This is a genomic window from Pseudomonas sp. NPDC078416 (assembly GCF_050268485.1).
Lineage (GTDB): Bacteria > Pseudomonadota > Gammaproteobacteria > Pseudomonadales > Pseudomonadaceae > Aquipseudomonas.
Window position 1 is genome coordinate 1 of sequence record NZ_JBNNGV010000034.1, and the last position, 45,151, is coordinate 45,151.

Sequence of the window (45,151 nt, forward strand, 5' to 3'; positions counted from 1 at the left end):
GTTCGAGTAAGAAGTACGCATGCCCATAACACCTCGGATTTGGGCGCCATCTTAGCGCCCGATTGAGATGTCCAAAATCATTAGGCCAGTTCAGCCACGCTCCTACAGGGACATCATTGTGCCGAGAGTTGCGCCATGGATGCATAGGGTTGGGCAGAACTCACAACAACACCGGCAACCCCTTCTCCATGCCGGCAAAGCGGTTTTTCAGCAGCGAATGCAACTGCTGCACCGCCGGTGAGAACTGCTTACGGTGCGGGCAGACCAGGTTGAGCGGGGTCGGCTCGCCCGGGTAATCCGGCAGCAACAGTTCCAGCCGCCCGGCGTGCACGTCCTCGCAGACATCCAGCCACGATTTGTAGGCCACACCCTGCCCCGCCACCGCCCAGCGCCTCACCAGATCAGCGTCATCGGTGAGCAACGGGCCTGACACCGAAAACACCCGACCACCGAGCCGCCATTTGTCGTACACCCGCCCCGCCAGGGTGAACAGCAAACACTCGTGGCGCAGCAAGTCGTCCGAGACCACGGGCCGGCCCTTGCGCGCCAGGTACTCGGGCGATGCCACCAACACCCGACGATTCCACGGCGCCAGCGCCAACGCGATGTAGTTGGCGTCTTCGATCACGCCGTAGCGAATGGCGACGTCCACCGGATCTCGAAACAGATCGGCCACTTGATCGGAGATAAACAGGCGCAGATTCAGCGCCGGGTGCTGGCTGCGAAAGTCCGTCAGCCAGGGCAGCAGCATGTTTCGCCCCAAATCCGAAGGCGCCGCCACCTGCAGCGTGCCTTGCAACTCAGCACTTTCCCGCTGCAGCTTTTCCCGGCCATCGCGCAAGGCATCGAGCACTGTCTGGGCGGTCGGCAGGTACTGCTCGCCTTCGGCGGTGAGGCGCAAGCTGCGCGTCGAACGGGCAAACAGGCGGATATCCAGCTCGCGTTCGAGGCGCTTGATGGCCGCCGCAACTTGCCCCGGCAACAGATCCACCTCCCGCGCGGCATTGGAGAAGCTACCCAATGCGGCAGTGCGAACGAATAAGGTCAGGTCGTCGATGCGGATCATTTTCACTCCAGCGGTGAAAGTGTTGCCGGATTCTGCAGGTTTTTCTGCCTGACGAACAAGAACAAGATGGGTCCAACGTTTCAGCCACCTTCTGTCCACTGATTAGAGAGATCGCCATGAAAGCCGTCGCCTTCACCCAACACGGTCTGCCCATCGAAGACCCCAATGCGCTGCTCGACATGGACCTGCCCAAGCCAACGCCCGGCCGTCGTGATTTGCTGGTCGAAGTCAAAGCGATTTCGGTGAACCCGGTCGACACCAAAATCCGCGCCGGCTCTGCCGCCACCGAACCCAAAGTGGTCGGCTGGGACGCCGTCGGGGTTGTTCGTGAAACAGGCAGCGAGGTCACGCTGTTCAAAGCCGGGGACGAAGTGTTCTACGCCGGCTCCATCGCCCGTCCGGGCAGCTACAGCGAATTCCACCTCGTCGACGAGCGCATCGTCGGCCACAAACCCAAGACTCTCGACAACGCCCACGCCGCCGCGCTGCCGCTGACCTCGATCACCGCCTGGGAATTGCTCTTTGACCGTCTGGGCGTTGAGGAAGGCGGCGGCGAAGGTGACAGCCTGTTGATCATCGGTGCCGGTGGCGGCGTCGGGTCGATTCTGGTGCAGCTGGCCCGCCAACTGACCAGGCTGACCGTGATCGGCACCGCGTCCCGTCCGGAAACCCGCGAGTGGGTCGAGAGCCTGGGCGCCCATCACGTCATTGATCACAGCCAGCCGCTGGTCGAGCAACTGAACCGGATCGGCGTCGGCGAGGTGAGCCATGTCGCCAGCCTGACCCACACCGATTCGTACTTCACGCAGCTGATCGAGGCCCTGAAACCGCAAGGCCAATTGGCGCTGATCGATGACCCGAAATCCCTCGACGTCGTCCCGATGAAACGCAAGGCCCTGTCGCTGCACTGGGAACTGATGTTCACACGCTCGCTCTACGAAACGCCGGACATGATTGCTCAGCATGAACTGCTCAATCGCGTCGCTGACCTGATCGATCAGGGCGTGCTGAAGACCACCCTCGGTGAGCATTTCGGCGCGATCAATGCCGAAAACCTGCGCCGCGCCCATGCCGTGATCGAAAGCGGCAAGGCCAAGGGCAAGATCGTCCTCGAAGGTTTCTGAACCTGTTTCCATTATTTGATTGGCCTGCTGCGGCAGGCCGGGAGTCGTTTGTGTCCATGAAACAGAACATGATGTTGTCAGCGCTGGCGCTGTCCGTTGCTTTGATGAGCCAGACCGGCATCGCCGCCACGATCGCGACCAACGCACTGCCCGCCGATGCGCCGGCGGAGAAAACCATCGGTCAGCTTGAGCAGGTGTTCACTTTCCACGACGCCATGCCCACCGGCGTGACCGTGACGGAAAACGGGCGCATCTTCGTCAACTACCCGCACTGGGGCGACGACGTGCCATTCACCGTGGGTGAAATCCGTGACGGCAAGGTCGTCGCCTACCCCGATGCAGCCATCAACAAAGAAGACCCCAAAGACCCGGCCAAAGGGCTGATCAGCGTGCAGAGCGTGGTCGCCGACGGTCAGGGCCGTGTCTGGCTGCTGGACACCGCTGCGCCTAATTTCGCCGCGCCAAAAGCCGGCGGCGCCAAGCTGGTGGCGGTTGATCTGGCCAGTAACAAAGTGGTCAAGACGCTGGTGTTCCCGGCCAACGTCATCCTCCCGAGTACCTACGTCAACGACATGCGCTTTGATTTCCGTGCGGGCAAGGAAGGCACGGTCTATGTCACCGATTCGTCGGTCTCCGGGCCCGGCGCGATCATCGTCATGGACATCGCCAGCGGCAAGGCGACCCGTCGCTTGAGCGGCGCAAAATCTACTTCGGCCGACCCTGACTTCAAACCGGTGGTCGAAGGCCAAACCGCACTGGTCACCAAAGGCCCGGACGGCAAGTCGAAAACCATGGCCGTTGCGTCTGATGGCATCGCCCTGTCCCCTGACGGCAAGACGCTGTATTTCAGCGCACTTTCCAGCCGCCACCTGTTTGCCGTGCCCGCTGCGATGCTGCGTGATGCCGGCGTGAGCGAGGCGCAGCTGAACGCAGCGGTCAAAGACCTCGGCGAAAAAGGCGCGTCCGACGGTCTGGAAGCCGATGCCAACGGCACGGTCTACGCCGGCGACTACGAACACAACGGCATCCGCAAACGCCTGGCCGACGGCAGCTGGCAGACCATCGTTCATGACCCTCGCGTGCTGTGGCCGGACACCTTGTCGGTCGGGCCCGATGGCTATCTGTATTTCACCGCCAACCAGCTGCAGCGCCAGGCCGGTTTCCACGATGGCAAGGACCTGCGCGAAAAGCCCTACAGCCTGCTGCGGGTGAAGATCGACGCTGCGCCTGCACCGACCCGTTGATTCAGTATCCCCATTTCGGAGATTCATCATGCAACTGACCGCACTGGCAAAATCGCGCTACACCACCAAAGCCTACGATGCCTCACGCAAGATCCCGCAGGAGACGATCCACGAGTTGCTGGAGCAACTGCGCCACAGCCCGTCATCGGTGAACTCGCAGCCATGGCACTTCGTCGTCGCCTCCGATGAGCAGGGCAAAGCGCGCGTGGCCAAGTCGGCCGAGGGCGGTTTTGCCTACAACGAGGCGAAGATGCTCAATGCCTCCCATGTGATCGTGTTCTGCACTCGCACCGAGATGCCGGAATCGCACCTGCAAGCAGTGCTGGCCCAGGAAGCGGCTGACGGGCGTTTCGCCAACGACGAGGCCAAAGCCGGGCAGGACAAAAGCCGTCGAGGCTACGTGAACATGCACAAATTCGATCAGAAGGACGTGCAGCACTGGATGGAAAAGCAAACCTATCTGGCGCTGGGCACGTTGTTGCTGGGCGCGGCATCGCTGGGGCTGGATACGACGCCGATGGAAGGTTTCGATTTCAAGAAGCTCGACGAAGAACTGGGGCTGCGTGACAAGGGTTTCACCAGTCTGGTTGTGGTCAGCCTGGGGTACCGCAGCGACAGCGACTTCAACGCCAAACTGCCGAAATCGCGCCTGCCGGCCGAGACGGTGTTTACCTTCCTGTAATCCCGCCGCACATCTGTAGGAGTGAGCTTGCTCGCGATTCCGCCGCTTCAGACAACCAAGCGTTGACTGTAATGACGCCTTCGCGAGCAAGCTCACTCCTACACTGGATTAGCGTTAACACTCGAAACCTGCGCCGTGCACCGATCCGTAGGAGTGAGCTTGCTCGCGATTCCGCCGTTTCAGACGACTATGCGTTGACTGTAGTGACGTCTTCGCGAGCAAGCTCACTCCTACAATGAATCGGCGTTAACACTCGAAACCTGCGCCGTGCACAGATCCGTAGGAGTGAGCTTGCTCGCGATTCCGCCGTTTCAGACGACTATGCGTTGACTGTAATGACGCTTTCGCGGGCAAGCGCGCTCCTACAATGAATCGGCGTTAACACTCGAAGTCTGCGCCGTGCACAGATCCGTAGGAGACGGCTTGCTGGCGAACAGGTTGGGTCAGATAAATCTCTGCCATCTGAAACGACGCCTTCGCGAGCAAGCTCACTCCTACACTGGATTAGCGCTAACACTCGAAACCTGCGCCGTGCACCGATCCGTAGGAGCCGGCTTGCTGGCGAACACGTTGGGTCAGGTAAATCTCTGCCATCTGAAACGACGCCTTCGCGAGCAAGCTCACTCCTACACTGGATTAGCGTTAACACTCGAAACCTGCGCCGTGCACAGATCCGTAGGAGCCGGCTTGCTGGCGAACACGTTGGGTCAGATAAATATCTACTTGCTGACACACCGCATTCGCCAGCAAGCCGGCTCCCACAGATTGGGGTCAGGCGAAGGATTGAGGTGGAAATACCTCCCCGTAATCCCGTCGCACGCACCTGTAGGCGTGAGCTTGCTCGCGATTCCGCCGCTTCAGACAAACAAGCGTTGACTGTAATGACGCCTTCGCGAGCAAGCTCACTCCTACACTGGATTAGCGTTAACACTCGAAGTCTGCGCCGTGCACCGATCCGTAGGAGCCGGCTTGCTGGCGAACACGTTGGGTCAGGTAAATTTCTATCTGCTGACACAGCGCATTCGCCAGCAAGCCGGGTCCCACAGATTGGGGCCAGACGAAGGATTGAGGGTGAAAACACTTTCCTGTAGGAGCGTGGCTTGTCCCGCGATCTGGCGCGCAGCGGCAGCAAAGCTTTACCCGCCTCACCCTTCTCATTTGCCCCGATGCGTGCGCTCTGCTAGTGTCGCGCCGGTTTAACGTCTACCGGGATAGCCGCCATGGCCCGCAAGAAAGCTGCACTGGATTTCGAACAGTCCCTCACGGATTTGCAAACGCTCGTCGAGCGTCTGGAGAACGGTGAGCTGTCGCTGGAAGACTCACTGACCGCCTTCGAACAAGGCATCCGCCTGACCCGCGAGTGCCAGAGCGCGCTGGCCCAGGCCGAGCAGAAAGTGCAGGTCTTGCTGGAGCGCGACGGCGAACTGGCCGAAGAGCCGTTCGACGCGGAACAGCCGGAATGATCGCGGCGTATCAGGCACTCAGCCAGGCCCGCGTCAACGCGGCGCTGGAGACACTGTTCGATGCGCCCGCCCCTGAATTGACACGCCTTTACGCCGCCATGCGCTACAGCGTCACCAATGGCGGCAAGCGCGTGCGCCCGCTGCTGGTCTACGCCGCCTGTGAAGCCTTGGGCGGCAACGCCGATCACGCCAACGGCGCGGCCTGCGCCGTCGAATTGATCCACGCGTATTCGCTGGTGCACGACGATCTGCCAGCCATGGACGACGACGATTTGCGTCGCGGCCTGCCCACCACCCACAAAGCCTTTGACGAAGCCTGCGCGATTCTCGCCGGCGACGGTCTGCAGACCCTCGCCTTCAGCGTGCTGAGTGATAGCGCACTGACCCCGCAAGACGCCGAGACCCGGCTGAAGATGCTCGCCACCCTCGCCCGTGCATCCGGCCCGGCCGGCATGGTCGGTGGACAGGCCATTGATCTGGGCTCGGTCGGACTCAAGCTCGACCAGAAGGCGCTGGAATTCATGCATCGGCACAAGACCGGCGCACTGATTGAAGCCAGCGTCAGGCTCGGTGCCCTGGCCAGCGGCAACGCAACCCAGGTCCAGCTTGATTCGCTGCAGATCTACGCCCGCGCCATCGGCCTGGCCTTTCAAGTGCAGGACGACATTCTCGACGTCGAGAGCGATACCGCCACGCTGGGCAAACGCCAGGGCGCCGATATTGCCCGGGACAAGCCGACCTACCCCGCGCTGCTGGGCCTGGAAGAAGCCAAGCATTACGCCCTTGAATTGCGCGATCAGGCCCTTGTGGCGCTGCAACCGTTCGACGAAGCCGCGGAGCCCTTGCGAGCCTTGGCGCGTTATATCGTCGAACGCCGCAACTAGTCGAACGCTGCAACCTGGCGCAGGTCATAGCACTTATCGGGCGTGAACAGCCTCGCTGCCACTGCCCGATTTCGCCGGCAATCGTTGCCCCTGAACATCGCGTTGCTGCACATCGTGCGCAGCCGACGATGCATCAGGTAAACTGCCGCCTCTTTTACTTATAACGATTCGCCTGATGCCCACGACGTTCAAAGAGATTCCCCGCGAGCGCCCGTCCACGCCGCTGCTCGACAAGGCAGCGACGCCGGACGGCCTGCGCCGCTTAGGTGAAGCAGAGCTTGAAGCCCTGGCGGACGAACTGCGCCTGGAGCTGCTCTATACCGTTGGCCAGACTGGCGGCCATTTCGGCGCCGGCCTCGGCGTCATCGAACTGACCGTGGCCTTGCACTACGTCTTCGATACCCCCGACGACCGGCTGGTCTGGGACGTCGGTCATCAGGCGTACCCGCACAAGATCCTCACGGGTCGTCGCGAGCAGATGTCGACCCTGCGCCAGAAAGGCGGTGTGGCGGCATTTCCGCGTCGCAGCGAGAGCGAATACGACACCTTCGGCGTCGGTCACTCCAGCACCTCCATCAGCGCCGCGCTGGGCATGGCGATCGCCTCCCGGCTGCAAGGCAGCGAGCGCAAGTCCATCGCCGTGATCGGCGACGGCGCACTGACCGCCGGCATGGCGTTCGAGGCGCTGAACCACGCGCCCGAAGTCAACGCCGACATGCTGGTGATCCTCAACGACAACGACATGTCGATCTCGCGCAACGTTGGCGGGCTGTCGAACTACCTGGCGAAAATCCTCTCAAGCCGCACTTACGCGAGCATGCGCGAAGGCAGCAAGAAAGTGCTGTCGCGTCTGCCCGGCGCGTGGGAAATCGCCCGCCGCACCGAGGAGTACGCCAAAGGCATGCTGGTGCCCGGCACGCTGTTCGAAGAGCTCGGCTGGAACTACATCGGCCCGATCGACGGCCACGACCTGCCTATCCTGATCGCGACCCTGCGCAACATGCGTGACCTAAAGGGTCCGCAGTTCCTGCACGTGGTTACCAAGAAAGGCAAAGGTTTTGCACCGGCCGAGGTCGACCCGATCGGTTATCACGCGATCACCAAGCTCGACCCGCTGAATGCACCCGTTGTGCCCAAAAAAGCCGGCGGCCCCAAGTATTCGGGCGTGTTCGGCCAGTGGCTGTGCGACATGGCCGAAGCGGACGAGCGCTTGGTCGGCATCACGCCCGCCATGAAAGAAGGCTCGGATCTGGTTGCGTTCAGCGAACGCTTCCCGGAGCGCTATTTCGACGTCGCCATCGCCGAGCAGCACGCAGTGACGCTGGCGGCGGGCATGGCCTGTGAAGGCGCCAAGCCGGTGGTGGCGATTTACTCGACGTTCCTGCAGCGCGGTTACGACCAGCTGATTCATGACGTCGCCGTGCAGAACCTGGACGTGCTGTTCGCCATCGACCGCGCGGGTCTGGTGGGCGAAGACGGCCCGACCCACGCCGGCAGTTTCGATCTGTCTTACCTGCGTTGCATCCCCGGCATGCTGGTCATGACGCCGAGCGATGAGAACGAGCTGCGCAAGATGCTCACCACTGGCCACCTGTTCAAAGGCCCCGCCGCCGTGCGTTACCCGCGCGGCAACGGCCCCGATGCCGTGATCGAGAGCAGTCTCGAACCGCTGGAAATCGGTAAGGGTGTGGTGCGCCGTCAAGGCAGCAAAGTCGCCATGCTGGTGTTCGGTGTGCAATTGACCGAAGCGCTGATCGTGGCGGAGAAGCTCGATGCGACCGTGGTCGACATGCGCTTCGTCAAACCGCTGGACGAGGCACTGGTGCGCGAGATGGCCGGCAGCCACGACTTGCTCGTGACGATCGAAGAAAACGCCATCATGGGTGGCGCGGGCGCGGCGGTCAGCGAGTTCCTGGCGCGGGAGAACATTCTCAAGTCAGTGCTGCACCTGGGCCTGCCGGATGTTTACGTCGAGCATGCCAAACCGGCGCAGATGCTGGCCGAGTGCGGCCTGGATGCAGCCGGGATAGAAGCGTCGATCAACCAGCGCCTGCTGAAGATGTAACCACTTGCAGGTTTGACCGAGGTGGCGGCCCACCCCGGTCACGCCTGCAAGTTATGCGATCAATCAAATGACCCTATCCCGCCTCGCCCTCGCCTTCTCACTCATCCCCGCCACCCAGGCATTCGCCGATCAGCCTGATCGCGAAAGCGCCCTGAAGCTGGACAGCGTGCTGATCAGCGCCAATCGCCAGGTCGAGCAGCGGGACGCCAGCACCGCAGCGAACACCGTGTTCACCCGCGCCGACATCGAGCGGCTGCAGCCGGGCAGCGTCACTGACCTGCTGAGTCGTGTGCCCGGCGTGCAAGTCGCGCCCAGCGGCGGTCGAGGCAGTTTGCCGGGGATTTTCATTCGCGGAACCAAGGCCGCGCAGAGCCTGGTGTTGGTCGATGGCCAGCGCATTGCCAATTCGACGTCTGCGGACAGTAATCTGCAATACCTCGACGTCGAGCAGATTGAGCGCGTGGAAGTGCTGCGCGGTTCACGTTCGGTCATCTACGGCGCAGACGCCATTGGCGGCGTGATCCAGATCTTCACGCGACGGGGTGCCGAACAAGGGCTGCAAGCTCGGCTGCACACGGGTTTCGGCAATCGCGGCACGCAGCAGCAGAGCCTCGGCCTGTCGGGCGGCGATCAGCAGACGCATTTCAACCTCAGCACCAGCCTGGATGAAACGGCAGGCATCGACCGCACCGGTCCGTCCTTCGCCAGTGATGACGACCACGACGCCTACCGCAATAAATCCCTGAGCCTGAACCTCAGCCACTGGTTCAACGACGACGTGGAAGTCGGCTTCAACGCACTGGATAACCGGGGCAAGACCGAGTTCGACAACCCGTTCGGTCTGTTCGACCCGGTCACGTTCAACACGGTGGGGCAGCAGCAATACAGCAAGTTTGACCTGAGCAGCGTCGGCACCTACGTCGATGCCCGCATCAACCAGACCTGGAAAACCCGCCTGGAGCTGGGCCACAGCGAGAACCGCGAAAAGACGCTGGATAAGCTGAGCGACGATCACTACGTGTTCAACACCTACCGCGACTCGCTCAATTGGCAGAACGACCTGACCCTGGATGACCGCAACAGCCTGATGCTGGGTGGCGATTGGTACCAGGACCGCGTCAACAGCAGCACAGCGTTCGACGAGGACAGCCGCTGGAACCGCGCGGCGTTCATTCAGCATCGCTTCAAAGGCGAGCACTTCTCCACCGAACTGGGCTTGCGCCACGATCAGAATGAGCAGTTCGGCAGCCAGAACACCTGGAGTGGCACGCTCACCGTTCCGCTCAATGATGCCAACGATGTGCTGCTTTCCTACAGCGAAGGCTTCCGCGCGCCGACGTTCAACGACCTGTATTACCCGGACTTCAGCAACCCGAACCTCAAGCCCGAGCATTCAAAAACCTACGAGCTGCAATGGCGCAGTCGCCTGAGCGACACGGCTCGTCTTGAGGCCTCGCTCTATCGCACTGACCTTCAGGACGCCATCGCCCTCGACAGTGACTTCCGCCCTGAAAATATCGGCTCGGCACGGATCAATGGTTTCGAAGCGTCTCTTGAGCAGCGATTGTTTGGCTGGACCGGCAAGCTGGGCGCGTCGGTTATCGACCCGCGTGACCGTGACACCGGGCATACGCTCAACCGTCGCGCCCGCCGCACCCTGAACCTCGATCTCGACCGTCAGTTTGATCGCCTCGGCGTCGGCGCCAGTTGGCAGGCCGTCAGCGACAGCTACAACGACGAGGCCAACAACCAGCACATCGGCGGCTATTCGTTGTTCGGGTTGCGCAGCAGTTGGAAGGCCAGTGACGACGTGAAGCTGGAGTTCAAGCTGGATAACGCTCTGGACAAACGCTACAGCCGTACGCTGTACAGCTTCGATGGCAGCAACTACGGCTATCGTGAAGAGGGTCGGACGTGGATGTTTGGCGTGACCTGGACGCCGGAGCTGTAAATCTGCATTCCGCCCATCTAGCGCTCTGGCGCTATCACGCTGCACAGCTTCGCCACCGCACTCACCATCTGCCCGCTTGCTCGCTCGAGGCCTTTATCGGGCACAGCAATCAGGCGACCGCCTTTCACGGCCTTCAACTGCGACCAGGTTTTCCATCCCGGCAACAACGCAGCATCGCTGGCCAGAATCACGTCCGGGTCGCGCTGCAGCACTGACTCGACACTCACTTGGGGCGCCGGCAGTTTGAGGTCGTCAAAGACATTGCGCGCGCCGCAGACGGTCAGTGCATCACTGATGATCTGCCCGCCGCCTACCGTGTAAAGCGGCTGGTCCCACACTTGGTAGAACACCGTCAGCGGGACATCGCGCCGGTATCGCTCACGCAACGCGGCCAGTCGCTGGCGAAAATCTTTCGCTGCCTGTCTTCCACGATCCGCGCGGCCAAGGCGCTCGCCGATCTGCTCGATCTGATCAGCCAGCTCGTTCAGCGTATGAGGCTCGGCGGTGAAGGTGGGAATGTTCAGGCGCTTGAGTTGGTCGCGCTGGGCCGCGCTGACGCTACCGGGCCACAGCAACAAAAGGTCGGGCTGCAAAGTGAGCAAACGCTCGATGTCGAGCTGGCCGTAGCGACCCACCGAAGGCAGGCCCGCTACCTTGTCCGGGCGCGGGCCGCCGTCGAGCACGCCGACCAGCAGATCGGCGGCATCCAGTTCGATAACGACTTCAGTCAGAGAGGGAGCGAGGCTGACTACCCGCTGGGCAGCGCCGACCTGACAGGCGATCAGCAACAGCAGGCTGGCAATCAGTGGCCGCATCAAGCGCGTCCAGCCGGCGCCACACCACGGCGCAGGCTGCCGGGCGTCACGCCGGATCGACTTCGCTCTGATGCTCATTGCCCATCATGTGGCCCAGCTTGCCGGCCTTGGTCGCCAGATAGAGCTTGTTGTGGGGATTGTGGCCGGTGTGCAGCGGCACACGCTCGGCGACGGTAATGCCCATGTCGGTCAGCGCTTTGACCTTGCGCGGATTATTGGTCATCAGACGCAGAGACTTTATGCCCAGGTGCTCAAGCATCGGCAGGCAAATGCCGTAATCGCGCTGGTCAGCGGCAAAGCCCAGACGCTCGTTCGCTTCAACGGTGTCCGCACCGCCATCCTGCAATTCATACGCGCGAATCTTGTTCATCAGGCCGATGCCGCGACCTTCCTGGCGCAGATACAACAACACACCACGGCCTTCGGCGGCGATGGCGCGCAACGCCGCTTCAAGCTGGGAACCGCAATCGCAGCGCTGACTGAACAGCGCATCACCGGTCAGGCATTCGGAATGCACACGGCCGAGCACCGGGGCGCCATCTGACACATCGCCGAGGGTCAGCACAACATGCTCGCGACCGTTTTCCTGCTCGAGAAAGCCGTTCATCTTGAAAGTGGCAAAGGGGGTAGGCAGCTTGGAAGCCGCGACAAATACGACGGGCACCGGGTGCTCCTGATCAGTATGAGGGCTGGAAATTCGCAACATTGTAACAGCAGGTTCCGGCAGACGCTTAGGCTGAATTATCGCCCAATCAGATCAACAAGTTTGATCAGTGGGCAGCATCGGTACCGGATTGACGACCGTCTGTGTCGAACGGATACGGGTGCTTCCAGCGCGCAAAGATCGGTCGCAGCTTGCCGCTGTGCACGAGATCGCCCATCCGCACATCAAACAGATCGCGCAGCGCGTGCCCTCGCGGAGTATCAGCGAAGCTCAAGTGCAAGGGGATGGCGGTGAGGTAGGTCAGTCGGTAGCGCTGCGGATCGTTGCTTTGGGCGAGGATAAAATCCATTTCCGGCTTGGCATCGATGTAAAGATCCGCACGCCCGTATTCGAGCATTGGCAGGATGTGATCGCGCCGTGCGACTTCGTTGAAATGCACTACGTTGGGCAGATAGTGCTGATATTCGTAGCCGCGGACCCAGGCCAGACGATACTTGGCCAGCGTCTGCAGGGTCGGAAGGGGTTTCGAGGCCAGACCCAGCGTGTAGATTTCGTCATTGTCGTAGGACCACTTCGAATAAAGCGTGCCCTCGACCTCATCTTTGTAGGCAGCGACCCAGGCATCGGCCTCGCCTTGCTGCACCAGCCCTACCGCGCGGGTGTAGGGCTCGATGCGCTGCTCGACCCTGACGCCGGCCGGCTCGAATATCTCGCGCATCAAATCCCAACCCAGTCCACTGCCGTCGTTTTCGGTGTAGCCGATCCAGTGCTCGCTCACCAACTGGATGTCAGTAGGTATGTCGGACATCGGCGCAGGGGTTGCCGCATCGGCAGTCGCCCAGACACTTGTCATCAGCAACGCTATACCCAGCAGCCATCCCACGCCTGAACGCCTCATGAGCGTCGCCCCTACATAACAGCCCACAGCCAGACCAGCCCTTGCATCGCCAGCCATGCGAAAACACCAGCCAGGACATCATCAAGCATGATGCCGACGCCGCCGTGCACGTGCTTGTCGATCCAGTGAATGGGCCAGGGCTTGAGGATGTCGAAAAAGCGGAACACCAGGAAACCCACCAGCAGCCAGACCCAGCCTTCGGGCACCAGCCACAACGTGATCCACATCCCGACCATTTCGTCCCAGACGATGCCTTCATGGTCATGGACGCGCAGGTCGTCGGCCACCTTGCCGCACAGCCAGAAGCCGAACAGCATGGTCAGGCCGAGCATCAGCCAATAGCCCCAGTCCGGCAGCATTTGCCACAGAGGGATAAAGGGTACGGCGACCATTGAGCCCCAGGTGCCGGGCGCTTTGGGCAATGTGCCGGAGCCGAAACCGAAGGCCAGGAAATGCCACGGATTGGTCCATACCGACGGAGGAACGTTCTCTGCCGGGACCTGATTAGGATGATCTGTCACCGTGTCTCCTGAAAATGTTGATAGCCCCGAGTCAACGGGGTGACGTCCTGCCCAAGTGCGTCAATCAGCGCCACGCCGTGGCCTTCGACCACCCGGCCCAGAACGAAAGCAGGCAAACCGGCGGCCTGCAGCTCAGCCAGCCATGAAGGCGGCAACGTGAAGGCCAGTCTGTAGTCATCGCCCCCACTGAGCGCGGCGTTCAACGCCGCGTCCGGCCCGAAAAACGTCAGCAGCGCGTCAGACATCGGCACCTTCTCACGCTCCACCAGCAAGCGTACGCCCGAAGCCGTTGCGATATGGCCGCAATCGGCGAGCAGTCCGTCAGAGATGTCCAGCGCCGCGCCGGCCTTGCCGCGCAATGCGATACCCAGCTCGAATTGAGGCTGCGGCGACCAGTAACGCGCCAGCAAGGCCTGAGTGGTAGACGCCTCGGTGGTGCGCTGGTTCAACACCAACGGCAGCGCACCGGCCGCGTCGCCCAGCGTGCCGCCCACGCACAACAAATCGCCAGGCCGCGCGCCGCTTCGGGTCAACGCCTGCCCGGTCGGGACGGTGCCGAAGACAGTAAGGGTCAGGCTCAAAGGGCCGCGCGTCGTGTCGCCGCCGATCAGGCGCAGGCCGCAGCCTTGGGCCATGGTGTTCAAACCACGGGCGAACGCTTCCAGCCAGTCGGCGGAAACCTGCGGCAGGGTCAGAGCCAGGGTAAATGCGAGGGGACTGGCGCCCATGGCGGCCAGGTCGCTGGCCGACACGCCGAGTGCGCGCTGGCCGAGCAGGAAAGGATCGCAGACGTCGGGGAAATGCACCCCGGCGACCAGCGTATCAGTGGAAATGGCGAGTTGTTCGCCAGCGGCCACCGACAACAGGGCGCAGTCGTCGCCGATTCCCAAGGCAACGCCTTCGCCGGGCTGCGCGCAGGGCGCAGCGGCAAAGTAATTGCGGATCAGCTCGAACTCGCCCATGGCGGAGACGCTCAGGTTCTGGAGAAACCCAGAAGCCTCAGCGCTTGTGCGCCTTCACTTCGACTTCGCGCAGACGCGGAGCCAGCTTGTCGAGCACGCCATTGACGAACTTGTGGCCGTCAGTCGAACCGTAGACTTTCGCCAGCTCGATGCCTTCGTTGATGACCACGCGGTACGGCACGTCGATGCGCTCCAGCAGTTCCCAGGTCGACAGGCGCAATACCGCCAGCTCAACCGGGTCCAGCTCTTCGATGGTCAGGTCCAGACAAGGCGCCAGCGCAGCGTCGATCTTGTCCTGATTGGCCGGGACACCGTGAAGGATGTCGTGGAAATAGCTGGCATCGACGGAGGTGAAGTCGTTGTCGACGCGAAATTGTGCTTCGATTTCGTTCAGCGACTGGCCCGCCATATGACGCTGGTAGAGGGCTTGCATTGCCATCTGGCGAGCCGCACGGCGCTTTTCGCTTTTGGATGGCTTGCCGGCGTCTGCCGCACGTGGATCACGCGGGTTGAACTGATCGCTTTCGTCGTTAATCACTTGGCCTCCAACTGCGCCAACAGGCTGACCATCTCGATGGCGGACAGCGCAGCTTCAGCGCCTTTGTTACCGGCCTTGGTGCCGGAACGCTCGATCGCCTGCTCGATGGAGTCGACAGTCAGTACGCCGAAGGCGACCGGCACGCCGAATTCCATGGACACCTGGGACAGGCCCTTGGTGCATTCGCCAGCGACGTATTCGAAGTGCGGGGTGCCGCCACGAATGACAGCGCCGAGCGCGATGATGGCGGCGAATTCGCTGCGTTGAGCGACCTTCTGCACAACCAGCGGGATTTCGAACGCGCCCGGTGCGCGGATGATGGTGATGTCGCTTTCGCTCACGCCATGGCGAACCAGGGCATCAACGGCGCCGCTGACGAGGCTTTCGACGACGAAGCTGTTGAAGCGGCCAACCACCAGGGCATAGCGACCTTGGGGGGCGATGAAGGTACCTTCGATGGTCTTCAGGGTCATTCGGCTGAGTCTCGTGTTCTCGTATTAAAGAGCATGAAAGCGCGCATCGGGCGCGCGCTTTCAGGGATTTTAGGCCACGAATCGGGCGACTGCAGGGACAAAAACCACCAACGGCTGAACGCTGTCGGGGCCTGTCACCTGCCGGTCTTTATTCGGAGGGCACGTATTCTACAACTTCCAGATCGAAACCGGATATCGCATTGAACTTCATTGGCGAACTCATCAGGCGCATTTTGCGCACGCCGAGGTCACGAAGGATCTGCGAACCGGCACCGACGGTGCTGTAAGTGGTTGGGGTCTTGATCGGTGTGCCGCCAGCGGTTTCACGCACATGGGCCAGAACCGTGTCGCCATCGAGCGGGTGACCGAGCAGCAGCACCACGCCGCTGCCGGCCTCGGCCACGGTCTTCATGGCAGCGCGCAGGCTCCAGCGGCCGGGCTGTCTGACCATCAACAGGTCGCGCAGCGGGTCCATGTTATGCACGCGAACCAGGGTGGCTTCTTCCGCGCAGATCTTGCCCAGCGTCAACGCCAGGTGTACGTCGCCTTCAACGGAATCGCGGTAGGTCACCAGATTGAAATGGCCCAGTTCGCTGTCCAGCGGCTGCTCGGCAATCCGCTGAACGGTACGTTCGTGGATCATCCGGTAATGGATCAGGTCGGCGATGGTGCCGATCTTGATGTTGTGTTCGGCTGCGAAAGCTTCCAGTTCAGTACGACGAGACATGGTGCCGTCGTCGTTCATGACTTCGCAGATCACGCCGGTCGGCTCGAAACCGGCCATGCGTGCCAGGTCGCACGCCGCTTCCGTATGGCCTGCGCGGGACAGCGTGCCGCCGGCCTGGGCCATCAGCGGGAAGATGTGGCCCGGGCTGACGATATCATCGGCCTTCGCATCCTTGGCGGCAGCCGCCTGAACGGTGCGCGCGCGGTCGGCGGCAGAAATCCCGGTGGTCACGCCTTCGGCGGCTTCGATGGACACGGTGAACTTGGTGCCGAAGCCCGAGCCATTGCGCTGTGCCATCAGCGGCAGCTTCAGGGTTTCACAGCGCTCGCGGGTCATCGGCATGCAGATCAGGCCACGGGCGTAACGCGCCATGAAGTTGATGTGCTCGGCCTTGACGCACTCGGAGGCCATGATCAGATCGCCTTCGTTCTCGCGGTCTTCGTCATCCATGAGGATGACCATCTTGCCTTGGCGAATGTCTTCAACCAGTTCTTCGATGCTGTTGAGCGCCACGCGGCACCCCCTTCGATTCAGGATTTGAGGTAGCCGTTGGCGGCCAGAAAGCTTTCGGTGATGTTGCCGCCCTGGGCCGGCGTCGGATCGGCCGCTTTGTCACCGAGCAGCAAACGCTCGAGGTACCGCGCCAGCAGATCGACTTCCAGGTTGATTTTACGGCCCGGGCTGTAGTCGCCCATGATGGTTTCGGCCAGGGTGTGAGGGACGATGGTCAGCTCGAACTCGGCACCGTTGACCGCGTTCACGGTCAGGCTGGTGCCGTCGATCGTGATCGAGCCTTTGTGGGAGATGTACTTGGCCAGCTCGCGAGGTGCGCGCATGCGGAACTGGATCGCACGGGCGTTTTCCTCGCGGGACAGCACTTCGCCGACGCCGTCGACGTGGCCGCTGACCAGATGGCCGCCCAGGCGAGTGGTCGGGGTCAGGGCTTTTTCCAGATTGACGCGGCTGCCGGTCTTCAGATCGACGAACGCGGTGACGTTCAGGGTTTCGCGGCTGACGTCGGCCCAGAAGCCGTCGCCCGGCAATTCAACGGCGGTCAGGCAGACCCCGTTGACCGCGATGCTGTCGCCCAGCTTGACGTCGGAAAGGTCGAGCTTGCCGGTCTCTACGTAAACGCGAACGTCGCCGCCTTTCGGAGTGATGGCGCGGATGCTGCCGATGGATTCGATGATGCCGGTAAACATGGGTGCTCCTGGAAAACAGGGCCAGCGCTGAGCGCGGAAGCCGGAATTATACGCCGGGGTGCGACGTGGGTATCGCAATGACTCGCCAGTCATTGCCGACCGCGCGCATTTCGACAATCTTGAGTTCGAGCGCTTCGCTCATCTGCGCCAGCGGCAGGTCCAGCAACGGTCGCGCCGACGAGCCCATGAACTTGCCCGCCACGAAGATCTGAAATTCATCCACCAGGCCCAGCCGGGTAAAAGCGCCAGCGAGTTTAGGGCCGGCCTCGACCAGCACGTCGTTGACACCACGGGCGGCCAGTTCGACCAACAGTTTGCGCAGATCGACGTGCCCGCCACTGCTCGGCAGCGCCAGCATTTCGTGGCCTTCGTCGTGGTAACGCTCGCGGGCCGAGGCTGCCGCACAGGTCACCACCAGCGCATTGCCCGCTTTGAAGAACGGCGCATCGAGTGGCACCCGCAAACGCCCGTCGACCAACACGCGCAACGGCGGTCGGGTCGCGGCCAGGGCGGTGAGTTCGGCGTTGAGGCCCAATTCGTCCGGGCGAACAGTCAGCCGCGCATTGTCGGCCAGTACGGTATCGGCGCCGGTCAGCACCACGCTCGATTGCGCACGCAGGCGCTGCACGGCCGAACGCGCTTCGGGGCCGGTGATCCACTGACTTTCGCCGCTGGCCATGGCCGTGCGTCCGTCGAGACTCATCGCCAGCTTGACCCGCACATACGGCAGGCCGTGTTCCATGCGCTTGAGAAACCCTTTGTTCAGCGCCCGGGCTTCGCTTTCGAGCACGCCGCTCTGCACCGCAATGCCCGCGCCCATGAGGCGCAACAGACCCCGGCCGGCAACATCGGGATTGGGGTCTTGCATGGCGGCAACCACGCGCGCCACGCCGGCGTTGACCAGCGCGTCGGCGCACGGCGGCGTGCGGCCATGATGACTGCAGGGCTCAAGTGTCACGTAAGCGGTCGCGTCCTTTGCCTTGTCGCCCGCCTGGCGCAGCGCATGCACTTCGGCGTGGGGCTCCCCCGCGCGTACGTGCCAGCCTTCGCCAACAATTGCGCCATCACGCACGATCACGCAGCCGACACGCGGGTTGGGGTGCGTCGAGTAGACGCCCTTGCGCGCCAGTTCCAGCGCCCGCGCCATATAGGCTGCGTCGAGCACGCTTTGCTCTGAGGAGGTCATGCTCACTCTTTAACCGGCTCGCGAGCCAGTCGGTCGATTTCTTCGCGGAATTCGTTGAGGTCCTGAAACCGCCGATAAACAGAAGCAAAGCGGATGTAGGCCACTTCGTCGAGCTTCTGCAGTTCGCCCATGACCAGCTCACCTACGATCAGGGATTTGACCTCGCGCTCGCCGGTCGCACGCAGCTTGCTTTTGATATGGGCCAGGGCCGCTTCCAGCCGTTCGACGCTGACCGGGCGTTTTTCCAGCGCGCGTTGCATGCCGGCGCGCAGCTTCTCTTCGTCGAAGGGCTGACGGCTGCCATCCTGCTTGATCAGCCGGGGCAGCACCAGTTCAGCGGTTTCGAATGTGGTGAAGCGTTCTTCGCAGGCGACGCACTCGCGGCGGCGGCGAACCTGATCGCCTTCAGCAACGAGGCGCGAGTCAATGACTTTGGTGTCGTTGGCACCGCAAAAGGGACAGTGCATGGTGGCAGGCAACAAAAAAAGGGAGGGCCATGGTAGCGCATCTCGCTGGCAAGACAAGTGCGAGGCTTTGAGGTATATAGACGCGCATTCAGTGCGGTGAAACCCGCCGCACTCAGCGATACTGCGCCATCCCGTGCGTAACTCGCCCGCCTTCTGCTTTTTCTGGAGCTGTTCATGACGCTACGTACGCTTGCTGTAATCAGCCTTGTGGGCCTGCTCGCTGCGTGCAGCACGGCCGAAGCGCCAAAACCTGCGGCACCCGCCAAACCTGCGCCCAACGCCATTACGCTGCCGGAGGGGCAAGGGCCGTTGCAGCCGTTCCAGCGCGAACTGAGCGGCCAGTTGCTGGGCGTGCCGGCCGGGGCGGAAGTCGAGCTGGCGTTGCTGGTCATCGACGATCGCAACCGCCCGCAAAAGCTGCTGACCAGCACCAAGCTGGTGGGAAACAACCAGTCGCTGCCGTTTCAGCTGCGCTTCAACCCGGAAGCCTTCCCGGTGGGTGCACGGGTTGAACTGCGCGGCCGCGCCAGCAAGTCGGGTCAGTTGATTCTGCATCTGCCGTCCGTGTTGATCACCCAACCCACCACTCAGGCACTGGGCCAGCTGCAATTCGCTCCTGCGCCGTGACTGCCCCGCTTCACCTGCAAGCCGCATTGAGCGAGCTGCTGGGGGATGCGCAACTGGTCGCCGAAGCGCTGCCGGGTACGGACCTTAAGTTGTGGCTGATTGACGCGAACAACATGGATCGCGCGTTCAGCCCCGAGGAAACCCGGCGCATTCTCGAAGATCCGCCCTACTGGAGTTTCTGCTGGGCCAGTGGCCTGGCGCTGGCGCGGTTTCTTTCCGAGCAGCCGCAGTGGGTCGTGGGCAAGCGGGTGCTGGACTTCGGTGCGGGCTCGGGTGTCGCAGGCATTGCGGCGATGAAAGCCGGGGCGCTCGAAGTCGTCGCCTGTGATCTTGATCCGCTGGCGATCGAGGCCTGCCGCGCAAATGCCGAGCTGAACGGCGTGACGCTTCAGTATTCAAGCGACTTCTTCACCGAGGAGGATCGTTTCGACCTGATCCTGGTGGCCGACGTACTGTACGACCGCGCCAACCTGCCGCTGCTGGACCAGTTTCTCAGTCGCGGAAAACACGCATTGGTGGCCGATTCCCGGATGCGGGACTTTCAGCATCCTCTGTATGAGCGGCTGGGGATTCTCGATGCACTGACGCTGCCGGATCTGGCCGAGCCGTGGGAGTTTCGCCGGGTGAGTCTTTACCATGCGCGGCGACAGGCCTGGTCTGACTGATCTGGCCTGGCCTGGCCTGTAGGAGCGTGGCTTGTCCCGCGATCTGGCGCGCAGCGGCAGCAACCCACCCAACACGGTGCGTCAGACTTACCCAGTTAACCCGTTTTACGACGCCTTCGTCGCCGATCGCGGGACAAGCCACGCTCCCACAGGTCATCGGCAAGCCGCACATCCGTCGTCGCGCTTCCGACAATCCCCCCAGCCCTTTATAGTTCGCGCCATCAAGCCTTCATTCGAGACCCGCGATGAGCCAGGACACGCCGTACATCTTCGATGCGACTACCGCCACTTTCGATCAGATGGTCATCGAAAATTCCTTTCACAAACCCGTGCTGGTGGATTTCTGGGCCGAGTGGTGTGCGCCGTGCAAGGTGCTGATGCCGCTGCTGCAGCAGATTGCCGAGAGTTATCAAGGCGAATTGTTGCTGGCCAAGGTCGACTGCGACGCTGAACAGGACATCGTGGCGCGCTTCGGCATTCGCAGCCTGCCCACCGTGGTGCTGTTCAAGGACGGTCAGCCGGTCGATGGGTTCTCCGGCGCCCAGCCTGAATCGCAAATCCGCGCGCTGCTTGAACCCCATGTGCAGATGCCGCCGCCAGCCGCCGCCGACCCGCTGAAAACCGCCCAGGCGATGTTCGCCGAGAGCCATTTCGCCGAAGCCGAAGCGGTGCTGCAGACCATCCTCGCCGAAGACAACACCAATGCTGCCGCGCTGATTCTGTACGCGCGCTGCCTGGCCGAACGCGGCGAACTGACAGAAGCCCGTACGGTGCTGGACGCGGTTAAGAGCGATGAGCACAAAGCCGCGCTCGCCGGGGCGAAGGCGCAGTTGACGTTTCTGGCTGAAGCCGCCGCGTTGCCTGACGTCGCCGAGCTGAAATCGCGCCTGGCGCAGAACCCGCAGGACGATGAAGCCGCGCACCAGTTGGCGATCCAGCAATTGTCCCGTCAGCAATACGAAGCCGCGCTGGAGGGACTGCTCAAGCTGTTCATCCGCAATCGCAGCTACAACGAAGGCCAGCCGCACAAGACGCTGCTGCAGGTGTTTGACTTGCTGGGGAATGATCACCCGCTGGTCACGACGTATCGTCGTCGGTTGTTTGCGGCGCTTTACTAGCCTTCCCGGCTGAAGCCGGTCCTTTGATAGACCGAGCCAGTCCCAAGGAATGTACGCGGTCTACTTGTGGGACCGGCTTTAGCCGGGAAGAGGCCCGCATGAGCACCCTCAATTTTGTGGTGTGACGGATGACGCCTTCCCGGCTAAAGCCGGTCCCACACGGGTCCAAAACGCCCGTGTGTATCACTCAACCCAGTGATACACCGGCGTGTCGCCCTGGCTTTCCACTTTCACGTTGGCGCTGTGGCGCATGCGCACCATCAGGCGTTTGCCCGCAGCGGTGCTGCCCGACAGGCCTTCCAGCTGACCGAGCAGGTCCGGCCCGGTCAGGTGGCCTGCCTTGCGCAACAACTCCTGAGCGATATCCCAGACAGCATCGTTGCGACCGGCCGCAGGCTTGACGGACGTATCTGTGGGTGCCGACGTTTCCTGCACCTGCGCGCCCAGTTGAATGCCCAGCCGAGCCCAGTCGGCGTTGTCCATTTCCACAGTCAGATCCACCGGCAGATCGCCGACGGTTCCACGGATTCGCAGCATGGGGTGTGTCCTCTGATAAGGCGGACCGGCATGGTCCCACAGGAAATAGCGAGCTGCACGTGATCTACTGATGTCGCGCAATACTGTAGGAGCGTGGCTTGTCCCGCGATCGGCGACGCAGTCGTCGTAAACAGATGGACTACTGAGCAGGCCGAACGGCTGCCGCTGCGCGCCAGATCGCGGGACAAGCCACGCTCCCACAGGATCGGACAGGGTCGCTTGAAAAAGTTAAGAACCGGCACAATTTATTGTTATAAGATTACATAACAAATTTCAGACTCGTCTCCGGAGCTTTCCCCCATGCGTCGTTTGCTACTCGCCCTGCCCTTCGCCTTGCTGCCCCTCGCCGTTGCCCACGCGGCCGATGAACATGACCACGATCATGAGCACGGCAGCCTCGGCGCGCACGTGCACGGTGTCGCGCGGCTGGATATGGCGCTGGACGGGCGCACGCTGGAACTGGAACTCGACACCCCGGCGATGAACATCGTCGGCTTCGAGCACCCTGCAACCACTGACGCAGACAAGATGACGCTTGCTCTGGCCAAGGAAACCCTGCTCAAGCCCCACGCGTTGTTCAGTCTTCCGGAAGCGGCCGGATGCACCGCCACCAAGCAGCGGGTTGAAAGCACGCTGTTCGGCGACAAGGACGACGACGATCATGACCATGCCGATGGCGACGCGGCAGAACATGAGCACAGCGAAATTCACGGCCACTATCAGTTCACCTGCAGCGCGCCGAACGTGCTCAACAAGCTCGACCTGACCCAACTGTTCAAAAGCTTCCCGGCCACCCAGACCATTCAGGTGCAGCTGGTGACACCGAAACGCCAGATGGGCGCTGAAGTGCGTCCGAGCAATCCGGTGGTCAAGTTTTAACCAGCACCGTTCCCTCTACGACCGGGCTTCCCGGTCGATCACTTTTCAGACGCACGTGTGGCCATGACTCAAGCGCTCATTGAATTGTCCGAACTCGGCTTCAACTGGCCGGGGCATCCGCAGCTGCTGGACATTCCGGCGTTTCGCCTCGATGCCGGCGAGACCCTGTTCCTCAAAGGTCCCAGTGGCAGCGGCAAAACCACGCTGCTGGGGCTGCTGGGCGGCGTGCAGCGCCCCAGTCGCGGCAGCGTTCGCCTGCTCGGTCAGGAGCTGACGCAGCTCTCGGCCGGGGCGCGGGACCGCTTTCGCGTCGATCACACGGGCTACATTTTCCAGCAGTTCAACCTGCTGCCGTTTTTGTCAGTGCGCGAGAACGTCGAGCTGCCGTGCCGCTTTTCCAAACTACGCACCCAGCGCGCGACGCAACGCCACGGCAGCGTCGATAAAGCGGCTGAAACCCTGCTCGCTCACCTGGGCTTGAAAGACCCTGAAATGCTCGGCCGCCGCGCCGATTCGCTGTCCATCGGTCAGCAACAACGCGTCGCTGCCGCACGCGCCCTGATCGGCCAGCCGGAACTGGTCATCGCCGACGAACCCACGTCGGCGCTGGACGCCGACGCCCGCGAAGCCTTCATTCAGCTGCTGTTCGCCGAATGCCGCGAGGCCGGCGCCAGCCTGTTATTCGTCAGTCACGATCAAAGCCTGGCGCCGCTGTTTGATCGCAACCTGTCGCTGGCCGAACTCAATCGGGCCGCCGTCGCTGGAGAGCTCTGAGATGTATCTTCTTCGTCTGGCGCTGGCCAGCCTCGCCAACCGCCGCTTTACTGCATTCCTCACCGCGTTCGCCATCGCCCTCTCCGTCTGCCTGCTGCTGGCGGTCGAACGGGTGCGCACCGAAGCGCGCGCGAGTTTCGCCAGCACCATCAGTGGCACGGACCTGATCGTCGGCGCGCGCTCGGGCTCGGTCAACCTGCTGCTGTACTCGGTGTTCCGCATTGGCAATGCCACCAACAACATTCGCTGGGACAGCTTCGAGCACTTCGCCAACAGCAAGCAGGTGAAGTGGGCGATTCCGATTTCCCTCGGCGACAGCCATCGCGGCTATCGCGTGATGGGCACCAACGAATCGTATTTCGAGCATTACCAGTACGGTCGTCAGCAGCACCTGGAGCTGGCCGACGGCCGGCCGTTCGCCACCGATCCGTTTGAAGTGGTGCTCGGTGCGGAGGTGGCCGACGCACTGCATTACAAGCTCGGCGACAAACTGGTGCTGGCCCATGGCGTCGCGACGGTGAGTCTGGTCAAGCATGACGACAAGCCGTTCACCGTGGTCGGCATTCTCAAACGCACCGGCACGCCGGTAGACCGCACGCTGCACATCAGCCTGGGCGGCATGGAAGCGATTCACATCGACTGGCACAACGGCGTGCCCGCCCAAGGCGCCGGTCGGATCAGCGCCGATCAGGCCCGCAACATGGACCTCACGCCCACCGCCATCACCGCCTTCATGCTTGGGCTGAACAGCAAGATCGCGACCTTTGCGGTGCAGCGCGACATCAACGAGTTCCGCGGCGAGCCGATGCTGGCGATTCTGCCGGGGGTGGCGTTGCAGGAGTTGTGGAGCCTGATGGGCACGGCTGAAAAAGCGCTGTTCGTGATCTCGTTGTTCGTCGTGCTGACCGGGTTGATCGGCATGCTGACGGCGATTCTCACCAGCCTCAACGAGCGGCGCCGGGAGATGGCGATTCTGCGCTCGGTGGGCGCACGCCCTTGGCACATCGCCAGTCTGTTGGTGCTGGAAGCGTTTGCCCTGGCGCTGGGGGGATCGGTCTGCGGACTGGCGCTGCTTTACATCGGCATCGCCTCCGCGCAGGGTTACGTGCAGGCCAATTACGGTTTGTACCTGCCGCTGTCTCTGCCGAGCACCTACGAGTGGACGCTGCTGGCGGGCATTCTCGGCGCTGCCGTGTTGATGGGCACCGTGCCCGCGTGGCGCGCCTATCGCCAGTCGCTGGCAGACGGGTTGTCGATTCGTTTATGAGGTCGTAGTGATGCGGATGGGTTGGATGTTGCTGTTGATCCTCGGCGCGACGCCGCTGTGGGCCCAGGACCTGCGGGTGCTGACGTGGCAGGAAATGATCCCGCCCGACGCGCCGCCGGTGAAGCTGATCACCGCGCCGATCCATAACCTGTCGAGCCTGGCGGACACCCTGTCCGTCGAGTCCGCGCCCGCCGCCCATCAACTGGCGCCCCATGCGCCGGTGGTCAAGTCGCTGGATGGCGAGCGCGTGCGGCTGCCGGGTTATATCGTGCCGCTGGAAGTCAGTGAGGAAGGTCGCGTGACCGAGTTTCTTCTGGTGCCGTATTTCGGCGCCTGCATTCACGTGCCTCCGCCGCCGCCCAATCAGATCGTCCACGTGACCAGCGAACTGGGCGTCAAGGTGGACGAGTTGTACCAGCCGTACTGGATCGAAGGCCCGATGCAGGTTAAATCCTCAACCAGCGAATTGGCCGATGCGGGTTACCAGATGGAAGCAGACAAGATTCTGGTCTACGAAATGCCGGATGAGCAGTGAGCGCTCATCCCGGACACCGATGAGCCCGATCGGATGCTGATCTGTGAGCCGGCTTGCTGGCGAACCCGGCAGGTCAGCCGATGTTGCAGCGTCTGACTTGGTGCGTTCGCCAGCAAGCCGGCTCCTACGGTGGGTCACGGGTCATCGCCAATTCAAGAGCTTGCCATGTAGGGCCAGTGCATCACGCATGCCCCCCCGCAGCCCGACTCCAATACAACAAGTTGCTTAATCACTTTTTCATTGAGCCAGGTCAAAAACCGCGACCTAGACGCTTCGTAACATACGGCATCTCTTTTTTATGCCCTTACGGAGCCCCCATGCACAAGTACCTGCTCAGCGCGCCCCTGCTCGCGCTTGCACTCGGTATCCCCCTCGCCGCGCAAGCTCACCAGGCCGGTGATTTCATCGTTCGCGCCGGCTCTGCCACGACGGCGCCCAACGAAGAAAGCGGGAATCTGAAGCTCGATGGTGCCAAGGTCCCGGGCACCAAAGCGACGCTGACCAGCGACACCCAACTGGGCCTGACCTTCGCCTACATGCTCACCGATCACGTCGGCCTCGAATTACTCGCGGCAACGCCGTTCCAGCACACCGTCGGGATCAAAGGCCTCGGGCCGGGGCTGGACGGCAAGCTGGCGAACGTGAAACAGCTGCCGCCGACCCTGTCGCTGCAGTACTACCCGATGGACGCGACGTCGAAATTCCAGCCGTACGCCGGTGTCGGCGTGAACTACACCTGGTTCTACGATGAAAACCTGAGCAGCGAACGCAAAGGCCAGGGCATGAACAACCTGCACATCAAGAACTCGTGGGGCTGGGCCGGTCAGATCGGCGCGGACTACATGCTGACGGACAAGATCATGCTCAACGCCGCCGTCTGGTACGTGGACATCGACACCCAAGCCACGCTGGACGGCCCGTCGGCGCTGGGCGTCGGCCGGACCAAAGTGAACGTGGACGTCGATCCGTGGGTGTACATGGTCGGTGTGGGTTACACGTTCTAAGCGCTTGCGCCCGACCGAGCAGGCACAAAAAAGGCACCTCACCGGTGCCTTTTTGCTGTGCGGGTTTCAGCGCCCCAGCAGCCGCGCCAACCCGACTTTCAGCGGCGTCGGCTCGGGCACGTTGAACCGCTCAAGCAGACGTTGATTACTTGCGCGCGAATGCTTGATGTCGCCCGAGCGTGCGGGCAGGTAGCTCACTGGCGGCAGATCCCCGACCACCTCGGCAAGGGCGCCCAACAGCTCGTTCAGCGAAGTCGTCGCGTTCAGCCCGACATTCACCGCGCCCTCTTCCACCGTCGGCATTTCGATGCCCTGCACCACGAGGTCAACCAGGTCCTCGACATAGAAGAAGTCCCGTGTCTGCTCGCCATCGCCGAACACCGCAATCGGCAGACCGTTTACCGCACGCTCTGCGAAGATGCTGATCACGCCGGAGTACGGCGAAGAAGGATCCTGGCGCGGGCCGAAGATGTTGAAGAAGCGGAACACCACAGGCTCGAAACCGTGCTGACGGCGATAGAAATCGAAGTAGTGCTCACCGGCCAATTTGTCCGACGCATACGGGGTCAGCGGTGCTTTCGGCGTGTCTTCGGTAATGGCCTCGCCTTCGCCGTTGTTGCCGTAAACCGCAGCGCTTGAAGCAAACACCACGCGCTTGATGCCGGCCTGACGCATTGCTTCACAGACATTCAGCGTGCCGATGAAATTGCTCTGGTGCGTCTTCACCGGATCATCCACCGAGGCCTGGACCGAAGCGACGGCAGCCAGGTGCGCAACGGCCTGACAACCCAAAGCCGCCCGGGCCACCAGCGCGGCATCCGCCACATCACCTTCGATCAACTCGACGCGCGGGTTGTCCAGCGGCAGGTTGCTGCCCTTGCCGGTGGACAGGTCGTCGAGAATACGCACCGCATAGCCCTTGGCAAGCAGCGCGTCGGTCAGGTGCGAACCGATGAAACCGGCGCCGCCGGTGATGAGGACAGGAGCATCAGACATGGCGGTAATAGCGGTCCAGTAGATTGGGCAAGCCGGCACGCCAGGCGCGTGGCTTGATACCGAAAGTGTGGAGAATTTTCTTGCAGGCGAGCACGGCGTTCTGCGGCTCTTCGCTGGCGTCCGGACGCGCGGCATGGGCCTGCGCAGTCGGCGTTTCGATCGCCAGCGGGCGCAGCAGACGGGCTTCGGTCAACACGGCCTGACCGAATGCCAGTGGCGTGGTCGCTTCGTGGCCGGCGTAGTGATAAGTGCCCCACAACGGCGCGGCGCAATCGAGCTGTTTGAGCACGGAAATGATCACCCTCGCGGCATCGTCGACCGGGGTCGGATTGCCACGACGGTCATCTGCCAGCAGCAATTCGCCGGGGGATTCGGCGCGACTGAGAAAGCGCCCGAGCACACCTTCGGCGCTGTCGTCGAGCAGCCAGCCGAAACGCAGCAGTACATGCTGCGGGCAGGTTGCACGCACGCTTTGCTCGATGCGCCACAAGGCCTGACCACGGGAACCCAGCGGCACGGGCTCGTCCTTTTCGCTGTACGCCGTCGCCCGCGAACCGTCGAACACGCGGTAGCTGGACGGTTGAACGAGGACAATATTGTGGTGCTGGCACAGTTCAGCGAGACGCTCGATGGAGCGTTCCTGATTATCCAGCCTGTCAGCGCTTACCCGCTCCGCCTGAAACCAGTCGAAGTAGTAAGCGAGATTGATCAAGGCATCCGGGCGGGTGTCATCGAGCAGTTGCGTCAGGCTTGCCGCATCCCAACCGTCTTGCGGTGGACGCGGCGCGAGGAATCCGATGTTCTCCTCGGCACCTAGACGAATCAACGCCTGCCCGAGGGCATTCCCGCCGCCCAACAGCATAAGGCGCATTCGCATAGAGTCAGCAGGCTCAGTCTTCAGGTCGATTAAAAATAGGTGAAAAACGTCCGCAAACATAACACGTCGTTGGGCAAGTCCCAACAACGGCGGGCATCCGCGCGTGCGGCCGCCCCTGAAACCCGCCACCGACCACTCGCCCTTGTGTCTTCCCCTGAGCATCTGACCCTTGCATCTACCCGCCGGCGCCCGCATTAATTGCGGATGAACCTTCCCCAGACGCCCGACCCGGTGCTCGACGCCTTTCATCCGGCGGTCAGCGCGTGGTTTCGCTCGACGTTCCCGGCCATTACCGCAGCCCAGGCCCAGGCGTGGCCGCTGATCAAACGCCGCGAGTCAACGTTGATCGCCGCGCCCACCGGCTCCGGGAAAACCCTGACGGCGTTTCTGGCGGTCATCGATGATCTGGTCCATCAAGGGCTGGAGAGGGGCGGCGAGCTGCCGGACGAGACCTTCGTGGTGTACGTTTCGCCCTTGAAAGCGCTGTCCAACGACATCCAGATCAATCTGCAGAACCCGCTGGCGGGCATCACGGATCACCTGATCCAGCAAGGCCTGCCCGGCCTGCGCATCACCACGGCTGTGCGCACCGGTGACACGCCGCAGAAAGAACGCACGGCCATGCGCAAAACCGCGCCGAACATTTTGGTCACGACGCCGGAATCGCTGTACGTGCTGCTGGGCTCCGACTCCGGGCGGCGGATGCTCGCGAGCACCCAGACCGTCATCGTCGATGAGATTCACGCCATCGCGGCCGGCAAGCGCGGCAGTCATCTCGCCCTGACGCTGGAGCGTTTGCAGGCGTTGTGTGCAAAACCGCTGTTGCGCATCGGCCTGTCGGCGACGCAAAAACCCATCGAACGCGTGTCACGTTTTCTAGTAGGCAGCGATCCGGTCAGCCGCCCTTGCGCCATCGTCGACATCGGCCACGCGCGCCCTCGGGATCTGGCTATCGAAGTGCCGCCGGTTGCCCTGAGCGCCGTGATGTCCAGTGACGTCTGGCAACTGGTCTACGACCGGCTCGCGGTGCTGGCGCGTGAACACCGCACCACCCTGATTTTCGTCAACACCCGGCGCCTGGCCGAGCGCATGGCGCGGCATCTGAGTGAGCGTCTCGGTAAAGAGGCGGTCGCCGCCCACCACGGCAGCATGGCCAAAGAGCAACGACTCGACGCCGAACAGCGCCTCAAGCGCGGTGACCTGCAAGTGTTGATCGCCACGGCTTCGCTGGAACTGGGGATCGACATTGGCGACGTCGATCTGGTCTGCCAGATCAGCTCGCCCCGCTCCATCGCCTCCTTTTTGCAGCGCGTGGGCCGCTCCGGTCACCACGTAGGCGGCACACCCAAGGGGCGGCTGTTTGCGGTGTCTCGGGATGATCTGATCGAGTGCGCGGCGCTGCTGGATTGTGTGCGTCGAGGCGAGCTCGACACGCTGGTCATTCCCAAGGCGCCGCTGGATGTGCTGGCGCAGCAGATCATCGCTGAAGTCAGTTGTCAGGAATGGCAGGAGCAAGACTTGCTCGCGCTGTTCCGCAAGGCTTCGCCCTACGCTGACGTCGACGAAGGCCATTATCAGGCGCTGCTGAGCATGCTCGCCGAGGGTTACAGCGGGCGGCAGGGCGTGCGCGCGGCGTACCTGCATCGCGACGCGGTGACCCGCACCTTGCGTGGCCGGCGCGGCAGCAAACTCACGGCGGTCACCAGCGGCGGCACGATTCCGGACAACGCCGATTACAGCGTCGTCCTCGAACCCCAGGCGCTGAACATCGGCACGGTCAACGAAGACTTCGCCGTGGAAAGCGCGGCGGGTGACATCTTCCAGCTGGGCAACACGTCCTACCGGATTCTGCGCATCGAGTCCGGCCGCGTGCGGGTCGAGGACGCCCACGGCATGCCGCCGAACATTCCGTTCTGGATGGGTGAGGCGCCGGGGCGCAGCGATGAGTTGTCTTTTGCCGTCGCCCGTTTACAGGCCGACATCGACGAGCAGCTCTGCGCCCACCCCGGCAATCTCCAGGCCTGTGTGGACTGGCTGATGAAAAGCCTGGGTCTGGACCTCGCCAGCGCCGAGCAGATCATTGAATACCTCGGCCGCGCGCACTCGGCTCTGGGCGCACTGCCGTCCCAGGACACGTTGGTCATTGAGCGCTTTTTCGATCAGTCCGGCGGCACGCAACTGGTGATTCACTCCCCGTTCGGCAGCCGGGTCAATCGCGCGTGGGGTCTGGCGTTGCGCAAGCGCTTCTGCCGCACCTTCAACTTCGAGCTGCAAGCCGCCGCCAGCGAGGACGCCATCGTGCTGTCGTTGTCCACAGCGCACAGCTTTGCGCTCGATGAAGTCTGGCGTTATCTCAACACCGCCACTGCCGAGCATTTGCTGATTCAGGCAGTGCTGGATGCGCCGCTGTTCGGCGTGCGCTGGCGCTGGAACGCCGGTGTCGCATTGGCCCTGCCGCGCTACGCCGGCGGACGAAAAGTGGCGCCGCAGCTGCAACGAATCAAGAGCGATGACCTGATCGCCACGGTTTTTCCGGACCAGATCGCCTGCCTGGAGAATCTGGTGGGCGAGCGCGATGTTCCGGAGCATCCGCTGATCGAGCAGACCCTGGACGACTGCCTGCACGAAGCCATGGACGCCGAAGGCTGGCTGAAACTGCTGCGGCGCATGGAAAACGGCGAAGTGCGCCTGATCAGTCGCGATCTGCCCGCGCCCTCGCCGCTGGCGGCGGAAATCCTCAACGCCAAGCCGTATGCGTTTCTCGACAACGCGCCGCTGGAAGAGCGTCGCACCCAGGCGGTGCTCAATCGGCGCTGGAGCGACCCGGAATCCACCGACGATCTCGGCGCGCTGGATGTCGATGCGATCAAAGCGGTGGCCGATGAAGCCTGGCCGCAGCCGCAAAACGTGGATGAGATGCACGAGGCGCTGATGAGCCTGGGCTGCATCACCGGCGTTGAGGCCCGCGAGCACGGCGACTGGATGAAATGGCTGGAGAGCCTCGCGCGCTCCGGTCGCGGCACGCGCTTGCAGGTCACCCCTGAGCAGGCATTGTGGATTCCGCTGGAGCGGCTGACCTGTTTGCAGGCGATCTATCCCGCCGCCGAAATGCACCCGCCGTTGGCAGCGTTGGCCGGGTTCGATGAAGCGTGGAGCGAGGAAGAAGCGCGCGTCGAAATCGTGCGGGCGCGGCTTGGCGGCTTCGGCCCGCTCACGGTCGCTGCCATCGCCGAGCCGTTGGCGCTGACACAGAACGAGGTCGCTCAGGCACTGGCGCAGCTGGAGAACGAAGGTTACGTGCTGCGCGGCCAGTTCAGCCCTGACGCCCGCGAGGAACAGTGGTGCGAGCGGCATCTGCTGTCGCGCATCCATCGTTACACGGTCAAACGCCTGCGCCGGGAAATCGAGCCGGTGTCGCTGCAGGATTTCACGCGTTTTCTGTTCGACTGGCAGCATCTGTCTGTCACGACCCAGAGTCAGGGCAAAGCCGCGCTGCCGGAAGTCGTTGCGCAACTGGAAGGTTTTTCGTCAGCCGCGGGCGCGTGGGACAGTGATCTGCTTCCGGCTCGCTTGAAGGACTATTCATCAATCTGGCTGGATGACCTGTGTCGGTCCGGCAAGGTGGTATGGATGCGTCTGACCAGTCGCAACAAGGTTGGCAGCGCTGCGTTGCGCAGTACGCCGATTGTGCTGCTGCCGCGACCGCAGGTTCGCCTGTGGACCGGGCTGACCGAACAGCCGGCGCCGACCGAGTTATCACTGCGCGCGCAGAAGGTTCATGAGGTGTTGTCGAGCCAGGGCGCGATGTTTTTCGACGAGCTGACCGGCGAAGCGCACTTGCTGCGGGCTGAACTGGAAACAGCGCTGCAGGAGTTGGTGGGCGCCGGGCTGGTCAATGCCGACAGTTTCGCCGGGCTGCGGGCACTGATCACCCCGGCGAGCAAACGCGCCAGCCACACCAGTCGACGTAACCGCGGCGCGTTCATTGGCGGCATGGACGATGCCGGGCGCTGGGCGCTGTTGCGTCGCGCGCCGGCGAAGGAAGACGGCGCGCCGCAACGGATCGACAGCGACACGCTAGAGCATGTCGCCATGACCTTGCTGCGCCGATACGGCGTGGTGTTCTGGCGCCTGCTGGAGCGCGAGGCGGACTGGCTGCCGACGTGGCGCGAGCTGCTGCGCACGTTCCACCGGCTTGAAGCGCGCGGAGAGATTCGGGGCGGACGCTTTGTGGCAGGGCTGGCTGGTGAGCAGTTCGCGTTGCCCGAAGCCATCCCGCTATTGCGCGAAGTCCGCAATCGCCCGCTGGACGGCAGCCTGATTGCCGTCAGTGGAGTCGACCCGCTCAACCTCGCCGGGACCCTGCTGCCCGGCGCGAAAGTCCCGGCGATTGTGGGCAACAAACTGGTTTACCGCGACGGCATCCCCATCGCCGCCATCATCGCCGGCAAGCCGCAATACTGGGGCGAAGTGGATGAGGCGCTGATGTTGCAGGTGCGCGACCGATTGTTCAGGTAGGCCGCAGCCAATCGCTGGGGAGCGGCTTGCTGGCGAAGGCGGTGTCCCGGCCAAACACGATGTTGGATGTACTGACGCCTTCGCGGGCAAGCGCGCTCCTACAGGGGCTTTACGTCGTTCCATGGATCGTGGTTAATCCCAATCCGTAGGAGCCGGCTTGCTGGCGAACCCTGCAGGTCTGACACCGATGCAGGGCCTGACCGGAAGCTTTCGCCAGCAAGCCGGCTCCTACAATTTCGAGCTCGCGCCAGCTGCCCAGTATGTCAAACCGGGCTTTCGGACCCGTCCTTGTTCACCACGGATGTCTTGCCAGGCAGCGCCCGTTGCTCGGCTCCCTCTTCGCCCCCCTCGCCTTCAGGCGCCTGACGATTGTGCGGGCTCATTATCAGTTGTGGATAAGTTTGCGCGAATCGCACGTCAGCCGACTTATCCACAAGCCGCTTGAGCCGATCGTTGAACGCACGGCTCACCGCATACTGCCCGCCCGATGACGTACGGAACTGCGCGGTGATGACGATCCCGTTCATGTCCATGCGGTCCAGCCCGAACACTTCCAGCGGGCCCTGCAGTTTGCTCGCCAGCAGCAAATCGTCACTGATCGACTGCCCGGCTTCACGAATCAACGAGGTCGCCGCGTCCACGTCCGTGTCGTAGGTGAACTGGAACGAGAAGAATGCGTAAGCGAACTGCCGGGACTGGTTAGTGACGGCCTTGATTTGCCCGAACGGCACCGAATGCACGAAGCCCTTGCCGTCGCGCAGACGCAGGGTGCGGATCGTCAGGCTCTCGACCGTACCGGCATGACCTGAATCCAGCACCACCCAGTCGCCGATGGAAATGGTGTCCTCGATGATGATGAACAGTCCGGTAATGACGTCCTGCACCAACTGCTGCGAACCGAAACCGATCGCCAGACCGACAACCCCGGCACCGGCCAGCAGTGGCGCGACGTTGATGCCCAGGTTCGCCATGGTCGTGATGGTGCAGATCACCACGAGGATGATCTTCATCGCGTTGCGCAGCAGCGGCAGGATGGTTTTCACCCGCGTGCTCGGCTGACGCGAGGAACGCGCATTCGCCGGCGGTTTCAGGGCTTCCTGAATAGCCGTGTCCATCACCACCCACAGCAGCCAGGTCACCAGCAGGATCAGACCGATGCTGCTCAGGGAATCGCTGATCACTTTGCCCAGCGCATTGCGTTGGGCAAATTCAAACAGCGAGAAACCCCAGATCCGGCCCAGCAACTCGATGAAGCCAATCGCCAGCGCGATACGCATCACTGCGTGCAACAGGCTCAGCAGACGCTCCTTGTAAACACTGTCGGTCCGCGCCTCGGTGGGCTTGAACATGTGCTGGAACAAGGTGCTGAGAAACACCGCGCCAATCAACAGCACCGTCGTCAGCAATGCACAACGCAAGGCTTCCTGGCTGCCTTCGCCGGCGCCGATCAGGTTCACCGCCGAGACCAGAATCATCAGCAGGATCGGCAAGTGCCACAGGCTGGAGAAAATCTTCAGCGTCTGTTGCACCGCTGGCCTCGCCAGCCGCGCGCCTAGCGAGCGGTTGCGGATCAGATGCGCGATCGGCCGGCGCATGCGGATGACCACCATGCCAAACATGACCGACGCCATCAGCCCGGTGAACGCCGCGATGCTGGTGGTCACGTTGCCGCCGAACAGCCTGGCAATCTGCGGGCTGGTCAACGCGTCGCTCAACGCCGCGAGAAAACCAATGATGAATAACGGGTGTGGCGCGTAGTGACGAATGATGCGCACCGCCGGCCGTTTGTGGCCCGAGTTGAACAGCACGATCAGCGACAACAGCACCGAGGTGGAGAAAATCCCGCTGCTGGTCGAATAAGCCAGACACAGCGCCAGCGCGCGGCCCACCGACGTCGGCATGAAGTGACTGACGTACAGCGTCAGCGGCAGACAGATGAGTGCCGGCACCATGTATGGCAGCACATAGCCCAGCACCCCGACCACGCGACCGCGGCGGATCAAAAACCGGTGCCGTGATAACCGGGTCACGAGAAACGCGCCGATGCGGTTGAGCAGCAGGAATGCCACCGCCCACACCAGAGAAAGCATCACGAAATCGCCGGCGATCCGCCAGGCTGACCGCGACTGTGGTTTGTTGACCAGCGCGTCGATCTCGTCGGCGGCGCGGTCGGCCCGCAGGCGCCAGGAGTCGAGCAAGTGGCCATCCACATCGAGCTTGTCTTGCACGCTGTCGATGCTGGAACTGATGGCGCCGAGCAGTCCGCCTTTGACCAGAATCTCCGCTTTGGCAGGATCCTCCGGCGCCGGGTCGGCAGTTGCCGCAGCGGGAGCGGTGGTTGCGGCGGGTGCGTCGGCGGCTTGAACATTGACGCTGCAAACGCTTAACAGCAGGCAAAGCAACAGAAAGGGTTTGAAATTCGGCAAAACGCGAGTCACTCCTTCGGTCAGAGAACCGTGGAAAAATCGGCCCTCTGGAACTGATCGAATTTCATCCGGCAAGTTCGTTTCCGGCACGCAATCGTCATGTTGGCCGTTGACGGCCGCCTCACCGAGAAATGTAACGAACCTTTACCGAGCCGCTTCGTCGTAGCCTTAACGAGGGCGACTGTCTCCAGTGCGCCCGCTCCGCCGAGGATCAACTCCATGTCACTCATCCATCCCAAAGCTCATTTCCGTCCCTACACGTCCGCCGCCGGCGGTTGGGGCTCGGCGAAGTCGGTGATGGAGATCCTCTGGCGCGAGCAGGCGCCGATCCGCGCGGGGCTGCCGCTGATCAAGCAGAACAAGCCGGGCGGGTTTGCCTGCGTCAGCTGCGCATGGGCCAAGCCCGGCAAACCCCACAGCCTCGAGTTCTGCGAAAACGGCGCGAAGGCCACGGCCTGGGAGCTGACGTCGCGCAAGACCGACCCGGCCTTTTTCGCCCGTCACACCCTCACCGAGCTGCGCCAGTGGCCCGATTATGACCTTGAGCAACAGGGTCGCCTCACGCACCCCATGCGTTATAACGCGGCGACCGATCGCTACCAGGAAACCACGTGGGAGGAAGCCTACCGTGACATTGGTGGGCAGCTGAAAAGCATGACGCCCGACAGCGTGGTTTTTTATGCGTCGGGCCGGGCCTCGCTGGAAACGTCGTTCATGTACCAGCTCATCGCCCGCGCCTACGGCAACAACAATCTGCCCGACAGCTCGAACATGTGCCACGAGAGCACCTCGGTCGGCTTGCAGGAAAGTATCGGCGTACCGGTAGGCACGGTGACGCTGGATGACTTCGAACACACCGATTGCATCCTGTTTTTCGGCCAGAACGTAGGCAGCAACAGCCCACGGATGCTGCATCAACTGCGTGAAGCCCGGCAGCGTGACGTGCCGATCATCACGTTCAATCCGATCCGCGAGCGCGGTCTCGAACGCTTCGTCAATCCGCAGTCCCCCGTGGAGATGCTCGGGCCGAAGTCGACCGTCATCAGCACGCAATATCACCAGTTGGCGATTGGCGGCGACACGGCGGTTGTGCTGGGCATCGCAAAATCGCTCTTTGAAATGGACGAGGCGGCGTTGGCTAAGGGACAGCCCGGGATCATCGATCAGGCGTTCATTGCCCAACACACCGAGGGATTCGCTGAGTTCTGCAACTGCGCGCTCGAAACGCCGTGGGAAACTATCGAGCGTCAGGCAGGACTCAGCCGCAGTGCGCTGGAGGCTGTAGCGACGGTGTACGCCAGACACGAGCGCGTGATGCTGGTTTACGGGATGGGCATCACACAGCACCGGCGCGGCGTGACCAACGTGCAAATGCTGGTGAATCTGCTCCTGCTACGCGGCAACATCGGCAAGCGCGGCGCCGGGATTTGTCCAGTGCGCGGTCACTCCAACGTGCAGGGGCAGCGCACGGTCGGCATTACCGAAGACCCGAAAAAAATTCCTGTGGATAAGATTGAGGCGCTTTATGGCTTCACGATCCCTACGAAAAAAGGCTTGAACACCGTTGAGACCTGCGAAGGACTGCTGGACGGGAGCGTGCGCGGGTTCATCGGACTCGGCGGGAATTTTCTACGGGCGATCCCGGATACGTCCCGCATGGAGCCGGCGTGGAACACGTTGGACCTGAACGTCCAGATCGCAACCAAGCTGAACCGCACGCATCTGGTCCCGGGTAAAAACGCCTGGGTATTGCCCTGCCTCGGGCGCATCGAAAAGGATGTGCAAAACGGCGTCGAGCAGGTTTACACCACTGAAGACAGTACCGGCTGCGTGCGGGCCTGGCAGGGTAACAGCGAACCGGCCAGCGCCCACGCCCGCGCCGAAATCGCCATTCTCGCTGGCATCGCCGAGGCAGCATTACCCGGGGCCACCCGAATCGATTGGGACGCCTGGCGCCGCGATTACAAGCTGATTCGTCAGGGCATCGCTCAGGTCTATCCCGAAATTTTCCACGACATGGAAACCCGCATGTGGGAAACCGGCGGTTTTCATCGACCCATTGCCGCAGCAAAGCGTGAATGGAAAACCGAGAGCGGCCGAGCGATGTTCATCACGCCCGAGCTGCTGGAAGAAGACGATGACGTGTACCCGAATCACACTCGCCGCGATGTGCTGCAGCTGATGACGTTGCGCAGCAATGACCAGTTCAACACCACGATCTACGGCTACGAAGATCGCTTCCGTGGTGTCAGCGGCACGCGCGCGGTCATCTTCATGAACCGCAACGATGTTCTGCGACTGGGCTTCAAACCGGGAGACTGGGTCAACGTTACTACCGCCATCGAGCCGCAGGTCAGGCGTTCTGTAGGGCCGTTGCAGATCATTGCCTATGACATACCCGAGAACTGCTGCGCGGCGTATTACCCCGAGTGCAATCCACTCGTTCCGCTGTGGCACCACGCTGAACGGAGCAAGGTGCCTGCGGCTAAATCCATCCCCGTTACGCTGGCCAAGGCCTCACCCGGCGCAGACGATTTGAAACGTGCGCTGCCGGAATCCGATCAGGTGCGTTGACCTGTTTTTGAATGAGTGGCTTGACGCGGGAGAACGCACGTTCTACCTTCTGCGTCATGAACACATCAACGACCAACACCCGCGAGAAAATCCTCGCGACCGCCGAACGGCTCATCTACCAGAACGGCATCCAGGCCACGGGCATGGACCTTCTGGTGAAGACGTCGGGCGTCGCGAGGAAGAGCATCTATCGCTACTTCGCCACCAAAGACGACGTCGCGGCTGCGGCACTCAACGCCCGCGACGTGCGCTGGATGGACTGGTTCCGGACTGAATCCGACAAGGCCGATACCCCTGAAGCGCGCATTCTGAATATGTTTGACGTGCTCAAGGGCTGGTTCGAGTCCGAAGGTTTTCGCGGCTGCGCATTTATCAATACGGCAGGCGAAGTCGGCGACCCGCAGGACCCCATTCGTCTGATCGCCAAACTGCACAAACAGAAGCTGCTGGACTACACGCTGGAGCTCTGCGAGCAGCTCGGGATTGCCGATCCGCAAGTATTGGCCAAACAGCTGCTCATCCTCATGGAAGGCGCGATCACCGTTGCCCGCGTCATGGGTGACTACAGCGCTGCAGAGAGTGCCAAGGCTGTTGCGCAGTTGATGCTTGAACAGCACTCGCGCTCCAGCTCCTAGCCACAAACGTCCCACCCACCGCCGAATCATCACCGCCTGGAGGTCCCTATGTCGTCCAATGCCCAGACTCGCCCGCCACTTCCCCCTTTCACCCGAGAGTCCGCCATCGAAAAGGTTCGCCTGGCGGAAGATGGCTGGAACAGCCGGGATGCTGAAAAGGTCTCGTTGGCCTACACGCTCGACACTAAATGGCGCAACCGCGCAGACTTTGCCGAGAACCGTGAAGAGGCAAAAAATTTCCTGATCCGCAAGTGGAACAAGGAGCTCGACTACCGCCTGATCAAAGAGCTTTGGGCGTTCACCGATAACCGCATCGCGGTCCGTTACGCCTACGAATGGCACGACGACTCAGGTAACTGGTTCCGCTCGTACGGCAACGAGAATTGGGAATTCAATGAAGACGGCTTGATGGCGCGACGTTTCGCCTGCATCAATGACATGCCGATCAAAGAAGCAGATCGCAAGTTTCACTGGCCGCTGGGCCGCCGTCCTGACGATCATCCCGGGCTGTCGGATCTGGGTCTGTAATCCTCGAACGCGACCCAAAACAAAGCCCCCGACAGCTGAGCTGTGCGGGGGCTTTTGTTTGCGGCGTTATCGAGTTCGGGTAGCGCGCTGCTTAGAACGGGATATCGTCGTCGAAGCTGTCGAAATCAGGCGCTGGCTGCGGCGCTTGTTGCGGCGCAGGACGCGATTCACGCTGTGGCTGAGGAGCGGACTGCTGCGGGCGTGCCTGTTGCTGCGGACGCGGCGCGGAGTTCTGGGAGTTCTGATAACCGCCACCACCCTGGCCCTGAGGGGCGCCATCGCCTTGAGGACGGCCACCGAGCAACTGCATGGTGCCTTGCATGTCCACGACGATTTCAGTCGTGTAACGCTTGATGCCGTCTTTTTCCCATTCGCGGGTCTGCAGCTTGCCTTCGATGTACACCTGCGAACCCTTGCGCAGGTACTCGCCGGCGATTTCCGCAACCTTGCCGAACATCGAAACGCGGTGCCATTCGGTCTTCTCGACCTTCTGACCGGTTTGCTTGTCGGTCCACTGTTCGCTTGTTGCCAGACTCAGGTTGGTCACGGCATTACCGTTAGGCATGTAGCGGACTTCGGGATCCTGGCCGCACGTGCCGACCAATATGACTTTGTTTACCCCACGGGCCATAACGTTCTCCTAGGCTTCACACGTTTCCGACGCTGGATTGACCACTTCGTCGAAAGACGCCCGATCCAACAGTTCTTTGTCAAATTTGATATAGATGGCAGCCTCGTCGGCAACCACTACTGCATCTGTTACTCCGCGTACGGCCAACACGCGATCGGCAAGGCCTGTGTCGCGTTGAGCCTCGGGCGACAACGGCAAGCGAAGGCTGGTTACGTAGGGAGGTTCGCGCATGGTAACAGCAAACGCCAGCCAGATGGCGGCCAGCCCGGCGCCGCCGAGGAACACCACATCCAGTCCGCCATGCTGGAAAAGCCACCCACCGAGAATGCCCCCCGCCGCCGAACCCAGGAACTGACTGGTGGAATAAATCCCCATCGCCGTGCCCTTCCCGCCCGCCGGAGATACCTTGCTGATCAGCGACGGCAGCGACGCTTCAAGCAGATTGAATGCGGTGAAAAAGACCACGGTACCGATGACCAACGCTCGCAGCGTGTCGCCGAACTCCCAGAAGAATAGCTCAGTGAGCATCAGCACCAGCACGGCGCCGAGCAAAACGCGCTTCATCTGACGCTTCTTTTCGCCGTAGATGATGAAGGGGATCATCGCGAAGAAGGAAATCAGCAGCGCAGTCAGATACACCCACCAGTGCTGCTCTTTGGGCAGGCCGGCTTTTTCGACCAGCGCCAGCGGCAATGCCACGAAACTGGACATCAGCATGGCGTGCAACGCGAAGATACCCAAATCCAGGCGCAACAGGTCGGGGTGACGGAGCGTTGCGCCCAATGCCTGTCGCGCCAGACCGGATTCACGGTGCTGCAGCGTCACCGTGGATTTGGGCACGACGAAGGCAACGATCGCCACGCCAACCAGCGCCATGGCGCCGGTCGCCAGAAACAGCCCGGACAATCCAAATGCACTGGTCAGAATGGGGCCGACCACCATTGCCACGGCGAACGACACGCCAATCGTCATGCCGATCATCGCCATGGCTTTGGTGCGATGCTGCTCACGGGTCAGATCGGACAGCAAGGCCATGACCGCAGCGGAGATGGCACCCGCGCCTTGCAGGACCCGACCGGCGATCACGCCCCAGATCGAGGTGGACTGGGCCGCCAGGACGCTGCCGAGCGCGAACACGATCAGCCCCAGATAAATGACGGGGCGACGGCCGATGCGATCGGAGATGATGCCAAACGGAATCTGCAACACCGCTTGCGTCAGGCCGTAAGCGCCGATCGCCAGACCGATGAGCGCCGGGCTCGCGCCGGCCAGGTCCATCCCGTAAGTGGCGAGGACGGGCAGCACCATGAACATGCCAAGCATACGGAAGGCGAACACCAGCGCCAGCCCGCCCGCCGCGCGGGTTTCGCTGCCGCTCATGCGCTCGCTGTGAGAATCGTGCATGAAGAAACCTCGTATGAACCGGCGGCGATTCTACCAGTCCCATCGTGTAGAGCACATACGACGGTTTGCCGCGCATCGCAGGAATATTCTTTTTTCCGAGTGAGGCGGCGCGATCCTCAACAGTGTGTATCCATCCAGTATTTCCCCGTATACTTCCACGTTTTACACGCCCGCCGTGCGAGGCCAGCTTTGGACAAGATCTTGATTCGTGGGGCTCGAACCCACAACCTGAAGAACATCGACCTGACCCTTCCACGCGACAAGCTGATCGTCATCACCGGATTGTCCGGCTCAGGAAAATCGTCCCTGGCGTTCGATACGCTCTACGCCGAGGGCCAGCGCCGCTACGTCGAATCGCTGTCCGCCTACGCGCGTCAGTTTCTGTCGATGATGGAGAAGCCGGACGTCGACACGATTGAAGGCCTGTCGCCGGCCATTTCCATCGAGCAGAAGTCCACGTCCCACAACCCGCGCTCGACAGTGGGCACCATCACCGAAATCTACGACTACCTGCGTCTGCTGTATGCGCGTGTCGGTCAGCCGCGCTGCCCGGATCACGACATTCCTTTGGAAGCGCAAACCGTCAGCCAGATGGTCGACCTGGTCTTGGCGCAGCCCGAAGGCGCCAAGCTGATGCTGCTTGCCCCGGTGGTACGGGAGCGTAAAGGCGAGCACCTGGCGATTTTTGAAGAGCTGCGCGCTCAGGGTTTTGTACGCGCTCGGGTGAATGGCCGACTGTGCGAACTGGACGAGCTGCCGAAGCTCGACAAGCAGAAGAAGCATTCGATCGATGTCGTGGTTGACCGCTTCAAGGTGCGGTCGGACCTGCAACAGCGCTTGGCCGAATCGTTCGAAACCGCGCTCAAGCTGGCAGACGGCATTGCGCTGGTCGCGCCCATGGACGATGAGCCAGGCGAAGAGATCATTTTCTCCGCCCGCTTCGCTTGCCCGATCTGCGGACACGCGATCAGCGAGCTGGAGCCAAAGCTGTTCTCGTTCAACAACCCCGCCGGCGCATGCCCGACCTGCGACGGGCTGGGCGTGAAGCAATTCTTCGACACCAAGCGTCTGGTCAATGGCGAACTGACGCTGGCAGAAGGGGCGATTCGTGGCTGGGACAGGCGAAACGTCTATTACTTCCAGATGCTCGGCTCGCTGGCGAAGCATTACGGCTTCAGCCTCGAGGTGCCGTTCAAGGAACTGCCTGCCGATCTGCAGAAGGTCCTGCTGGGCGGCAGCGGCAAGGACAGCGTTGATTTCCGTTATCTGAACGATCGAGGCGACATCGTCAAACGTGCGCACCCGTTCGAAGGCATCGTTCCCAATCTGGAGCGCCGCTACCGGGAAACCGAATCGACCACGGTTCGCGAGGAGCTGGCGAAGTTTCTCAGCACGCAGCCTTGCCCCGAATGCCGTGGCACGCGCCTGCGCCGTGAGGCCCGTCACGTTTGGGTCGGCGAGAAGACACTTCCTGCCGTTACCAACATGCCAATTGGCGACGCTACTCATTATTTTGGTGAGCTGAAGCTCACGGGCCGTCGCGGTGAAATCGCAGACAAGATTCTCAAGGAAATTCGTGAGCGCCTGCAGTTCCTCGTCAACGTCGGGCTGGACTATCTGACACTGGACCGGAGCGCCGATACGCTCTCCGGCGGCGAGGCGCAGCGGATTCGTCTGGCCAGCCAGATCGGTGCCGGCCTCGTCGGCGTGATGTACATCCTCGATGAGCCTTCAATCGGCCTGCATCAGCGTGATAATGATCGGCTGCTCGACACGTTGCGGCACCTGCGAGACATCGGCAATACGGTCATCGTGGTTGAACACGACGAGGACGCCATCCGGCTGGCCGACTATGTGGTCGACATCGGTCCGGGTGCGGGCGTGCATGGCGGCCAGATCGTTGCGGAGGGCACGCCACAGGAGGTGATGGATCATCCGGATTCGTTGACGGGCAAATACCTGTCGGGCCGCGTGAAGATCGCCGTCCCTGCCAAGCGGACGCCTCGCAACAAAAAGCTGTCGCTCAAACTTAAAGGCGCGCGCGGCAACAACTTGCGCAACGTCGATCTGGAAATTCCAATCGGATTGCTGACCTGCGTGACAGGTGTATCGGGTTCGGGCAAGTCGACGCTGATCAACAACACACTGTTTCCGCTCAGCGCCACAGCCCTCAATGGCGCTACGACGCTTGAGGCGTCGGCACACGACAGCATTGACGGCCTGCAGCACCTGGACAAAGTCGTGGATATTGACCAGAGCCCTATCGGGCGTACACCACGGTCAAACCCAGCGACGTATACCGGTCTGTTCACGCCGATCCGTGAATTGTTCGCCGGCGTGCCCGAATCGAGATCTCGTGGCTACGGGCCTGGCCGGTTCTCCTTCAACGTCAAGGGCGGTCGCTGCGAGGCGTGCCAGGGCGACGGTCTGATCAAGGTAGAGATGCATTTCCTGCCTGACATCTACGTCCCTTGCGATGTGTGCAAGAGCAAGCGATACAACCGTGAGACGCTTGAGGTGAAGTACAAGGGCAAAAACGTCCACGAGGTTCTGGAAATGACGATCGAGGAGGCAAGGACGTTCTTCGACGCCGTGCCTGCCCTTGCCCGGAAGCTGCAGACGTTGATGGATGTGGGCCTGTCCTACATCAAGCTGGGCCAATCGGCGACCACGCTTTCAGGTGGTGAAGCGCAGCGGGTGAAGCTGTCGCGCGAACTCTCCAAGCGTGACACCGGCAAGACCCTGTACATCCTCGATGAGCCCACCACGGGTCTCCACTTTGCGGATATCCAGCAATTGCTGGACGTCTTGCACCGCCTCCGCGACCACGGCAACACGGTCGTTGTGATCGAGCACAACCTGGATGTGATCAAGACCGCCGATTGGCTGGTCGACCTGGGCCCTGAAGGGGGTTCGAAAGGCGGGCAGATCATCGCGACCGGCACGCCAGAACAGGTGGCGGACATGAAACAGTCCTATACCGGCCATTACTTGAAGCCGCTTCTGGAGCGTGATCGCGCTTGATTGCATGGCCTTAACAAAAAGCCCCTGACGCGATATGCGGCAGGGGCTTTTTTGTAACGACTGTCTCAGTACTTAGAACTGGGACTGGAGGTAATTCTCGAGACCAATGGATTTGATCAGTCCCAGCTGCTTTTCAAGCCAGTAGGTGTGGTCTTCTTCCGTGTCGGCGAGCTGAATGCGGAGGATGTCACGGCTGACGTAATCTCTGTGTTGCTCACAGAGCGCAATACCTTTGCACAGTGCGGCTCGCACCTTGTACTCAAGACGAAGGTCACTGGCGAGCATCTCAGGTACCGTGGTGCCCACGTCGAGATCGTCAGGACGCATGCGGGGAGTGCCTTCGAGCATCAGAATCCGGCGCATCAACGCATCAGCGTGTTGTGCCTCTTCTTCCATCTCGTGATTGATGCGTTCATACAGCTTGCTGAAACCCCAATCTTCGTACATCCGCGAGTGGACAAAATACTGGTCGCGCGCAGCCAGTTCGCCAGTCAGCAGCGTGTTGAGGTAATCAATTACATCCGGGTGGCCTTGCATCGCCGTCCATCTCCTCGTGAAAGGCGTTAGTTTGAACCAACCGGACTGGTTGGTCACCCCGCGGGACGTCAAATAAACACAGAAATCCGGCGAAATTCGGACATTTGGTATCGAAAAGGCGGGTAAATGAGGAAGGTTCCGTTTAGCACTTAGAATCAGCTCGTTCTAGGAGCAATTCAGGCTTTAGAGTTGCTATTAGCGGGCAACAAAAAACCGGGCACTGGGCCCGGTTCTTTGTAATGACTGATGTCTTATTCAGCGGCTTCTACAGAGCCACCGACAGGACGATCAACCAGTTCGACGTACGCCATTGGCGCGTTGTCGCCAGCGCGGAAGCCGCACTTGAGGATGCGCAGGTAGCCACCCTCACGAGTTGCATAACGCTTGCCCAGATCGTTGAACAGTTTACCGACCATTTCTTTCGAACGGGTGCGGTCAAATGCCAGACGACGGTTAGCAACGCTGTCAATCTTGGCCAAAGTGATCAGCGGCTCAGCAACGCGACGCAGTTCTTTGGCTTTCGGCAGGGTAGTTTTGATCAGCTCGTGCTCGAACAGCGACACCGCCATGTTTTTCTTCCCGGATATCCTGGGTGTTGCTTGTTGTTATGCGTTGCTGACTCCTCGAAGTTCTTGAAGAGCGGCGAAACGCTCCATCGCGCGT

General features: G+C 61.8%; 40 protein-coding genes. 20 read left to right on the forward strand and 20 right to left on the reverse strand.

What is annotated here, in order from left to right; translation table 11 throughout:
- Positions 1-160: 160 nt before the first annotated feature.
- Positions 161-1,066 carry a LysR substrate-binding domain-containing protein gene (locus tag ACQKEN_RS22005; protein WP_427688739.1) on the reverse strand — a complete coding sequence of 302 codons (906 nt, stop codon included), beginning with the start codon at positions 1,064-1,066 and terminating at the stop codon, positions 161-163.
- Positions 1,067-1,182: 116 nt separating this feature from the next.
- Here ACQKEN_RS22005 and ACQKEN_RS22010 point away from each other — a divergent pair, with 116 nt between their 5' ends.
- The 7 genes from ACQKEN_RS22010 (at position 1,183) to ACQKEN_RS22040 (ending at position 10,479) form a co-directional block, all read left to right on the forward strand.
- A complete protein-coding gene (locus ACQKEN_RS22010) occupies positions 1,183-2,190 on the forward strand; it encodes a zinc-binding alcohol dehydrogenase family protein (protein ID WP_427688741.1) in 1,008 nt (335 codons plus the stop codon).
- Positions 2,191-2,294: 104 nt separating this feature from the next.
- Positions 2,295-3,434: an L-dopachrome tautomerase-related protein gene (locus ACQKEN_RS22015; protein ID WP_427688788.1), complete on the forward strand. Its 1,140-nt coding sequence runs from the start codon at positions 2,295-2,297 to the stop codon at positions 3,432-3,434.
- A gap of 28 nt (positions 3,435-3,462) precedes the next feature.
- On the forward strand, positions 3,463-4,116 hold the full coding sequence (nfsB, locus tag ACQKEN_RS22020) for an oxygen-insensitive NAD(P)H nitroreductase (RefSeq protein WP_427688743.1): 654 nt from the start codon (positions 3,463-3,465) through the stop codon (positions 4,114-4,116).
- A 1,220-nt stretch (positions 4,117-5,336) separates the two neighbouring features.
- A complete protein-coding gene (locus ACQKEN_RS22025; protein ID WP_062384761.1) occupies positions 5,337-5,579 on the forward strand; it encodes an exodeoxyribonuclease VII small subunit in 243 nt (80 codons plus the stop codon).
- Entirely contained in the window at positions 5,576-6,463 is an 888-nt protein-coding gene (gene ispA, locus ACQKEN_RS22030) for a (2E,6E)-farnesyl diphosphate synthase (protein WP_427688745.1), read from the forward strand. The genes ACQKEN_RS22025 and ispA overlap by 4 nt, the downstream gene beginning before the upstream one ends.
- Before the next feature lie 175 nt (positions 6,464-6,638).
- A complete protein-coding gene (gene dxs / locus ACQKEN_RS22035; protein WP_427688747.1) occupies positions 6,639-8,528 on the forward strand; it encodes a 1-deoxy-D-xylulose-5-phosphate synthase in 1,890 nt (629 codons plus the stop codon).
- A gap of 67 nt (positions 8,529-8,595) precedes the next feature.
- The gene (locus tag ACQKEN_RS22040) at positions 8,596-10,479 is read left to right on the forward strand and encodes a TonB-dependent receptor domain-containing protein (protein WP_427688749.1); all 1,884 of its coding nucleotides are present in this window, start codon (positions 8,596-8,598) and stop codon (positions 10,477-10,479) included.
- A gap of 17 nt (positions 10,480-10,496) precedes the next feature.
- Here the strand turns inward: ACQKEN_RS22040 and ACQKEN_RS22045 are convergent, their stop codons facing one another.
- The 11 genes from ACQKEN_RS22045 to nrdR all read right to left on the reverse strand — a co-directional run bounded on the left by ACQKEN_RS22045 (position 10,497) and on the right by nrdR (position 18,932).
- The gene (locus tag ACQKEN_RS22045; protein ID WP_427688790.1) at positions 10,497-11,294 is read right to left on the reverse strand and encodes a cobalamin-binding protein; all 798 of its coding nucleotides are present in this window, start codon (positions 11,292-11,294) and stop codon (positions 10,497-10,499) included.
- A 46-nt stretch (positions 11,295-11,340) separates the two neighbouring features.
- Positions 11,341-11,958, reverse strand: a complete 618-nt coding sequence (gene ribA, locus ACQKEN_RS22050) for a GTP cyclohydrolase II (RefSeq protein ID WP_074891807.1) — start codon at positions 11,956-11,958, stop codon at positions 11,341-11,343.
- Between the two features lie 106 nt (positions 11,959-12,064).
- Positions 12,065-12,856, reverse strand: coding sequence for a substrate-binding periplasmic protein (locus ACQKEN_RS22055; RefSeq protein ID WP_427688752.1), 792 nt, complete (start codon positions 12,854-12,856; stop codon positions 12,065-12,067).
- Between the two features lie 11 nt (positions 12,857-12,867).
- The gene (locus ACQKEN_RS22060; RefSeq protein ID WP_065988427.1) at positions 12,868-13,377 is read right to left on the reverse strand and encodes a phosphatidylglycerophosphatase A family protein; all 510 of its coding nucleotides are present in this window, start codon (positions 13,375-13,377) and stop codon (positions 12,868-12,870) included.
- Complete coding sequence (gene thiL, locus ACQKEN_RS22065) at positions 13,374-14,339, reverse strand: thiamine-phosphate kinase (protein WP_427688754.1); 966 nt, start codon at positions 14,337-14,339, stop codon at positions 13,374-13,376. Before thiL ends, ACQKEN_RS22060 begins: the two co-directional genes overlap by 4 nt.
- A gap of 37 nt (positions 14,340-14,376) precedes the next feature.
- Positions 14,377-14,877, reverse strand: coding sequence for a transcription antitermination factor NusB (nusB, locus tag ACQKEN_RS22070; protein ID WP_065988429.1), 501 nt, complete (start codon positions 14,875-14,877; stop codon positions 14,377-14,379).
- Complete coding sequence (ribH, locus tag ACQKEN_RS22075; RefSeq protein ID WP_037017809.1) at positions 14,874-15,350, reverse strand: 6,7-dimethyl-8-ribityllumazine synthase; 477 nt, start codon at positions 15,348-15,350, stop codon at positions 14,874-14,876. The genes nusB and ribH overlap by 4 nt, the downstream gene beginning before the upstream one ends.
- Before the next feature lie 148 nt (positions 15,351-15,498).
- Entirely contained in the window at positions 15,499-16,590 is a 1,092-nt protein-coding gene (gene ribBA, locus ACQKEN_RS22080) for a bifunctional 3,4-dihydroxy-2-butanone-4-phosphate synthase/GTP cyclohydrolase II (protein ID WP_074891801.1), read from the reverse strand.
- Positions 16,591-16,607: 17 nt separating this feature from the next.
- A complete protein-coding gene (locus tag ACQKEN_RS22085; protein ID WP_074891799.1) occupies positions 16,608-17,279 on the reverse strand; it encodes a riboflavin synthase in 672 nt (223 codons plus the stop codon).
- A 46-nt stretch (positions 17,280-17,325) separates the two neighbouring features.
- On the reverse strand, positions 17,326-18,465 hold the full coding sequence (gene ribD / locus ACQKEN_RS22090; protein WP_427688758.1) for a bifunctional diaminohydroxyphosphoribosylaminopyrimidine deaminase/5-amino-6-(5-phosphoribosylamino)uracil reductase RibD: 1,140 nt from the start codon (positions 18,463-18,465) through the stop codon (positions 17,326-17,328).
- A gap of 2 nt (positions 18,466-18,467) precedes the next feature.
- On the reverse strand, positions 18,468-18,932 hold the full coding sequence (gene nrdR, locus ACQKEN_RS22095) for a transcriptional regulator NrdR (protein ID WP_065988433.1): 465 nt from the start codon (positions 18,930-18,932) through the stop codon (positions 18,468-18,470).
- Between the two features lie 174 nt (positions 18,933-19,106).
- Between nrdR and ACQKEN_RS22100 the strand changes: the two genes are divergently transcribed.
- From ACQKEN_RS22100 to trxA, 3 genes are all read left to right on the forward strand, one after another.
- Complete coding sequence (locus tag ACQKEN_RS22100) at positions 19,107-19,559, forward strand: hypothetical protein (protein WP_133776016.1); 453 nt, start codon at positions 19,107-19,109, stop codon at positions 19,557-19,559.
- Entirely contained in the window at positions 19,556-20,224 is a 669-nt protein-coding gene (locus ACQKEN_RS22105) for a class I SAM-dependent methyltransferase (protein ID WP_427688760.1), read from the forward strand. Before ACQKEN_RS22100 ends, ACQKEN_RS22105 begins: the two co-directional genes overlap by 4 nt.
- Positions 20,225-20,469: 245 nt before the next feature.
- Positions 20,470-21,342, forward strand: a complete 873-nt coding sequence (trxA, locus tag ACQKEN_RS22110; RefSeq protein ID WP_192173806.1) for a thioredoxin — start codon at positions 20,470-20,472, stop codon at positions 21,340-21,342.
- A 183-nt stretch (positions 21,343-21,525) separates the two neighbouring features.
- Here trxA and ACQKEN_RS22115 read toward each other — a convergent pair whose 3' ends face one another.
- Positions 21,526-21,879 (reverse strand): hypothetical protein, encoded by a 354-nt coding sequence (locus ACQKEN_RS22115; protein ID WP_427688763.1) that lies wholly within the window; start codon positions 21,877-21,879, stop codon positions 21,526-21,528.
- Between the two features lie 300 nt (positions 21,880-22,179).
- Here ACQKEN_RS22115 and ACQKEN_RS22120 point away from each other — a divergent pair, with 300 nt between their 5' ends.
- The 5 genes from ACQKEN_RS22120 (at position 22,180) to ACQKEN_RS22140 (ending at position 26,338) form a co-directional block, all read left to right on the forward strand.
- Entirely contained in the window at positions 22,180-22,758 is a 579-nt protein-coding gene (locus ACQKEN_RS22120) for a DUF2796 domain-containing protein (protein ID WP_427688765.1), read from the forward strand.
- 63 nt (positions 22,759-22,821) lie between these two features.
- Complete coding sequence (locus ACQKEN_RS22125) at positions 22,822-23,532, forward strand: ABC transporter ATP-binding protein (RefSeq protein ID WP_427688767.1); 711 nt, start codon at positions 22,822-22,824, stop codon at positions 23,530-23,532.
- Position 23,533: 1 nt separating this feature from the next.
- On the forward strand, positions 23,534-24,799 hold the full coding sequence (locus ACQKEN_RS22130; protein ID WP_108121501.1) for an ABC transporter permease: 1,266 nt from the start codon (positions 23,534-23,536) through the stop codon (positions 24,797-24,799).
- A 25-nt stretch (positions 24,800-24,824) separates the two neighbouring features.
- Entirely contained in the window at positions 24,825-25,334 is a 510-nt protein-coding gene (locus tag ACQKEN_RS22135; RefSeq protein WP_427688769.1) for a DUF3299 domain-containing protein, read from the forward strand.
- A 317-nt stretch (positions 25,335-25,651) separates the two neighbouring features.
- Positions 25,652-26,338: an OmpW/AlkL family protein gene (locus ACQKEN_RS22140; RefSeq protein ID WP_427688771.1), complete on the forward strand. Its 687-nt coding sequence runs from the start codon at positions 25,652-25,654 to the stop codon at positions 26,336-26,338.
- A 66-nt stretch (positions 26,339-26,404) separates the two neighbouring features.
- Here ACQKEN_RS22140 and ACQKEN_RS22145 read toward each other — a convergent pair whose 3' ends face one another.
- Both ACQKEN_RS22145 and ACQKEN_RS22150 read right to left on the reverse strand, forming a co-directional pair.
- A complete protein-coding gene (locus tag ACQKEN_RS22145; RefSeq protein ID WP_427688773.1) occupies positions 26,405-27,334 on the reverse strand; it encodes an NAD-dependent epimerase/dehydratase family protein in 930 nt (309 codons plus the stop codon).
- The gene (locus tag ACQKEN_RS22150) at positions 27,327-28,211 is read right to left on the reverse strand and encodes a sugar nucleotide-binding protein (protein ID WP_122624068.1); all 885 of its coding nucleotides are present in this window, start codon (positions 28,209-28,211) and stop codon (positions 27,327-27,329) included. Before ACQKEN_RS22150 ends, ACQKEN_RS22145 begins: the two co-directional genes overlap by 8 nt.
- Before the next feature lie 204 nt (positions 28,212-28,415).
- On the opposite strand from ACQKEN_RS22150, the gene ACQKEN_RS22155 reads away from it, so the two are divergent.
- Positions 28,416-32,729 (forward strand): DEAD/DEAH box helicase, encoded by a 4,314-nt coding sequence (locus ACQKEN_RS22155; protein ID WP_427688775.1) that lies wholly within the window; start codon positions 28,416-28,418, stop codon positions 32,727-32,729.
- Positions 32,730-32,992: 263 nt separating this feature from the next.
- Here the strand turns inward: ACQKEN_RS22155 and ACQKEN_RS22160 are convergent, their stop codons facing one another.
- Positions 32,993-35,155 (reverse strand): mechanosensitive ion channel family protein, encoded by a 2,163-nt coding sequence (locus ACQKEN_RS22160; RefSeq protein WP_427688777.1) that lies wholly within the window; start codon positions 35,153-35,155, stop codon positions 32,993-32,995.
- A 219-nt stretch (positions 35,156-35,374) separates the two neighbouring features.
- Between ACQKEN_RS22160 and ACQKEN_RS22165 the strand changes: the two genes are divergently transcribed.
- From ACQKEN_RS22165 to ACQKEN_RS22175, 3 genes are read left to right on the forward strand one after another with little or no spacing between them, the layout of a single operon-like run.
- Entirely contained in the window at positions 35,375-37,729 is a 2,355-nt protein-coding gene (locus tag ACQKEN_RS22165; protein WP_427688779.1) for an FdhF/YdeP family oxidoreductase, read from the forward strand.
- A 56-nt stretch (positions 37,730-37,785) separates the two neighbouring features.
- On the forward strand, positions 37,786-38,364 hold the full coding sequence (locus ACQKEN_RS22170; RefSeq protein WP_427688781.1) for a TetR/AcrR family transcriptional regulator: 579 nt from the start codon (positions 37,786-37,788) through the stop codon (positions 38,362-38,364).
- Positions 38,365-38,412: 48 nt separating this feature from the next.
- The gene (locus tag ACQKEN_RS22175; protein WP_282370165.1) at positions 38,413-38,892 is read left to right on the forward strand and encodes a DUF1348 family protein; all 480 of its coding nucleotides are present in this window, start codon (positions 38,413-38,415) and stop codon (positions 38,890-38,892) included.
- 91 nt (positions 38,893-38,983) lie between these two features.
- On the opposite strand, the gene ACQKEN_RS22180 is transcribed toward ACQKEN_RS22175, so the two are convergent.
- A complete protein-coding gene (locus ACQKEN_RS22180) occupies positions 38,984-39,523 on the reverse strand; it encodes a single-stranded DNA-binding protein (protein ID WP_037017756.1) in 540 nt (179 codons plus the stop codon).
- Between the two features lie 9 nt (positions 39,524-39,532).
- The gene (locus tag ACQKEN_RS22185; RefSeq protein WP_074891760.1) at positions 39,533-40,927 is read right to left on the reverse strand and encodes an MFS transporter; all 1,395 of its coding nucleotides are present in this window, start codon (positions 40,925-40,927) and stop codon (positions 39,533-39,535) included.
- Between the two features lie 189 nt (positions 40,928-41,116).
- Here ACQKEN_RS22185 and uvrA point away from each other — a divergent pair, with 189 nt between their 5' ends.
- The gene (gene uvrA, locus ACQKEN_RS22190; protein WP_427688784.1) at positions 41,117-43,951 is read left to right on the forward strand and encodes an excinuclease ABC subunit UvrA; all 2,835 of its coding nucleotides are present in this window, start codon (positions 41,117-41,119) and stop codon (positions 43,949-43,951) included.
- Between the two features lie 72 nt (positions 43,952-44,023).
- Here the strand turns inward: uvrA and bfr are convergent, their stop codons facing one another.
- Both bfr and rplQ read right to left on the reverse strand, forming a co-directional pair.
- Entirely contained in the window at positions 44,024-44,488 is a 465-nt protein-coding gene (gene bfr, locus ACQKEN_RS22195) for a bacterioferritin (RefSeq protein ID WP_122623962.1), read from the reverse strand.
- A gap of 251 nt (positions 44,489-44,739) precedes the next feature.
- On the reverse strand, positions 44,740-45,057 hold the full coding sequence (rplQ, locus tag ACQKEN_RS22200) for a 50S ribosomal protein L17 (RefSeq protein WP_427688786.1): 318 nt from the start codon (positions 45,055-45,057) through the stop codon (positions 44,740-44,742).
- Positions 45,058-45,151: the final 94 nt, after the last annotated feature.

Excerpts from the sequence above, each read along its gene's own strand:
- ACQKEN_RS22175 (WP_282370165.1), top strand. The coding sequence starts at position 38,413 with ATGTCGTCCAATGCCCAGACTCGCCCGCCACTTCCCCCTTTCACCCGA.
- ACQKEN_RS22120 (WP_427688765.1), top strand. The coding sequence starts at position 22,180 with ATGCGTCGTTTGCTACTCGCCCTGCCCTTCGCCTTGCTGCCCCTCGCC.
- ACQKEN_RS22085 (WP_074891799.1), bottom strand. The coding sequence starts at position 17,279 with ATGTTTACCGGCATCATCGAATCCATCGGCAGCATCCGCGCCATCACT.
- nfsB (WP_427688743.1), top strand. The coding sequence starts at position 3,463 with ATGCAACTGACCGCACTGGCAAAATCGCGCTACACCACCAAAGCCTAC.
- ACQKEN_RS22150 (WP_122624068.1), bottom strand. The coding sequence starts at position 28,211 with ATGCGAATGCGCCTTATGCTGTTGGGCGGCGGGAATGCCCTCGGGCAG.
- ACQKEN_RS22045 (WP_427688790.1), bottom strand. The coding sequence starts at position 11,294 with ATGCGGCCACTGATTGCCAGCCTGCTGTTGCTGATCGCCTGTCAGGTC.
- ribD (WP_427688758.1), bottom strand. The coding sequence starts at position 18,465 with ATGACCTCCTCAGAGCAAAGCGTGCTCGACGCAGCCTATATGGCGCGG.
- ACQKEN_RS22055 (WP_427688752.1), bottom strand. The coding sequence starts at position 12,856 with ATGAGGCGTTCAGGCGTGGGATGGCTGCTGGGTATAGCGTTGCTGATG.
- ACQKEN_RS22170 (WP_427688781.1), top strand. The coding sequence starts at position 37,786 with ATGAACACATCAACGACCAACACCCGCGAGAAAATCCTCGCGACCGCC.
- ACQKEN_RS22155 (WP_427688775.1), top strand. The coding sequence starts at position 28,416 with ATGAACCTTCCCCAGACGCCCGACCCGGTGCTCGACGCCTTTCATCCG.
- ACQKEN_RS22100 (WP_133776016.1), top strand. The coding sequence starts at position 19,107 with ATGACGCTACGTACGCTTGCTGTAATCAGCCTTGTGGGCCTGCTCGCT.
- ACQKEN_RS22130 (WP_108121501.1), top strand. The coding sequence starts at position 23,534 with ATGTATCTTCTTCGTCTGGCGCTGGCCAGCCTCGCCAACCGCCGCTTT.
- ACQKEN_RS22180 (WP_037017756.1), bottom strand. The coding sequence starts at position 39,523 with ATGGCCCGTGGGGTAAACAAAGTCATATTGGTCGGCACGTGCGGCCAG.
- dxs (WP_427688747.1), top strand. The coding sequence starts at position 6,639 with ATGCCCACGACGTTCAAAGAGATTCCCCGCGAGCGCCCGTCCACGCCG.
- ACQKEN_RS22005 (WP_427688739.1), bottom strand. The coding sequence starts at position 1,066 with ATGATCCGCATCGACGACCTGACCTTATTCGTTCGCACTGCCGCATTG.
- ACQKEN_RS22125 (WP_427688767.1), top strand. The coding sequence starts at position 22,822 with ATGACTCAAGCGCTCATTGAATTGTCCGAACTCGGCTTCAACTGGCCG.
- ribH (WP_037017809.1), bottom strand. The coding sequence starts at position 15,350 with ATGACCCTGAAGACCATCGAAGGTACCTTCATCGCCCCCCAAGGTCGC.
- ACQKEN_RS22145 (WP_427688773.1), bottom strand. The coding sequence starts at position 27,334 with ATGTCTGATGCTCCTGTCCTCATCACCGGCGGCGCCGGTTTCATCGGT.
- ACQKEN_RS22185 (WP_074891760.1), bottom strand. The coding sequence starts at position 40,927 with ATGCACGATTCTCACAGCGAGCGCATGAGCGGCAGCGAAACCCGCGCG.
- ACQKEN_RS22015 (WP_427688788.1), top strand. The coding sequence starts at position 2,295 with ATGAGCCAGACCGGCATCGCCGCCACGATCGCGACCAACGCACTGCCC.
- rplQ (WP_427688786.1), bottom strand. The coding sequence starts at position 45,057 with ATGGCGGTGTCGCTGTTCGAGCACGAGCTGATCAAAACTACCCTGCCG.
- ispA (WP_427688745.1), top strand. The coding sequence starts at position 5,576 with ATGATCGCGGCGTATCAGGCACTCAGCCAGGCCCGCGTCAACGCGGCG.
- bfr (WP_122623962.1), bottom strand. The coding sequence starts at position 44,488 with ATGCAAGGCCACCCGGATGTAATTGATTACCTCAACACGCTGCTGACT.
- ACQKEN_RS22040 (WP_427688749.1), top strand. The coding sequence starts at position 8,596 with ATGACCCTATCCCGCCTCGCCCTCGCCTTCTCACTCATCCCCGCCACC.
- ACQKEN_RS22140 (WP_427688771.1), top strand. The coding sequence starts at position 25,652 with ATGCACAAGTACCTGCTCAGCGCGCCCCTGCTCGCGCTTGCACTCGGT.
- trxA (WP_192173806.1), top strand. The coding sequence starts at position 20,470 with ATGAGCCAGGACACGCCGTACATCTTCGATGCGACTACCGCCACTTTC.
- ACQKEN_RS22115 (WP_427688763.1), bottom strand. The coding sequence starts at position 21,879 with ATGCTGCGAATCCGTGGAACCGTCGGCGATCTGCCGGTGGATCTGACT.
- thiL (WP_427688754.1), bottom strand. The coding sequence starts at position 14,339 with ATGGGCGAGTTCGAGCTGATCCGCAATTACTTTGCCGCTGCGCCCTGC.
- ACQKEN_RS22165 (WP_427688779.1), top strand. The coding sequence starts at position 35,375 with ATGTCACTCATCCATCCCAAAGCTCATTTCCGTCCCTACACGTCCGCC.
- ACQKEN_RS22135 (WP_427688769.1), top strand. The coding sequence starts at position 24,825 with ATGTTGCTGTTGATCCTCGGCGCGACGCCGCTGTGGGCCCAGGACCTG.
- nrdR (WP_065988433.1), bottom strand. The coding sequence starts at position 18,932 with ATGCACTGTCCCTTTTGCGGTGCCAACGACACCAAAGTCATTGACTCG.
- ACQKEN_RS22010 (WP_427688741.1), top strand. The coding sequence starts at position 1,183 with ATGAAAGCCGTCGCCTTCACCCAACACGGTCTGCCCATCGAAGACCCC.
- ACQKEN_RS22025 (WP_062384761.1), top strand. The coding sequence starts at position 5,337 with ATGGCCCGCAAGAAAGCTGCACTGGATTTCGAACAGTCCCTCACGGAT.